Annotated in this window: 51 protein-coding genes (2 of these 51 cut by a window edge); 26 read left to right on the top strand and 25 right to left on the bottom strand. The window is 40.8% G+C overall.

The window, feature by feature from the left end; translation table 11 throughout:
- On the bottom strand, nt 1-881 hold the 5' portion of the coding sequence (locus PSH48_RS02120) for a TIGR03503 family protein (protein WP_024033683.1). It extends 490 nt beyond the left edge of the window; 881 of the gene's 1,371 nt are visible here — the first part of the coding sequence; its start codon is at nt 879-881; its stop codon lies off the left edge, out of view.
- A gap of 8 nt (nt 882-889) precedes the next feature.
- Complete coding sequence (gene dnaQ / locus PSH48_RS02115; protein WP_138579816.1) at nt 890-1,603, bottom strand: DNA polymerase III subunit epsilon; 714 nt, start codon at nt 1,601-1,603, stop codon at nt 890-892.
- Between the two features lie 68 nt (nt 1,604-1,671).
- Between dnaQ and rnhA the strand changes: the two genes are divergently transcribed.
- On the top strand, nt 1,672-2,136 hold the full coding sequence (gene rnhA, locus PSH48_RS02110) for a ribonuclease HI (protein WP_004585980.1): 465 nt from the start codon (nt 1,672-1,674) through the stop codon (nt 2,134-2,136).
- Between the two features lie 78 nt (nt 2,137-2,214).
- Here rnhA and PSH48_RS02105 read toward each other — a convergent pair whose 3' ends face one another.
- A complete protein-coding gene (locus PSH48_RS02105) occupies nt 2,215-2,991 on the bottom strand; it encodes a class I SAM-dependent methyltransferase (protein ID WP_055255234.1) in 777 nt (258 codons plus the stop codon).
- Between the two features lie 53 nt (nt 2,992-3,044).
- On the opposite strand from PSH48_RS02105, the gene gloB reads away from it, so the two are divergent.
- A complete protein-coding gene (gloB, locus tag PSH48_RS02100) occupies nt 3,045-3,818 on the top strand; it encodes a hydroxyacylglutathione hydrolase (RefSeq protein ID WP_248450995.1) in 774 nt (257 codons plus the stop codon).
- 184 nt (nt 3,819-4,002) lie between these two features.
- Nucleotides 4,003-5,580, top strand: a complete 1,578-nt coding sequence (locus PSH48_RS02095; protein WP_273610809.1) for a lytic transglycosylase — start codon at nt 4,003-4,005, stop codon at nt 5,578-5,580.
- 274 nt (nt 5,581-5,854) lie between these two features.
- Here the strand turns inward: PSH48_RS02095 and PSH48_RS02090 are convergent, their stop codons facing one another.
- From PSH48_RS02090 to PSH48_RS02080, 3 genes are read right to left on the bottom strand one after another with little or no spacing between them, the layout of a single operon-like run.
- Nucleotides 5,855-6,304 (bottom strand): flavodoxin, encoded by a 450-nt coding sequence (locus PSH48_RS02090; protein ID WP_024033689.1) that lies wholly within the window; start codon nt 6,302-6,304, stop codon nt 5,855-5,857.
- Nucleotides 6,304-7,068: a tRNA pseudouridine(65) synthase TruC gene (truC, locus tag PSH48_RS02085; RefSeq protein WP_273610808.1), complete on the bottom strand. Its 765-nt coding sequence runs from the start codon at nt 7,066-7,068 to the stop codon at nt 6,304-6,306. Before truC ends, PSH48_RS02090 begins: the two co-directional genes overlap by 1 nt.
- On the bottom strand, nt 7,061-7,381 hold the full coding sequence (locus PSH48_RS02080; protein WP_273610807.1) for a YqcC family protein: 321 nt from the start codon (nt 7,379-7,381) through the stop codon (nt 7,061-7,063). The genes truC and PSH48_RS02080 overlap by 8 nt, the downstream gene beginning before the upstream one ends.
- Before the next feature lie 105 nt (nt 7,382-7,486).
- On the opposite strand from PSH48_RS02080, the gene PSH48_RS02075 reads away from it, so the two are divergent.
- Both PSH48_RS02075 and PSH48_RS02070 read left to right on the top strand, forming a co-directional pair.
- Complete coding sequence (locus PSH48_RS02075) at nt 7,487-8,515, top strand: DUF3549 family protein (protein WP_273610806.1); 1,029 nt, start codon at nt 7,487-7,489, stop codon at nt 8,513-8,515.
- Nucleotides 8,515-8,814, top strand: coding sequence for a DUF3301 domain-containing protein (locus tag PSH48_RS02070; protein ID WP_004585972.1), 300 nt, complete (start codon nt 8,515-8,517; stop codon nt 8,812-8,814). The genes PSH48_RS02075 and PSH48_RS02070 overlap by 1 nt, the downstream gene beginning before the upstream one ends.
- Before the next feature lie 741 nt (nt 8,815-9,555).
- Here PSH48_RS02070 and PSH48_RS02065 read toward each other — a convergent pair.
- The gene (locus tag PSH48_RS02065) at nt 9,556-10,200 is read right to left on the bottom strand and encodes a GNAT family N-acetyltransferase (protein WP_138579820.1); all 645 of its coding nucleotides are present in this window, start codon (nt 10,198-10,200) and stop codon (nt 9,556-9,558) included.
- Between the two features lie 211 nt (nt 10,201-10,411).
- On the opposite strand from PSH48_RS02065, the gene PSH48_RS02060 reads away from it, so the two are divergent.
- From PSH48_RS02060 to PSH48_RS02050, 3 genes are all read left to right on the top strand, one after another.
- A complete protein-coding gene (locus PSH48_RS02060; protein ID WP_004585970.1) occupies nt 10,412-10,651 on the top strand; it encodes a DUF2789 domain-containing protein in 240 nt (79 codons plus the stop codon).
- Between the two features lie 269 nt (nt 10,652-10,920).
- Nucleotides 10,921-11,184, top strand: a complete 264-nt coding sequence (locus PSH48_RS02055; RefSeq protein WP_138579821.1) for a hypothetical protein — start codon at nt 10,921-10,923, stop codon at nt 11,182-11,184.
- 13 nt (nt 11,185-11,197) lie between these two features.
- Nucleotides 11,198-11,971 (top strand): Zn-ribbon-containing protein, encoded by a 774-nt coding sequence (locus PSH48_RS02050; protein ID WP_004585968.1) that lies wholly within the window; start codon nt 11,198-11,200, stop codon nt 11,969-11,971.
- Between the two features lie 225 nt (nt 11,972-12,196).
- On the opposite strand, the gene syd is transcribed toward PSH48_RS02050, so the two are convergent.
- Nucleotides 12,197-12,736 carry a SecY-interacting protein gene (syd, locus tag PSH48_RS02045; RefSeq protein WP_138579822.1) on the bottom strand — a complete coding sequence of 180 codons (540 nt, stop codon included), beginning with the start codon at nt 12,734-12,736 and terminating at the stop codon, nt 12,197-12,199.
- 59 nt (nt 12,737-12,795) lie between these two features.
- Here syd and queF point away from each other — a divergent pair, with 59 nt between their 5' ends.
- Complete coding sequence (queF, locus tag PSH48_RS02040; protein WP_055255227.1) at nt 12,796-13,641, top strand: NADPH-dependent 7-cyano-7-deazaguanine reductase QueF; 846 nt, start codon at nt 12,796-12,798, stop codon at nt 13,639-13,641.
- Between the two features lie 65 nt (nt 13,642-13,706).
- On the opposite strand, the gene PSH48_RS02035 is transcribed toward queF, so the two are convergent.
- Genes PSH48_RS02035 through PSH48_RS02025 form a run of 3 tightly spaced genes read right to left on the bottom strand, consistent with a single transcriptional unit; the run spans nt 13,707 to nt 19,995 of the window.
- The gene (locus tag PSH48_RS02035; RefSeq protein ID WP_138579823.1) at nt 13,707-14,588 is read right to left on the bottom strand and encodes a peptidylprolyl isomerase; all 882 of its coding nucleotides are present in this window, start codon (nt 14,586-14,588) and stop codon (nt 13,707-13,709) included.
- Nucleotides 14,589-14,608: 20 nt separating this feature from the next.
- Entirely contained in the window at nt 14,609-18,292 is a 3,684-nt protein-coding gene (gene tamB / locus PSH48_RS02030) for an autotransporter assembly complex protein TamB (protein ID WP_273610805.1), read from the bottom strand.
- Complete coding sequence (locus PSH48_RS02025) at nt 18,292-19,995, bottom strand: autotransporter assembly complex protein TamA (protein WP_443197863.1); 1,704 nt, start codon at nt 19,993-19,995, stop codon at nt 18,292-18,294. The genes tamB and PSH48_RS02025 overlap by 1 nt, the downstream gene beginning before the upstream one ends.
- Nucleotides 19,996-20,232: 237 nt before the next feature.
- Here PSH48_RS02025 and PSH48_RS02020 point away from each other — a divergent pair, with 237 nt between their 5' ends.
- Complete coding sequence (locus PSH48_RS02020; RefSeq protein WP_024033700.1) at nt 20,233-20,568, top strand: ribonuclease E inhibitor RraB; 336 nt, start codon at nt 20,233-20,235, stop codon at nt 20,566-20,568.
- A 16-nt stretch (nt 20,569-20,584) separates the two neighbouring features.
- Here PSH48_RS02020 and PSH48_RS02015 read toward each other — a convergent pair whose 3' ends face one another.
- The 8 genes from PSH48_RS02015 to PSH48_RS01980 form a co-directional block, all read right to left on the bottom strand.
- The gene (locus PSH48_RS02015; protein ID WP_273610803.1) at nt 20,585-22,336 is read right to left on the bottom strand and encodes a DEAD/DEAH box helicase; all 1,752 of its coding nucleotides are present in this window, start codon (nt 22,334-22,336) and stop codon (nt 20,585-20,587) included.
- Between the two features lie 171 nt (nt 22,337-22,507).
- A complete protein-coding gene (locus tag PSH48_RS02010) occupies nt 22,508-22,810 on the bottom strand; it encodes an H-NS histone family protein (protein ID WP_004585960.1) in 303 nt (100 codons plus the stop codon).
- Nucleotides 22,811-23,043: 233 nt separating this feature from the next.
- Nucleotides 23,044-23,274: a hypothetical protein gene (locus PSH48_RS02005; RefSeq protein ID WP_029774020.1), complete on the bottom strand. Its 231-nt coding sequence runs from the start codon at nt 23,272-23,274 to the stop codon at nt 23,044-23,046.
- A 14-nt stretch (nt 23,275-23,288) separates the two neighbouring features.
- Nucleotides 23,289-25,112, bottom strand: a complete 1,824-nt coding sequence (locus PSH48_RS02000) for a putative 2OG-Fe(II) oxygenase (RefSeq protein WP_162985984.1) — start codon at nt 25,110-25,112, stop codon at nt 23,289-23,291.
- A 60-nt stretch (nt 25,113-25,172) separates the two neighbouring features.
- Nucleotides 25,173-28,010, bottom strand: coding sequence for a TonB-dependent receptor (locus PSH48_RS01995; protein ID WP_029774022.1), 2,838 nt, complete (start codon nt 28,008-28,010; stop codon nt 25,173-25,175).
- 463 nt (nt 28,011-28,473) lie between these two features.
- Nucleotides 28,474-29,343, bottom strand: a complete 870-nt coding sequence (locus PSH48_RS01990) for a class I SAM-dependent methyltransferase (RefSeq protein WP_273610802.1) — start codon at nt 29,341-29,343, stop codon at nt 28,474-28,476.
- Nucleotides 29,344-29,410: 67 nt separating this feature from the next.
- Nucleotides 29,411-32,032, bottom strand: coding sequence for a TonB-dependent receptor domain-containing protein (locus tag PSH48_RS01985; RefSeq protein ID WP_064386740.1), 2,622 nt, complete (start codon nt 32,030-32,032; stop codon nt 29,411-29,413).
- Between the two features lie 245 nt (nt 32,033-32,277).
- Nucleotides 32,278-34,620: a DNA polymerase II gene (locus PSH48_RS01980; RefSeq protein WP_273610801.1), complete on the bottom strand. Its 2,343-nt coding sequence runs from the start codon at nt 34,618-34,620 to the stop codon at nt 32,278-32,280.
- Between the two features lie 232 nt (nt 34,621-34,852).
- On the opposite strand from PSH48_RS01980, the gene dinG reads away from it, so the two are divergent.
- Genes dinG through rsmS form a run of 6 tightly spaced genes read left to right on the top strand, consistent with a single transcriptional unit; the run spans nt 34,853 to nt 39,676 of the window.
- Nucleotides 34,853-36,928 (top strand): ATP-dependent DNA helicase DinG, encoded by a 2,076-nt coding sequence (dinG, locus tag PSH48_RS01975; RefSeq protein WP_273610800.1) that lies wholly within the window; start codon nt 34,853-34,855, stop codon nt 36,926-36,928.
- Nucleotides 36,928-37,704: a TSUP family transporter gene (locus PSH48_RS01970; RefSeq protein ID WP_096739873.1), complete on the top strand. Its 777-nt coding sequence runs from the start codon at nt 36,928-36,930 to the stop codon at nt 37,702-37,704. The genes dinG and PSH48_RS01970 overlap by 1 nt, the downstream gene beginning before the upstream one ends.
- Complete coding sequence (locus tag PSH48_RS01965; protein WP_004585953.1) at nt 37,705-38,313, top strand: primosomal replication protein; 609 nt, start codon at nt 37,705-37,707, stop codon at nt 38,311-38,313.
- A complete protein-coding gene (locus PSH48_RS01960) occupies nt 38,313-39,209 on the top strand; it encodes a histone deacetylase family protein (RefSeq protein ID WP_273610799.1) in 897 nt (298 codons plus the stop codon). Before PSH48_RS01965 ends, PSH48_RS01960 begins: the two co-directional genes overlap by 1 nt.
- Nucleotides 39,210-39,258: 49 nt before the next feature.
- Nucleotides 39,259-39,540, top strand: a complete 282-nt coding sequence (locus tag PSH48_RS01955; RefSeq protein WP_004585951.1) for a late competence development ComFB family protein — start codon at nt 39,259-39,261, stop codon at nt 39,538-39,540.
- The gene (gene rsmS / locus PSH48_RS01950; RefSeq protein WP_024033713.1) at nt 39,524-39,676 is read left to right on the top strand and encodes a pleiotropic regulatory protein RsmS; all 153 of its coding nucleotides are present in this window, start codon (nt 39,524-39,526) and stop codon (nt 39,674-39,676) included. Before PSH48_RS01955 ends, rsmS begins: the two co-directional genes overlap by 17 nt.
- Nucleotides 39,677-39,678: 2 nt before the next feature.
- Here the strand turns inward: rsmS and PSH48_RS01945 are convergent, their stop codons facing one another.
- Nucleotides 39,679-40,203: a sel1 repeat family protein gene (locus PSH48_RS01945; RefSeq protein WP_264390606.1), complete on the bottom strand. Its 525-nt coding sequence runs from the start codon at nt 40,201-40,203 to the stop codon at nt 39,679-39,681.
- A gap of 105 nt (nt 40,204-40,308) precedes the next feature.
- Here PSH48_RS01945 and PSH48_RS01940 point away from each other — a divergent pair, with 105 nt between their 5' ends.
- A complete protein-coding gene (locus tag PSH48_RS01940) occupies nt 40,309-41,193 on the top strand; it encodes a DMT family transporter (RefSeq protein WP_273610798.1) in 885 nt (294 codons plus the stop codon).
- A gap of 29 nt (nt 41,194-41,222) precedes the next feature.
- On the opposite strand, the gene PSH48_RS01935 is transcribed toward PSH48_RS01940, so the two are convergent.
- Nucleotides 41,223-42,221 (bottom strand): cupin domain-containing protein, encoded by a 999-nt coding sequence (locus PSH48_RS01935; RefSeq protein WP_096739877.1) that lies wholly within the window; start codon nt 42,219-42,221, stop codon nt 41,223-41,225.
- Between the two features lie 18 nt (nt 42,222-42,239).
- Nucleotides 42,240-42,980, bottom strand: a complete 741-nt coding sequence (locus PSH48_RS01930; RefSeq protein ID WP_024033718.1) for an SDR family NAD(P)-dependent oxidoreductase — start codon at nt 42,978-42,980, stop codon at nt 42,240-42,242.
- 129 nt (nt 42,981-43,109) lie between these two features.
- Here PSH48_RS01930 and hisD point away from each other — a divergent pair, with 129 nt between their 5' ends.
- Genes hisD through PSH48_RS01905 form a run of 5 tightly spaced genes read left to right on the top strand, consistent with a single transcriptional unit; the run spans nt 43,110 to nt 47,893 of the window.
- Entirely contained in the window at nt 43,110-44,384 is a 1,275-nt protein-coding gene (gene hisD, locus PSH48_RS01925) for a histidinol dehydrogenase (RefSeq protein WP_024033719.1), read from the top strand.
- The gene (locus tag PSH48_RS01920; protein ID WP_273610820.1) at nt 44,385-45,392 is read left to right on the top strand and encodes a LacI family DNA-binding transcriptional regulator; all 1,008 of its coding nucleotides are present in this window, start codon (nt 44,385-44,387) and stop codon (nt 45,390-45,392) included.
- 14 nt (nt 45,393-45,406) lie between these two features.
- Nucleotides 45,407-46,108 carry an alpha/beta fold hydrolase gene (locus PSH48_RS01915; RefSeq protein ID WP_273610797.1) on the top strand — a complete coding sequence of 234 codons (702 nt, stop codon included), beginning with the start codon at nt 45,407-45,409 and terminating at the stop codon, nt 46,106-46,108.
- Nucleotides 46,105-46,884 (top strand): HpcH/HpaI aldolase family protein, encoded by a 780-nt coding sequence (locus PSH48_RS01910; protein WP_029772148.1) that lies wholly within the window; start codon nt 46,105-46,107, stop codon nt 46,882-46,884. Before PSH48_RS01915 ends, PSH48_RS01910 begins: the two co-directional genes overlap by 4 nt.
- Nucleotides 46,871-47,893 (top strand): ester cyclase, encoded by a 1,023-nt coding sequence (locus PSH48_RS01905; RefSeq protein WP_273610796.1) that lies wholly within the window; start codon nt 46,871-46,873, stop codon nt 47,891-47,893. Before PSH48_RS01910 ends, PSH48_RS01905 begins: the two co-directional genes overlap by 14 nt.
- A 55-nt stretch (nt 47,894-47,948) precedes the next feature.
- Here the strand turns inward: PSH48_RS01905 and PSH48_RS01900 are convergent, their stop codons facing one another.
- On the bottom strand, nt 47,949-48,962 hold the full coding sequence (locus PSH48_RS01900; protein WP_055255210.1) for an ester cyclase: 1,014 nt from the start codon (nt 48,960-48,962) through the stop codon (nt 47,949-47,951).
- 238 nt (nt 48,963-49,200) lie between these two features.
- Between PSH48_RS01900 and PSH48_RS01895 the strand changes: the two genes are divergently transcribed.
- The 4 genes from PSH48_RS01895 to PSH48_RS01880 are packed head-to-tail and all read left to right on the top strand — an operon-like array spanning nt 49,201 to nt 53,751.
- On the top strand, nt 49,201-50,811 hold the full coding sequence (locus PSH48_RS01895; protein ID WP_273610795.1) for a sodium:solute symporter family transporter: 1,611 nt from the start codon (nt 49,201-49,203) through the stop codon (nt 50,809-50,811).
- A 10-nt stretch (nt 50,812-50,821) separates the two neighbouring features.
- Nucleotides 50,822-51,787 (top strand): nuclear transport factor 2 family protein, encoded by a 966-nt coding sequence (locus tag PSH48_RS01890; protein ID WP_273610794.1) that lies wholly within the window; start codon nt 50,822-50,824, stop codon nt 51,785-51,787.
- A 9-nt stretch (nt 51,788-51,796) separates the two neighbouring features.
- Nucleotides 51,797-52,900, top strand: coding sequence for an ester cyclase (locus PSH48_RS01885; protein ID WP_064386752.1), 1,104 nt, complete (start codon nt 51,797-51,799; stop codon nt 52,898-52,900).
- The gene (locus PSH48_RS01880; protein WP_096739884.1) at nt 52,897-53,751 is read left to right on the top strand and encodes a nuclear transport factor 2 family protein; all 855 of its coding nucleotides are present in this window, start codon (nt 52,897-52,899) and stop codon (nt 53,749-53,751) included. Before PSH48_RS01885 ends, PSH48_RS01880 begins: the two co-directional genes overlap by 4 nt.
- A 511-nt stretch (nt 53,752-54,262) precedes the next feature.
- On the opposite strand, the gene PSH48_RS01875 is transcribed toward PSH48_RS01880, so the two are convergent.
- Together PSH48_RS01875 and PSH48_RS01870 are read right to left on the bottom strand one after the other, a co-directional pair.
- A complete protein-coding gene (locus tag PSH48_RS01875) occupies nt 54,263-56,665 on the bottom strand; it encodes a TonB-dependent receptor (protein WP_096041992.1) in 2,403 nt (800 codons plus the stop codon).
- A 351-nt stretch (nt 56,666-57,016) separates the two neighbouring features.
- Nucleotides 57,017-57,671: the 3' portion of a TonB-dependent receptor gene (locus tag PSH48_RS01870; protein WP_024033730.1), read on the bottom strand. It continues 1,700 nt past the right edge of the window; 655 of the gene's 2,355 nt are visible here — the last part of the coding sequence; its start codon lies off the right edge, out of view — the gene reads right to left on this strand; the stop codon is at nt 57,017-57,019.

Raw genomic sequence — 57,671 nt, 5'->3', positions numbered from 1 at the left:
ATTTGCTCTTCATTGTTAGGGTAATAAATTTTTCCCTGCACAATAACAGTTTCGGGTTTAACTATGTTGCTATCTATATTAATAGATAGCTGGTGATCGTCAGTATCAAGCTCTGCCAGTGCGACCTCAGATTTAAATGGCGGTTCATGCACAATGATAGGGTCTTGCACAATCCGTCGCTGTAATAAGGGGGTCGCTATATAGAGTTCTGGTGTCCACTGCCCTGCTGGAAAGTCTAATTTAAATTCGCCAGTAAACACTCCATCGTTAGGGCGTTCATCAAAGCCGCGGCCATCGTCTTTAAATTCGGCAACTTCTTGAGTGCCTGCACCAAAGTTTGCATAGCTTTCATCGTTGGTACTTACAAAGTCAACGTTTAGGCTAACTACATCTGTGAATAAGTTAGCATCGATAGGCTCATCATCATTTAAAATTTCGCCCGTTATTTTTATTGTCTCGCCTCTAAATAACATAGGAGGTAATGGCTGTGCTTTTAAAGACACTTCCCCTAACACCACAATGCGGCTGTCGGGCAAAATGCGGCCAATAACTTGCCATGGGCCAGCCATCGGTTTTTTTATGGTGATTAAGTCGTAACTAAGCTCATCAAACCAATCGAGGTTGGGATCTTTAACGGCGTTAGTGGCAAAGTACTTGCTGCCATCGGGCCTGACTAAAATAACCGCGGGCGAACCTGGCTTTCTAAAAAATAGTAAGGTTATTTCGTCTAATTGGCTGTCTATACGAAAACGGTTATCTAGCAGCGGTATTTCATTTTGTTCGCCGTCGCGTTTAAGCAGCTCTACTTGCTTAACGGCAAACGCACTGGCGCTAAACAGTGAGGTGGCGCACAGTACAGTTATAAAATACATCGTTTTCATAGTTGGCCTTATTCAGCGCGCCATAAACAGTGGCCGCCTTCTTTGTCTATAAGATCGAGTCGTGCTTCGTGTGCGCTTTGCTCAGCGTCGTTTGCGCGCAATACAACTAAAGGTGCTCGGTCACTACTTAAGCGTCTTATGCCACCAGTCTGTTGCTCGCTGCCGTCATCTTTATTTTGGTTTAAGTTTAGCTTGGTTTGCCCGCCAGTCATGGCAAGGTAAACATCGGCTAAAATTTCAGAATCCAGTAATGCGCCGTGTAATGTTCGTTTTGCGTTGTCTATATCGTAACGGCGGCACAAAGCATCTAGGTTGTTCTTTTGACCAGGATGCAAGTCACGCGCCATTTTAAGGGTGTCGAGAACTTGGCAGTACTCGTGCGTATTTGGGTAGCCTTGGTTAAGCAGCGCAAACTCGTTATCCATATGGCCCACATCGAACGGGGCGTTATGTATTACAAGCTCTGCACCTTTAATGTAGTCAAAAAACTCTTGCGCTATATCGCGATAAAGTGGTTTATCACGTAAAAACTCGTTGGTAATACCGTGAACATCTATTGCTTCTTCTTCAATGCTGCGTTGTGGGTTAATGTAAACATGAAAATTATTACCGGTTAAACGTCGGTTTATTAATTCTACACACCCAATTTCTATAATCCGGTGCCCCTGTTTGGGGTCGATGCCGGTGGTTTCTGTATCTAAAACTATTTGTCTACGTGCCATATCGAATTTAGCCTGACTCTGGTATCTTTCTATAATCACTTTATTGTACATAATATCAAGGTAAAACAGTGCAAAAAACCGTAGAGATTTACACCGATGGCTCATGTTTAGGTAATCCGGGCCCTGGTGGTTATGGTATTTTTATGATTTATAACGGCCACGAAAAAAAATTAAGCCAAGGGTATAAGCTAACCACAAACAACCGTATGGAAATGCTCGCTGCCATTGTTGCCCTTGAATCACTCACCCGCCCTTGCACCGTTAACCTCACCACAGATAGCCAGTATGTTAAGCAGGGTATTGAGTCGTGGATTGCAAATTGGAAAAAACGGGGCTGGCAAACATCGGCAAAAAAGCCGGTTAAAAATGTTGATTTATGGAAGCGACTTGATAGCGCTTGTAGCGAGCACACGGTTACATGGAAATGGGTAAAGGGACATAGCGGGCATAAATATAACGAAATAGTTGACGATTTGGCCCGTGACGCTGCAGGCAGTAGCAACCTACTTGATGATGTAGGGTATCAACCTTAACCCGTTAAAGCTTTTGCACTTTTTAGTGCCATGAGTGTAAGGCTCATGGCTGGGTTAAAAAGTGCCTACTTACATTTTTTAACTATTATTATTTTTTTGCTCACACTGTTTAAAGTGCTGCTTTGATGTTTGTCTAAGCCCTGCCCCCTTTACAGGTGAAAACTGCGGCCTTGCATGCCACTTAGGTTTTATAGGCGTAAGCGGAGCCACGCGTTTTCGCGCCACCAGCATATACACACTCCCCATAGGTTTTAAATACTGTTTGGCAAAGCTGCGCCAAAATGCAAACCGCGAAAGCCTGTTACCCCGCGCAAGAGATGAGTAAATAAAGCGCTCATCGCTAATAATTTCAAACCCCAATAAATTAAGCCAATCTTTTACCCGCGCAGGCGTAAAAAAACGCCCCGTCCACGGCAGCTTTTGGCCGCTAAAGGGCAACATTTGCGCCAATCCACATAAACTAAACGGATTAAATCCGGTAATAACAATGTAACCACCGGGTATAAGTGTACGATGCGCCTCGCGTAATATGTGATGTGGGTCTGAGTGATACTCTAAGCAGTGGCTTAAAATACACGCATCAACACTGTGCTCATAAAAAGGCAGTTCGTCTATATCGGCTATTACACCTGTGTAAGGCCCCTCTTCGGCAACACATACTTGGTGTTTTATAGTGCTTATGCTGGTATTAAGCTCGCCACTTAAATTACCTAATTTAAGCATATGGTAACCAAACATACGCGGCAGCCATTGATCCATTTTTTGTTCAATGTCAGCACGTAAATAATCCCCATGAGGGAACTGCTGCCATGACAGCGGTTTGGGTCCTTCTTGAAAACTAAGGGCTGGTTTCATTTTTATAGCTCGTTATACTAGGTGTTACCCGTCACTTTATAGAGCAAATTAATATGGTGCAAGTTAAAGCAATTAAAGCATTTTCTGACAATTATATTTGGTGTTTAACTACCCATAATAGCGACCTAGCGTGGGTGGTTGACCCAGGCGACGCACAGCCCGTTATGGCGCATTTAGCAGAGCATAACTTACAACTTGGTGGCATTTTAATTACCCATCATCATAGCGATCATACCGGTGGCGTAGCCGAGCTTGTAAAACAGTTTTCTAACATTGCAGTGTACGGTCCTATTAACAGTCCGTTTGCGGGGATCACTAATACACTGGTTGATGGCGATAGCATTGCGGTATTGGGTACGCGTTTTAACATTATTACCACCCCTGGCCATACGCTTGATCACATTTGTTATATTCATGAAGAGTTGGCTTTTACCGGCGATACGCTTTTTAGTGGGGGCTGCGGGCGATTATTTGAAGGGACGCCTGAGCAAATGTGGGAGTCGTTTAATAAGCTACGTGAGCTATCTAAAACCTGTAAAGTGTATTGCACGCATGAATATACACAAGCTAATTTAGCATTTGCAAAAGCCGTTGAGCCGCGTAACCCTGAGCTACTCCAATACAGCGACAAAGTAGATGCACAGCGTGCTAAGGGCGAAATTACACTGCCAAGTACAATAGGCCAAGAGCTTAAAGTTAATCCATTTATGCGCAGCGACCTACCTACTATTACAGAGTTAATTCCAAAAGAATTTGTGTTGGTTACAAAAAACAATGAACCATGGGAAAACTTTGCAAGTCTGAGACGATTCAAAGACAACTTTTAGTAAAGATATGTTGACCTGTTGTAATTAATTTTGCAGCATCGTGGTTAGGTATATCCTAGGTAAAACCATTGGTTTAAAAATAGCGAATGGTTTTACCAACATGTTAAAGTTGGTCGTTAAGTGGCAATGTTGACTCATAACGGGTAGTATTCGCCGAGTTTTTTTACCTGATGTATTGGTATATATGAATAAATCTCCTCTATTAATTGCCTTGGCGCTTGCGCTAAGTGGTTGTCAAACATTAACAACCGTAGATTCAGACGCACAAGCTGCTACCCAAGCAAATAAGCGCTTAGAAGGCGCAAGCCCTAACGATATTAACAATGCATTGATGCTAAACGCCCAATATCAACACGTTGAGCAGAGCGAAGACGCCCCCGTTTTTGACGATGTTTGGGAGCGCATTCGCTACCAACTGTCTATTGATGTACCGCAAAACCGCCCTGTTGTTACCGAGCGTAATTACTATGCGCGTCATCAAGCTTATTTAGACCGCATTTCAAAACGCGCAGAACCTTACTTACACTTTATTGTTGAAGAAGTTGAAAAGCGCGAAATGCCTATCGAAATTGCCCTTTTACCTATTGTAGAAAGCGCGTTTGACCCATTTGGCTTCTCTAATCGCAGTGCTTCGGGTATTTGGCAATTTATGCCAGCCACTGGCGAGCGTTTTGATTTAAAACAAAACTGGTGGTACGACGGCCGACGCGACATAGTGCAATCTACGCGTGCTGCCCTTGATTACTTATCGTATTTACACAAAACCCTTGAAGGCGATTGGTTAAACGCCATTGCGGCTTATAATTCAGGCGAAGGGCGTTTAATGCGTGCAATTAAGAAAAATCGTAAAAAGCATTTACCAACAGACTTTTGGTCTCTCGACTTACCAAGCGAAACCACCGCGTATGTACCAAAGCTTTTAGCCCTTGCCGATTTATTAAAACGCGCTGATGAGTTTAATGTAAAATGGAAACCGGTTATCAACGCGCAAGTTGTAGAAGTGGTTGATGTAGGCACGCAGATTGACTTAGCACTGGCCGCAGATATGGCCGATATGACTCTTACTGAGCTATACAGGTTAAACCCAGGCTTTAACCGCTGGGCGACCGACCCTAACGGTCCGCATTTTTTACTATTACCCACCGATAAAGCGGAACAATTCAGCCAAAAGCTGGCGCAAACCGATGTTAAAGACCGCTTACGCTGGCAGCAATACACTGTGGCGAGCGGAGATAGCCTATCGGTTATTGCTAAAAAGTTTACCACTAGCACCAGTGCTATTCGCTCGCTTAATAAATTAAAGTCAAACACCATACGTATTGGCCAACAGTTATTAGTACCCTTAACCGATGGGGCAATTAATAGCGAACATTTACCTAAGCAAATGCGTTTAGCTGCTAATAAAGCCACCCGTACTAAGCTGTCGCACACGGTTAAAAGTGGCGACACCCTGTGGGACATTAGTCGCGAATACGATGTCACCATGGATGAGCTGGCCTCGTGGAATAAACTGAAGAAAAACTCAGTATTGCGCTTAAATCAAAAGCTCACTGTTTATAAATCAGCGAGTAAACCACAAGCAACTGCAAGTACTAATCGCACCATTACGTACAAAGTACGCCGTGGTGACTCGCTTGCACGTATTGCGTCTAAATTTAATTTAACCGTAAACGAAATTATTAAGTGGAATAACTTAGCCGGCCAAAAGTATTTACAGCCAGGCCAAAAGTTAAAGCTTAAGGTTGATGTAAGAAGTAGTTAACCCACTGTTTAATAATTAAAAAAGGAGCGCATGCGCTCCTTTTTTTGTACGTATAAGCAGTTAATACCAATTCGCTTAATTAAATGCTCTATTTTGAGGCCGGAAAAACGTGTTAATAGCTAGGCAATAAATTCGCTATTTAGTTGTTCTCGGCAATTGCTCCTGCATGGCTCTACCTTCTGCATCCATGCAATCGTAAATGAGCATTTTTTAACGAAGGTAGCGACACATTTAACCCCGCAAAATGAGTAAGCATTATTGCGCATTGGTGTTACTAAGCTGGTAATTTTTCAAGCCATGCTTTTAACCACGGCTCTGCTACAGGCCATGGCTCAAAGTCTTCGCAGGCATCTATTTCTAAACGGTTTCCTACCGGCTTAGCTTGCAAGTCACGTAGTAGCTCATCAAAGCTGCGCCCTGCACCGCAAAACGTATCGCCGTAGCATCTATCGCCCATGGCTATAACACCAAATGGCTTATCAGTTAGCATCGGAAATGTGCTGTTCATAGCAAAGTAGAGCCCAGCTAAATTGCTAGGTACATCGCCTTGCCCTGTGGTAGAGGTAACAACTAATATATGTGAGGCGTTTTTTATATCATCAAGTGAGGCCTCACTAATAACGCTCGCAGTGTGCCCCGCTTTTTCAATTGTATTTGCAACGTCGTAGCTTAAACGTTCTGCGCCGCCGTTAACGCTGCCTACAAAAATACTAATATGTGCCATTAATAATCCTTTTCTTGCTGTGGCCAACCTAGTTGCTTACATATACTAAGCATGTCTTCACCTAGTGGCGCTTTAATTACGATGGGTTTATGCGTGTAAGGGTGCACAAAACTAAGCTGCGTTGCAAATAGCATTAACCGCCGCAGTGCAAAATGCTCCCTAAAAAATTGATTATGCTGATTATCACCATGATTTACATCACCAATAATAGGTATTGATAAATGATTAAGGTGGCGCCTAATTTGATGCTTTCGCCCTGTTTTTGGAAAACACTCTACGAGCGAGTAACGCACCGTGGGGTATTTACCAATAGGAATTGGTAGCGTGGCTTGATGCAGACAATTAAATTGCGTTTGCGCCGCTTGTGGCGCTTTATTTTGCGTGGCAAATTTGTCAGCTATTTTATCAAGATCTTCTTTTAACGGTTTATCTAAAAACACCGATTCAGGCGCAAAACCACGTACAAGCGCTAAATAACGCTTTGTAATAGTGCCTTCAATAAATAGCTTGTTCATGTCTCGGGCAGATTCTGAACTTAAAGCAAATAGCAGCACACCTGATGTTGGTCTATCTAGCCTATGCACCGGAAATACATGTTGCCCTAATTGGTCGCGCAGCATTTGCATTGCAAACTGGGTTTCATGTTTATCTAAAAAAGAGCGATGAACCAATAAGCCTGAGGGCTTATCTATGGCAACAAAGTATTCGTCTTGGTAAAGAATATTAAGCTCGCCGTACTCTACAGGTTCTCCCTTTTCAGTCATGGGGTTTACCTAAAAAAGCATCAAGTTCACTAAGTAGCGTTATAATTTCGCCGCTGCCGGTTTTACCCACTAACGCCATTTCAGCCATAGGCGCAATGGCAAAATTTTGCGGCAATGGTTGGCTGAGCGTTATTAATTGCTGCATTTTTTCAATAAATACAAACTGTAACCATTGCTCAAATGCCATGGTATCGTGACAAAAAGGCTCTTGAGATTGTAATTTATGCGCCTCTATTGGCGTGCTTTGCCACAGCTTATGTTTTTTTAAAAGTGTGCTTAATTGGTTTAAATAAGCCTGCGTTTGCTGATACATAACCACTCTTCTTTTTACGTTATAGGGCAATTATACCCTGTTCCCTCAATGCCTGCTATGGCGTATAATTGAGGCAATTTTGCAGTAAAAACAATTGAGATAACGATGAGCGAACACATAGCGACACTTGGCCAACTTTTAGATGGCGCCGGTACACAATGGCGTGCTTTTGATATTGGCAGGCATATTACTAAGCTTGATAAAAAACAGTTTTTAGCTATTGAGCAAGCGCAAGTTCCTTATCCTTATCCGCTTGCGGGGCATGCATGGCTGGCTATTCAATTTTGGGATAGCAAAGCAAGTAAAGAACCTTATGTATGGTTTTTAAAGTTTCCACTTGATGAGCAAAGTAAATTAGTGAGCGCGAGCCGCGATCATTTCGCTAATATGGTAATTGAAGCCCTAGGCAGCGAAATTACCGGCGAGCAAGCCGATGGTAAGCTAGATAATAACCCTTATGTGTTTACCCCTAATGCAAATAAATTAGCGGCTTTTAACGCCCAACTTAAAGTATTGTTAAAGCAACCAGCCTCTAAATATTACGAGCACACGCAGCTGTACTTTAGTGGCACTTTAGGTTTTGATGATTGGCAAAGCGTTGCGCTACAAGGTATTGCCGATTTTGCACTGCGCCTAAATAACGACAACAACTTAGCAAACTTGCAAAAAGCTTGGCCGCATTTACCACTAGAGGTATTGCAGCCTTTGAGCGCCATGCTTGAACATGTAGAAATACCGCCATCACTCAGTGAGCTTTTAGTCGCCTATGGCCACACTGCCATTGAAAATAACGATACAATTGCACTAACTGCCGCACTGCGCTCGCTTTCAAAAGGCCAAGCCCAAGGGCTGTGTACACACCTAGTAGATGCTGCATTAAGCTCATCTGTTGGCACTGATTCAGATGTACTTTTAACGATTGCAGGGCGATGCTTTTCTCAACTAGAAGAGCCTGAGCGCTTACATATTTTTATGGATAATTGTGCGCACCACCAGCAAATTGCCGAGCTATTCCCGAGTATCTTTGCTGATTTAGTTGCAATACCCACTATACGCCCACATTTATTAGGCTTATTACGTAAAGAAAACCGCAGCGAAACGCTCGCTCGCGCAATTGGAAGGTTGTTCTCTTAATGGCTACTTTGTGGACGTTTATCGCCATTGGCGCTGTAATTTACTTATTTTGGCTAAACCGAAAAGTAGCAGAAGCTGCTAACAGTCATGCCGCGCGCCAAGCTGAGCAATTACAGGTTCAGTTAATGAGCGTAGCGTGCACAAAACGCCGCTTTGGCATTTTAAAAAATGGCAAACCGGGGATCAAAAGCGAATTTATGTTTGAGTTTTCAAGTGATGGCGAAAATGCCTACCAAGGTATTTTAATTATGGAAAATGAAATGCTAAAAAGTGTTGTTGTGCCGCCACACAAAATTTAACTCTAATCGTTCAAACCGGTGGGGTTAAAGTGAAACCACTAAAATAAGTTAATACATAAAACTAAGGCGTAACAAAAGTTACGCCCCACTCTTACAGCATCCTGCTTGTTATCCTTGACCCAAAATCCGTATTATCATCCCCTGAACGAGTAAACAACCCTATTTACCCTCAACATTGCGTCCTGCAAAATCCATAACCATCCTGGCTAACCCACGTAAACTAACGCTTGGCTACTCACTGTAGCATCATCCTTGGTCATCCTTTTAAGTAGCTCCTGCCACTTTAAATGCATCCTGCATTTTCCACTTGCCGCCTTGGCCATCCTGCGTAAACTAACGCTCCTGCTACTTCCTGTAGCCTCATCCGTAAATATCCTTAAGTAGTTCCAACTACTAAGCGCCTCATGCACTTCCTAGTTCGTCCTTGCGTCCTTTTTAACTTGTCCTTTATGCTTCCTGCTAGCATCTGCTATGTTGCCTATTCCGTATCCTTGGCAGTAGCTTAGTCATTAAGCTATGTCGTCTTGACAAGTTAAATACTACGCGAGTTTTGGTTTCATCCCACTAGGTAAACAAAATTAATTTTTCGTAATATATATGAAAAAATATAAAACCCAATATAAAACAAAAACCTACCCTTTTAAAGCTGCATTTATGAACGACCGTAACTGATAATGCGCACGTCAATGTAAGATATGTCTCACGGGCATATGTCCGTAATGGCGCTTATCGCTTACAGACTTACTTTGCATATGGTTTATAAAGAAGCTCTCCGGATACTTTATTAAAGGCAAGTGCTTTAAAAGTGCTAAATCCTTCTGATTTAAAAAACGTATTATGCTCTTGGCGTGTAACAAAAACGGCAAGCCCTTTAGCCCCTGTGTTTTTAGTTGCTAAATCATCTAAGCCTCGTAACAGGTAGCGCCCAAGCCCGTGGCCTTGCACGTGCGGGTCTACCGCAATAAACGCTAAATAGTAGTAATCGCCAATCTCATTAAGCGCAGTGCGTATTGTTTGCTCTTTTTCTATTAGTTGGTTGGTTTGCAAATACCCTGCGCTCAGCATTAACTTTAAGCGCCAATGCCAATAACGCTCTGGTTGTAATTGGCTGCTTGACTCAAATACACACGCCACTGCTTTTAATTTATCATCGCGGTACAAGCCTATTAATGGCAGCTTTTCTTGCCAAAAAGCACTGAGTTCTTCGCGTATCACTGAGCGTAATTTTTTCTCGTAGGCAGCCATATTATGTTGATCATAACCTAATAAATTTTGAAGGAGCGGATCATCATGATAGGCCTGATAGATTAAACTCCCTGCAGTGCTTATATCTTCAGGGGCAAGGTATTGTACGCTTAATGTGTGCTCATTAGAGGTGACTGTCATTGTGTATCCTTTTTGCTTTACTACCCTCAACGTTGCCAAACTATTTACCGTATATAAAGTAATTGGTAATTGTATGGCGAAAATGTTTATCTATACTGCAAGTTAACTATATACCTAAAGCAAAAATACCGTCAATTCAGCGAGAGTTTAACTAGCAAAGCCTATAGTCTGGCTCTAAGCTTGGTTTAATTTAATCAGATGGAGTAATAATATGGATACAACAAAACACGATATGAAAACGTTGTTTGCACAATTGGGTTTACCTAGCTCAGAACAACAGATTGACGATTTTATTGCTTCTCACTCACTAGAAGACACAACGCTTTTACAACAAGCTCCTTTTTGGGATGAATCACAGCAGCATTTTTTAGCAGAATCGCTAGCAGAAGATGGCGCGTGGAGTGAAGTAATTGATGAACTTGATGTGAGGCTTCGCCAAGAAGGTAAGTAATACTAATTTGCTCAATTATGCGACCTATTTTGAGGTTCGATAAACGTGTTTATAGCTAAGCAAAAATTCACTATTGGCTGTTCTAAATGAAAAATTTTTAACACAGGTAGCGACCCGTTTAGCCCCTCAAAATGATTAAGTATTATTGCGAATTGGTATAATCCCCCCTCTGCTTATACCAAGGCTTTATGCTCCTTGGTATTGTTGCTACTATAGCACCCGCGCAGCAAACACTTGCTGCGCTTATATATTAAAGAGTTACAAATCTAATGAATGCAGTTGTATTTGATGCAATTAAAGTCCTTCTTGATGAAGGCAAAACCCCTACTGTTGCCCTAACTAAAAGCCGTTTAGCACAACCTGTGCCTATGCCGATTATTATTGCCGCAGTAAGCCAATATAAAAATAATCCTGATTCAATTCATAATTTAATGAAAAACCCTGAGCAGAGCATCGTTGAGCCTAAAACATCTCAACTCGATCGCATTGAGAAAAAACTCGATAGGTTGCTAGCCCTGTTAGAGCAAAAATAATTTGAGACTATAAATGTTCGTTGTTGATTTAACGTTTGACTGCTACCAAGACACCACCCTAGAGCACGCCGAGCAAGCCATTAACCGATTAGTTAATGCACTGCGTTTTAACGGCCAAATTATGGGTGAAGAATTCCCAACTGTACTAAAAGATGGCTATTTTATTACCCGTGTAATGTGCCCAACCGAAGACGCCATGCACCCATTAAATAATAGCCCTTTTGTAAAACACAGTATTGAGAAGCTGCACAGTGCAGGTTTACTTGCTCCTAAAATAAAAGTTATTGGCCAAGACATTCACTCAAACGGTGCCGATACCTGTAAATCGCCTTCAAGCTATATTTTATACACAACCTATGTGCATACTTGTAGCCCACTGTATTGTGGTGATGACTTTTTACCCGTGCCATTATTTACTATTCCGGCCATTGCTAATGGGGATTATAAAACACTCATAAAATGGCAAGAAGATTGGCAAGCTTGCGATCAAATACAAATTAACGGCGCTACTCGCTGTGAATTTCCAGCGCTTGAAGAAATATCAAGCACACAAAGTGACTTATACCGCCGCGGTAAAGACATTGCTAAACGTATCCGCTTTTTAACTCAAAAACCGGTTTATTATTATTTATACCGTGTAGGCGGTGTAGATAAAGCCTCAGAACTTGAGCGTAAATGCCCTAGCTGCAATAGTGAGTGGAAATTGCCAGAGCCGTGGTTTGGGTTATTTGATTTTAGGTGTGAGCCATGTGGGTTGGTATCTAATGTTTCGTGGGATTTTCAGTAACTAAAAGCCCGTACTTTGCAAAATAAAGTTACACACCTTATAAAAAATCAGCTTAATGCATTGCACTAAGCTGACTTTTTAATGCTCAATTAAATTAAGTAAAGGCCGCGAGTAAGGCTACAATATCGCTCTTTTCGCTGTAATAACTAAGCAACCTTTAACGCATCTTGCACAGGGCTTATCCTGCACAATAATTAACGATTACTGCACATTGGTTTAATTAATCTAAACCTCAAGCGCTTTTAAAAAAGATTCTATATTGGGTGCAAGTACATGATGCGGCTTTTTACCTACGTACTCTAAACATACCTCACCGGTATTTACCTGCACGGTAACCAGTAAGTCATCTTGCTCAGTTAAACCTATAAATAGGGTTTCTGGCTGCTTTAATTTTCGTTTCATTAATACATGACCGGTAATATTTTGTTGCAGCAGGTCAAAATCATCTTTATTCCAAGCTTGTAATAACTCCACACGGTGACCATCTATACTAGCTAAAATGCTACCGCCATACATGTGCCCATAAAACTCATCAACCCCTGCTGGGAAGCTCAGCTCAAGCGCGTTAGCTAAATCTGATAACGAACCTGCGGGGGTTTGCAAAGCACTTTTCCATTGAATATTGCCTTGTGCGTCTACCTCGCCAAACTCGCAAGGGCTAGGCCATTGTTCATCGTGTGCCATAAGCGGATATTTAGCGGTGTTTTTAACGGTTTTTTCACAAAATTGCGTGTGAAGTTGGGCCATTTGCATTGCAACAGACATACTGCGAAACTCATTTAAATTAGATATAATGTCCCTATTGTAACTATTTAAGAGCAAACATGACAGATTACAGCAATTCTCCAGACCTTAAAGGTAGTGTGTTAGGACAATCTACTGAATACGTAGATGTATATTCGCCTAGCTTGCTTTTTCCTATTGCCCGCAAGTTAAATCGTGATGCTTTAAATATTGACGAAGCCGAGTTACCCTTTAAAGGCCAAGATATTTGGACAGGTTATGAGCTTTCGTGGTTAAACGCTAAAGGTAAACCGCAGGTTGCCGTGGCGCTGTTTACTTTTGCGTGCCAAAGCAGCCATATTATTGAGTCTAAGTCGTTTAAACTTTACTTGAATAGCTTTAATCAAACCCGCTTTGAAAGTATTGAGGTGGTAAAACAGCATTTAATTGAAGACTTATCAAATGCGGTAAATAGCGATGTAGCGGTAACGTTATACGCACCTGATGACTATAACTGCTTACCTTGCACGCCATTACCAGGGCAATGTATTGACGATTTAGATATTGAAATAGATAACTACGATATTGACGCCTACTCACTTAAATCAAAAAGTGACACCCTGGTTACTGAGACCCTGCACAGCCATTTGCTTAAATCTAACTGCTTAATTACCTCGCAGCCAGATTGGGCCAGTATAATTATTCGTTACACTGGTGAGCAAATATGCCATGAGGCACTCTTGCGTTATTTAATTTCATTTAGAACCCACAATGAGTTTCATGAGCAATGTGTAGAGCGTATTTATAGTGATTTAACCACGCAGCTAAACATTAAAGAGCTTGAAGTCTATGCGCGTTATACGCGCCGCGGTGGGCTGGATATAAATCCGTATCGTTCAACGCACTATAACGATACGCCTTTTGCGGTAAAAATTAATCGCCAGTAATACCAATCGACTTAAATATCACCATAAAAAAGGAGCTTAAGCTCCTTTTTTATACCCGTTATAAGCTAGTCAATGCGCTTAGTCGGAATAGGCATTGCGCACACATCAACATAATTATGGGCGTATACAAACCAAGGTTCGGTACGATTTTTTCGCGCCTCAATCAATTCTCTAAATGATTGCGAGTCTGTTTTCATAACATTAAAGGTGCTTTTATCACGCTTAATATCGGCTAACACCTCAATGTTTGTAATTGGGTTAAATGGCGTATTAGCAACAGGCTTACGCTGTAAACGATTAAAGTGCTGCATACCTTCAAGCACTCTTCCAAATACGGTAATATTTTTATCAAGGTAGCGCGGTCCTTGGCCAATGGTGACAAAAAATTCAGTGCTTGCACTGTTTATCTCATTGCCACGCGCCATGGCAAACACACCGTGGCAATGTACCTGCCAAGTTTGTGTATTAGAGGCGTTTTGTGCGACAGCAAAACCGTTTAAAAACCCCGTTACAGGCGCGTAACCATCGCCTTGTAGCTCTGTAATTTTAAGCGGCTGTGCGGTGCTATGGTAAAACTCCGCAGGCACAGTTTTATTAGCCTTTTTAATTGCTTTATTGCCTGAGCTGTCGCCTCCTTGTGCCACAAACCCTTCAACAAAACGATAAACACGGGTATTTTTATAAAAGCCTTCTCGTGCAAGTTGTTTTATGTGCGCAGTATGTTTAGCTGCAAGCTGTGGGTTAAGCTCAACATAAGCCGCCCCTGTAGGCAGCGTAATTTTTAAAACATTTTGCCTGTCTACATTTCGCCATTCGTGCGCTTTAGCATGCTTTATTACCTCGCTTGCGCTACGGGTTGGGGTTTGTTGAGTGCCCGCGTGTTGCTCTGTGTATTGGGCGCAGCCAGTTAACCCTGTTATTAGTGCTGCTAAATATAGTCCTTTCATATAATCCTTATACTGCCTATTTAGTCCCAATCAAACTTATAGAGTAAATCAACATTTTGATTTAAACCACTGGTGATCTCTACATAAAACTGCGAAAGCAGCTGATAGCGAATAGCGACCTCGCTGAGCGAGTCAAATACCCCTACGCTGTATTTAACTTGTAAGCTAGGCGCTACATAGCCCGATATTTCAAGCTTAGTGTTATCGCCAGAGCCCGTTGAACTTAAGCTTACATCAGATAAACCAATGGTTTCGCCAACTTTAGATACAACGCCTTCACTACGGCTCACCCCTTGTGAGAGCAATAACTGAGTAAGCATAGCATCGCTGGAACTGTCGCCCTCGCCTAGCGGCTGCCCATTGAGTAAATAGGCCAGCGCTTGTGCTTGATCCATTGCCGGCTCAGAAAATACTTTTAAGGTAGGTTGCTCAACGTTACCAGTAAGCGTAACACCTGCCACAACATCGTTTGCTGTGGTGTCTGGATTACGTATGGCTTTAATATTTAAAAACGGTTGCTCAATCGAGCCACTAAACCCTATTTGCCCAGTACTAATAATTAAATCTTGGCCAAAAGCTAAATACGTACCATCGATTAAATTTAGCTCGCCGGTGGCAATTATAGGGGCACCTTGGCTCATTTTGATGGCTAAATCGCCCGCTATTTTCGACTCAAGACCAAACGATTCTATTTTCACATCGTTTTTAATAATCACTTTTAAATTTACATCGTAATCAAACGGTACGTTTTCTGCCGTTTCAGTTTGTTGATCAACAATAATCTCATCGCTGCTTACTTGAACGGCGCCCTCTGGCAGCTCTTCAATCATTACCCTGCCATAAGGCACAATCACTTCGCCAGACAGCTTTAATGCATTATTTGCAAGTCCAATAGTTAAATCAGGCGATACTTTAAACGTCACGCCTTGCTGCGCGCGTATAAAAAACTGCTCGCCGTTAACGCTTACATTTACCTCAGGCTGGGCGCCTTGCCAATCTACGTCGCCGGTTAGGTTGATTTTACCGCCCTGGGTGTCGTTTAAATTACCTTTAATTGTGGCGGTGGTTTTATCAAATAAAATGTTTACGTTAGATTTTTGCAATACCACCGGCAATTGCTCACCTTCTAAATTAATATCACTGACATTTAGCTCACCATTTAATAGAGGGTCTTGTAAAGTGCCGGCAACTGCCACGTTTCCTGTTATATCGCCTTTTAATTGCTCAAGGGTTTCGAGAAATGGATGTAAGTCTGATAGCAATATTTTATCTATATTAAGGTGACCGTTTAATGTTTGCTGATTTTGAATATCATCAATATTAATTTCGGTGGCTATTTTACCTAGCACACTTGAGCGTAAATCGGCCTCTAGCTTACCCGTTTGAGAATCAGTGTAGGCACTGACTTTTAGCGTTTCGATGGGTAATCTAAACCGGTCTTCCTCAGAGGTAAGAACAGCAACAAGGTCATGCGCATTTAAATTAGCGCGAAGTGTTTTTAATGCGCCCTCGTTCCAATTTGCAGCAAAGTCGCCGCTTATATCGCCACGCGTACGCATGTTATCTGGTAAAAAGTGTTTAAGCTCTTCAAGCGCTAAATTGCTCAACGTAGCATTAAATTGCCCCAAGTTTTTAGTTTGCGCAAGGGTGTTAATACATAGCTCACTTTTGTTTGAGCGCCAGCAATGCGCACTCACATCAAAATCGCTGGTTTGGGTATTAAACATCACCGCAATTTTTTTACTATTACTAAAGCTGAGTTTCTTATCACTTAGCGTTATGTTACTGAGCGAGCCATTCCATACGTCATTATTGAGCTTACCGGTTACTTCAAGTTCAGCAGCGCCTTGCTCTGCATCTATGGCGGCCACCAGCTGATGGTCGGTTTTATCGCCAGTGGCAGTTAGCTCAATACTATTAATTACCTGATCAGCAACCATTGCTGAGCCTACGTTTAAGCTCACATCGGTTTGCCAATCTGCGGCTGTATCGAGCTGACCTTTAAGGGTGAGTTTATTAACGTTTATGTCGTTATACATAAAGTTATCGAGTAATAACGATAAATCAACGACGGGGGTTAAACGGGGTCCTTTAACTTTTAAATCGGCCTTACCGTTTGCAACGAATGGCAGATTAGTTTGCTCATTTCCGGTAAGTGTTACTTTTCCGTCAACCTGCCAGGTGTCGTCAACTTGCCCGCTCAAGGTTAATTTATTGGCACCGCTACTTAAATACAGGCTGTCTATGTTGGCTTTTAGCGTATTGTTAAGTGTAAAGTTTGAGGCAAATTCAAGCGGTGTTTGGTTCAATGTACCTGCAAGTTGTGTATTATCCATTTGCAAGTGCCAGTTTTGCCCTTCGCTGTTAAAGCGCCCTTCTAGCTGGCCAGAAATATTACTTGTAAGCGCATCTGTTAAGTACTGCGCTTTTAAGCTATTTAACGAACCGGTGAAATCGGCTTGTATGCCCTTTTGCCAATTAACATTACCTTTAAATATTGCACTACTATCGTTTGCTTTTAGGCTTAAGGTACGTAGCTGCGCTTGGCTAAGCGAGCCGTTTAATTGCGTGTTTAATACTACAGCTGGATAGGCACCTAATTGACTATGCGCTTTTAAACTTAGCGTGTAATCATCCGCATTACCCGAGGCTGATAAATCAACATTATTTACTTTTAGCTCGTTACTTTGAGCGTCAATCAACCATTGCTCAACTTTACCGGTAAGTTCAAACGGATAATTTTTTTGTTTTAAATTAGCCGTTGCCGTTAGATTTAATGGGTACTGACCTGTAGTGCGTAAATTTATATTTAAATCAGATAGGTCACCACTTAACGCTAAATTCGCTTGGTGCAAGTCGCTATTTAGCACTACTTTAGCGTTTAATGGTAAGTTACCTGCAAGCTCACTAGTTAACTCTGTATTTAGTTGCCATTGTTGGTACTGCGCGCTAAGCGTTTGTAAGTTAACTTTTTCATCTTCTACATTTAATACAAGCGCTATATTTTCGATTGTGTGAGTTTGCTCACCTTGCTCAATATCCACCTTTTTAACGTCAAACTGCTCTACCCGTAAATTAAGGGGCGATGTAAACTCTATATCTGGTAACGCAGGCAGCGCTGTTAGCGCTTGGCCTTGATTAGCCGCTGCTTGATTAGATGAGGCGGGTTGCTCTTTAAGCTTTACCTGTACATCGCTAATAGTTAGGCTTTTTAGTGCTAAGGTTGCATCTTCAGCTTTCGCCGCAAGGGTAAAGTTATTTACGGTTACATCAGCACTGGGATGATTTAATACAAATTCGTTTATTGCTACATTTTTAACGGCAATATTAAAGGGAAAAGTAATTTTAGCTAATGGCTCTGAGGTGCTCTGTTGCGTGGCTTCGGGTGCATTGCCAAGGGCAAGTTTGATTGACCGCGCACTTACATTTTCAATACATAGGCCATCGCACTGCCACCAAAATAAATCTATTTTAAGCTGCTGCGCTTTAAAATCTGTACTTTGGTTTTTAAAGCTCACATTAAACGGGTTGTTATATAAAAAGCGCCCTTTTTTAATTTCGATATGTAAGCCATCCACCATTTTATTGGCACTATAAGCAATAAATTGATTACCGGGCGCAGTAAATAACAAACAAAATATAATAACGGCAAGCGTGATTAAAACGCCGATGACGGCGGCGGATATTTTTTTAAATACTGACATTAAATTTCTGGCCCTATGGTAATGCTTAAACGTGTGCTTTTACTTTCTTTAGTAAGCCCCCATGCATGGTCTACTTTTACGGGGCCAATGGGTGTTAAATAACGAAAGCCAAAGCCTGCGCCCACTTCAAAGTCGTCCGAAAAGTCATTTGTGGCGGTACCGCCATCAACAAATAAAGCTGCTCGCCAATTTTGTGCAAATTGGTAATTGTATTCAATAGTACTGGTTAGTAAGTATTTACCACCAATTAAATCACCGTCTTCATCTTCTGGAGAAATAGACTGATAAGCAAAACCACGTACACTTTGGTCACCACCGGCATAAAAGCGCAGCGAGTAAGGTACGTTTTCAATATTATCGACCAGCATGGCGCCCACGTTTGCTTTTAAAAAAACTAAGTGTTTATCTAAATAGGTTCGCAGCCACGCATGCTGCAGCTGCACCCGCACTAAGTTTGTGGTTGAAAGTACATCATCTAAACCAAACTCAGCCGAAATTAGCCACTGCTCACCCCAATAAGGCGTTGTGCCTCCTTTTGACTTTTTACGGGCATAGCTAATACCGGGCATAAGCATTTCGGTGCTTTCTTCTGGTTCATCACCAATGCGGTATGTTTCTTGGTCTCGACGTAAAAAGGCCGTGCGTACCCATTTATCTTCAGTTAACCATTGGCGCTGCAGTTGGCCGGTCAGTATTTCACTGTATATGTCATCGGCAAGTTCATCTTCTAACTTGTAACCCACTGATAAACGCCATAAATCGTCGTTAGGGTCATCTACCGGAATGGTGTACGCCATAGAAATATCTTGCTGTTTCTCAGCTACATTTAAATTGCTTTCGAGGTAATGCCCGTCTTCTGTGATCCAGGGTTTACTCCATTTAAAACGCACTTTCGGGCCCAGCTCGGTATTAAAGCCACCGCCTACTTCGTAGCTATTAGCAGGTTTGTGTAGCACATCAATATTAATAGGCACTTGGCCATTTGCTCTTGCTGGTATATCGGCATAAATACGCACGCTTGCAAAATACGGTGTGCTTGAGAGCTCAAGGTTATAATCAGCAATTTGTGTGGCTTTATAAGCTTGCCCTTGGGTAAAAGGTGCCAGTGAACGAATGTATTTTTCTGCGGGGGTTTCGGTGGCAATGATTATATTGCCATACGTGTATCGCACGCCGGTATCTATATTAAATGTAATAACGGCACTGTTTTTTTGCACTGATACAGCAAGTTTTCGGGCTGGCCATTTAGCATCAAAATAGCCTAGCTCTAATAGCATTGACTCTATTTTTTTATGAGCTGAGTCGTACCTGCCATGATTAAGAACATCGCCCTGGGTTAAATTTAAATTTTTAATAACGTTTTGTAATTGCGAGTCGTTTTTACCCTCACCATTAAGCGTTATATTGATAGCTTCTATGCGCGTTGCAGGGCCGCGCTCTACTTTAACGATAAGCTCTTTATCGTCTTTATCAAACTCAATGTCTACCGTTGGGTTGTAATACCCCAGCGCTTTAATACTGCTTTGCACTTGCTTTTTGGCATAGCGGCGCAAGGTTCTGGTGGGTTTTTCGCCAACCAGTTGTTTTAAATATAGCTCAACGTTACTTTCTAACTCGCCACTAATCCCTTTAATTTCGTAATCTTCAATTACCCTTTGCTCAGCGCTGGCTTGAGTGCTTATAAAAAAAGCTAAAAAAAACACATAACGTAATAACTGTTTGAACAAGTAAATATCCTTACTTTTTATTCTTTAAAATTTAACCACCAATGAGTTGCATACTACCATAGCCATAATGAGCAACACATTAACTTAATGGTAATCTTGCACCAAATTTCACTCCCTTTTAAAGCCTATAAAGTTAAAATTAATACGCTTTAAAGCAATATTTTGGTTACAATAGTGGCTACGAATACAAAATTAATTTTAAATGAGTTTTTAATGCAATTCCCTGATGATGATAACGGCCAACTTTTAGCCGAAATAGCCGCTGCTGGCGTTGATTTAAGCAAAATGCACCAAATCGATTTTTTCATTTTATTTGAACAACAAGCTGATGCTGAAAAATTTGCCAAAGAAATAATCTCTGATGCATTAGTACAAAGCGCAAACGTTGAAAAATGTAAAGACACAGGCGTGTGGGAAGTGATTACTCATGTACAAATGGTGCCAGAGCACACATTGCTTGGCCAAGCAGAGCAATACCTTGAAAGTATTGCTAATAGTTACAATGGCTATGGCGATGGCTGGGGTTTAATGGACGAAGACGCCGCTTAACAAAAATCAGTTAAGCTTAGCCGCTTAACTGATTAGCTTTTCTAAAGCTGCCAGTGTAATCAAATAATTTATCAGATACCTTCCAGCCATACTTTTTACTTTTACGCGCGATAACAAAATCGGGGTGCACTAAATCATACTGTGCCTTAATTACCTGCTCAGCACTTTTAAATTCGACAGGCGCTTGCCCCTGCCCTAGGCGTTTACCAAACTGTTTATTAAAAATATACTGCCCGCCTTTACTGGCAAGGTTATAGACCTCATCGCAACTTGCACCATCTTCATCAAAGTAGGTTATTTTAATTAAATCATCTTTAAGTTTTACCACTGATAACCCACTACAGCGCAGTACTAACGCATCTTTTAAATTAAGGGCGTTACGTAGCTTGTCGTCGGGGTCGGCCATTACTGCGCCGCAATCATGGCATTTACGAGCTGCTATATCGTTTTGAGCGCCGCATTGTTCGCACTCTTTAAACCTAAACCGATAATCGCATTGCTCTTTATGGCCTTCGTCATCTTCTAATAAACCTTGGCAGCGCCTGCCAAAATGCTCAACTACTTTGCCATCAGCATCGGTTTTTCCCCAAAAAATATTTGCAAACCCACACCCAGGGCAAAGCACTTGAACGGGCTCATTATCGCTATCACCTTTTTTATCGCCCACCTCAGGGTGAAATAAATCAAAGCCGTTGCCTGCGTAATCTATAACTAAGCAGTCTGTTTTTCCTTCATTTAGCCTAAGCCCACGGCCAACAATTTGCTGGTATAAGCTAACCGATTCGGTGGGGCGTAAAATAGCGATAAAATCGACATGCGGCGCATCAAATCCGGTAGTTAAAACAGAAATATTAACGAGGTATTTTATGTTTTTTTGTTTAAATTGATTTATTAATTTATCGCGTTCTGCATTTGGGGTATCGCCAGTTATAAGGGCACTTTGCTCTGCGGGTAAATAAGTTAAAATTTCTTGCGCGTGCATCACCGTTGCCGCAAATATCATCACGCCTTGGCGGGTTTCACTGTATTGTATTACCTGCTTCAGTATAGCTTGCGTTGCGCGCTCACTATTTTTTAAAAGCGCATTCATGTCATCAGTCGTATATTGACCAAACGCATTAGTAGCCAAGGACGAAAAATCATAATGACTAATTGCCGCGTCCACTTCATTTGGCGGCGTTAAGTAATTATGTTTGATCATATACCTGAGCGGTAATTCAAATATACAGTTTTTAAATGGACTTTCTTTATTACCTTTTACAAAACCATGGTAATGATGATGGTATATCCACCCCATTCCTAATCTATAAGGTGTGGCTGTTAAACCCAATACTTTTAACTGAGGATTATATTCTTTGAGCGCATTTATAACCTTTCCATATTGGCTTTTTTTATCACCATTTACTCTGTGGCACTCATCAATAATAAGCAAAGAATAATGCTCATTTAATTTATTTAAATTACGCGATAAAGACTGAACACTGGCAAAGGTAACTTGGTGGCTGAGTGATTTTTCTTTTAACCCTGCTGAAAATATACTCGCTTCTAAACCAAAACTTTTATATTTTTGTGCGTTTTGTTCTACCAACTCTTTAACATGTGCAAGCACCAAAATTTTTTGCTTAGCAATTCGCGCAAGCTCTGCAATAACAAGGCTTTTACCCGCACCGGTAGGCAGTACAATCACGGCAGGATCATTTGTTTTTCGAAAATGTAAAACAGTGCGCTCTACGGCCTCTTGCTGATACGGCCTTAATTTATAGCTCATGAAAATAGTAAATAGAATAACCAGAAATGCAGTTTAACAAATACTAAGCGACTGCGGGGAGTTTAAGGTAAGTTTTGGCCAATTAAATCTCGCGTACAAAGCGTAAGCCTAAGTTTAGTTATTAAATTATACGCCATTAAAAAGAGAAGCCGTAGCTTCTCTGTTACTTTATTAAGCTAGGTGCTTTTGTAAATCAACACCTTCAAACGCTTTAGGGCGACGACCACGACCGGTCCATTCAATCACTTCGCCATCTACTTCAATACGATACTTAGCTTTTACTTTAGTACGTTTATCTGCTGTACCGTCTTGTAAATCTTCTAACGTAAGTCCTTTTTCTTTTAAAAGATCCAACACTTCCTGTTTAGCTTGTAGCTGCTCAGTATATTTTGCAATCGCATCAGTGATTAATTGTTGTGCTTTTTCTAGCTCAGTTAATGATGCTGTTTTAATAAAAGATCGAACTTCTTTCATTTATATCTCTCTTGCTTGTTGGAGTTAACTTTTTAGTTTCAAAGCAAGTATAAACCCAACAATATATTTTTACCATGAGCAATTTTACTCCATAGCAAAAGGTATAAAAGCAAATACTTTAGCATGAGAAATCAGCATAGAATAAGTATAGTAATGGACTTTAATATCAAATAAAAAATATTTAACCTCTATTAATTTTTTAATAGAGGTTAATAAACTTATAAAGTTAAAGTCTATTTATCAATTTTTACACTACCACGGGTCATCTCTCTCATTGCCTCTTGGCTTAATTTTTCTTGGTAAGCAATTTGTTCAGGTGTTCTACACACTCTTGTTGCAATGTTGCTACCTGTGGTTTTTTCGAGTTTACATATTTTGCCATCGCTTTCACTGGCTTTAAGTGCTGCTGCACTAGTGCAACCTGAAGCTAAAATTACTAATAATACGGTACAAAGATGTTTCATTGTTTATCCTTAATTTAAGTGTGTTGAGGGAGTATGTCATAAGCAATTGTTACTCGTTCCATTTCACTATTTAGGGTATTAGTCCCATGCCAAAAATAGGATGGAAATTGAATAAGTTTGCCTTCCTCTGGTTTTAATGTTGTCTCAGGTAAAAGCTTAGTGTGCATATTAAATCCTGGCTCACCTAGCTTTAACCACCCTTCTTGGTTGGTTGATTCAGATATCAGCGTGGGTATAGATACATAAAATGGTGAACTCATCCAACCTTGGCTGTGATAATGATTTTTATGAAAACCTTTATCTTTCAGAATTACCGACCATGAATCAGTTACTTTAAAATCACCAACATTTCTTTTTAAAAAAGGGTGTTGATTATCTTTTGGAAGCCTTGATAAAAAGCATGACGTTAACTCGTATAGCTCCTGCTTTAGTATTTTTAGTATCGGCAGTTGATAATCAAATAACTTTTCTGCGGTTTGAGAACCATTCACTAAAGATTGCTCTAAAGGATGGTTTTGATAATAATGATACTGTTTTAACGTACCTTTAAGCTCAGTTAAAAAATCATCTATAGAAGCAAAGCCAGAAGGTGTTGCTATTTTCTCCTGCATAACAAATAAATCATAATTGCAGTAATATGAGTACAGCTCGCTTTTTAGTAATCTCAATGCTGTATTTTTAATACACAAGTACTCTTGGTTATATTCGTCTTGATTTAATAACTTATTTATAATGTTCAATGCGTGTTCTGGTTTATCTATCGCAATATAGCTTTTGGCTAATTCTATGTACGCGTGATTATTCTTAAACCTATTACTGGCAGCTAAATGGGTCTTTAAAGATTCATCAAATAAGCTGTTTTCACGTTCGTAATCACCCACTATAGAAAACGCTTTTTGTGGGCAATTGCTTTGAGAGAGTATTTGCTTTGCTATTTTGTAAGCCTCAGTTTGCTTACCCGATGTATAAAGCTTTTGTGCAAGCTCAGCTTCCAGTGCAGTATTTTTTCCAGTTATTTTTAAAGCATGGTTATATGAGGATAAAAAACCAGAGTCTGCAGTTTCCCATAGCATTTGGTTTAGCCAATGATGACTGTCTAAATCTAGCGGGTTGATAGTTGTTAGTTCTGTATATATTGCTTTGGCTTTTTTAAACTTACCGGCTAAGTGATAGCAGCTGGCCATATTTTTTTTAGCTTCAACTAAACCAGGGCTTAATTTTAAGCTTTGCTCAAAAGTTATAATTGCTTTATCCCAAAAGCATAAAGCTTTTAAAGCCAACCCTTTACTATTGAGAATACTAGCATCAGCACCAAAATTGCGAATATAATCATCTGTGAGCCTATCGACCTCAGTAAACTTCTCAAGCTTTAAGTCTGTTTTTATTTTTGCACTGAGAATAACTGCATTTTGAGGGGATAGTGTAAATGCTTTATCAATGTATTCTTTTGCTTTAGTAAATTCATTCTTTTTAAAGTACAAAACAGAGATATTATAAAGTGTTTCTATATCGTCACTATATATAGCCAATACATTTAAATATTGTTTTATTGACTTATCAGGTTCACCCAACAAGTTATATAATTTTGCTTTATTTACATTTAAATGAAAATGACGTGGACTTAGTTTAATACCTTTTTCAATCTCGGCTAAACATAATATATAATCTTTTTTCTTTTGGTATGCTATAGATTTTAAGTGATGAAGGTGCGCTACAATACTCGATTCATTACTTTTAATCGAATTAGCAATTTTTAATGCCTTAAGGAAATTATTATTATTAATTTCCTTAAGGATTAAGTTGCTTACATCTTGAAATGACATGCCTTGGCTTTGCATATGTTCTCTTAAATAATAAAAAGGCCGATAATATACCGGCCTTAGCATTAAAGCTTATGCTTAGAATGAAATAGTTGTACCTACAAAGAAGTTACGACCGATGTACTTATACAACGTAGTATCTGTATTGGCATCATCATAATCGCTGTAATATGGAGGCTCTTCATCTGTTAGGTTATCTATACCACCACGTAACGAAACATGCTCGTTAAGTTGGTAAGTACCACTTAGTGTATGTGATACAAACGAGTCAGCTTCTGGTGAATAGTAATCCGCAGGGTCTCCATCAAATAATGCAACTGATTCTGTAACAAGCGAATCTACATACATCACTTTGTATGAAACAGTCCAATCATCACCGGCTGCACGTAAGCTTACATTATGTTTCCACTCAGGAATTGAGCCAGAACCACTTGATGCAACACCTACGTAATCTTGAATAGGCTCACCAGCAAACTCTTGTACTTCCCATTTAGAGATGTAAGAAGCTTCCCAATCAGCTCTCCACGCTAAGCCAGCAGCGTCAAAGCTATATTGAGCGTTGAAATCTACGCCCGATAGATTCCAAGTAGAAAGGTTTTGATCAAGTGATGGAGTACCATCAAAGTTACCCGTTGCATCACGTACAACACCTTCACAAAGTGCAAAAGAACCACCTTGTCCACCTTCTTCACCCGCGCTATAACACTTATCTAGCTTAGTCGTAATACCAACAGAGCTTATTACGTTATCTACTTCAATATCGTAGTAATCAACAGTAAAGCTTAGCCCTTCAATAGGCTCAACAACAAGACCAACTGTAAATGTATCAGCAGTTTCAGGACCTAGGTCTGGGTTACCGCCAACAACCGCACGAAGTTGACCACTGTTTTGTGCAAACGTACCATCTGAAGGAATTAGGCCGGCTGCTGCATCAGAAGCACAGGCTGTTTGGTATCTAGAATCAAAGCCAGCACCACCAAAGCCAGTACAAGGGTCTGTATAATTGGTGAAGCTATCTGACTGACCACCGTAAAGCTCACTTACACTTGGTGCGCGAAATGCTGTTGATAATACAGAGCGAAGCATAACTTCATCTGTCATACGCCAAGTTAGACCTAACTTATAAGTAGTATCTGATCCAAACGTATCGTAGTCAAAGTAGCGAAGCGCAGCTTCTAAATCTAAAGACTGAACCAGTGGTAAATCATTCAATAGTGGAACAACAAGCTCTACATATGCTTCGTCAACTTTATAGCCACCAGAAGTTGGCTGTACGGCATTACCTGAACCGATACCTGATGAAGAGAATGCATCTGGTTGATTAAATGCTGATTCTTCACGGTGCTCTAGACCAAATGCAAAGCCAACAACACCAGAAGGCATTTCAAATAAATCACCCGAAATTGAAGCGCCTAAGTGGTGCATTTCTGTACCTGAAGTACCCTGATCGGTGTAACGCAAGTAATCGGCATCTGACTGTGAAAGCGCGCCTTCACCGAAGTAGTTAATACATGGAGCAGATGCATCGTTGCCTGTAACCGTGTAGTCACTAGGCGAACCTGTAACCGAGACACCTTCACAGTTTTCATTTACTGACGCTATCATTTTGTCTACGTTGATGTAGTTTTTAGAACGGTCAATAGCGCTATTTCGACCATATGTATAGAACACATTCCAAGCGTATTGATCAGCGATAAAGCCCTCTAAACCAGTTGTAAATTGTGCTGTATTTACTTCTTGCTCAAATACACGGCCACCCATTTCTGACATACGACGCAGTGGTAACATGTCTACATTGTCGCCAGGAGTTGCAAAATCATACAAGCCTGAGAATGGGTAAACTTCTGGATTTTGACTTAATACCCAACTACGACCATCTACACTGTATGTGTAGTTGATAGGTGCTGGTGCCATTTGTTGCGTTGAGGTACGGTTTGTATAGTACGCTTCTGCAAAAAAGTTTAAGTTATCTGCTAATTCATAATTACCTAACACGCTCACATTATAACGAGTTGCAGGCGTAGATAAGTATGAAGCAGAAGAGTAGTTATAGGTATCGTTGCCTTCGCCACTACCCACATATGTGTGATAGCCAGTATCAGTTGATGAACCGTTACCGCCAGGCTCAAACTGAACTCTTCTACCATCATCTAAGATTGCATTCATACCTAAAGAGTTACCAGAACCGGCACAAAAACGCTCACCGCCACTTTCAGCGTATGGACATGCTGAATAATCTCGGTCGCTAGCACGTACAGTACCACGGTCGTAAAAACCAACGTTTACAACAACATTACCTTTATCACTGCTCACACCAAAGGTGCTACTTAAGCTAGCTTCTTCACCGTCACCTTCACCTGTCTCTGCATAGCTGGCATCTAGCTCAAAGCCTTCAAAGTCATCGCGCATGATAATATTAACCACACCAGCAAGAGCATCAGAGCCGTAAACAGCTGATGCTCCGTCTTTTAAAACTTCTATGCGTTTTACAGCGCTAAAAGGAATGGCATTAAGATCCACGGTAGAAGATGCACCAGTACCTGAGGCAATCATACGGCGTCCATTAACAAGTACCAATGTACGTGATGAACCCATACCTCTTAAGTTAACAGTTGCATTACCATTACCGCCATTATTTACAGCAGCAGTTAATCCGCCCGACTGAGCGGTAAGGTTTTGTAACGCATCGGAAATATTTGAAATACCCTGAACTTTCATATCTTCAGTAGTAATAATGCTCACTGGTGAAGCGCTTTCAAGATCTGCACGTTTAATTCGTGAACCGGTAACCTCTATACGCTCTACCTTTTCAACTCCCTCTTCAGCAGCAATTGAATTTGCTGAAAATACAGCTGTAGATGCCGTACCAAAAGCAATCGCTAAGCGCACCGCTTTTGAAACTTGGTTATTTAACATTGGATTCTCCCTGAAATAATTTTATTTATATATTTATATATTTATTATTTTAGCCATTAAATAAATAGCTTAAGAAGTGAAAGTACCGCTTCTTTTGTGAATGTTAGTATCAATATATAAACATAGTCAACATATTAAAAACCAATAATTCACATCAATTTAAATATAATTAATATTAGTTTATTTCGATAAAGGGGACAAAAGATAAAGTATGAATATACCAATAACCGGAACAATGCATTTTTGAAAATAAAACGTAAAATACTTCTACTTATTTACATTTATAAAGGTGTTAACAAGGTAATTTAAAATTTATAAATGACAAGGTGACCAAGAACAATGTTTAACAAGTCGCCAAAAAGTAAAGGAATCGGGAGCTGCAGCTCGTATGGCCTTTGGAATACCATCAAAGCTGCTAGATTATTAATGTGCAGAACAGAACAAATTTTAGTAATGGGGCTAGCTATTTGCGTCCTTTGTAAAGCGTTCCGATATATTCATTATTAGAGTCAACTAAAGCCTCTTTAAATGTTTTATCGCCTAACAATAACAACTGGCTAATATCCTGAGAGTTTAACGCCGCTTGCTTTAAGTCACTTAACCTAAAGATCAGCCCTTCGAGCTCTTGAGTAAATAATTGATAAGCGCGTTCTAAATCAATTTTTCTATTATTCAAAATAAACTGAAAAAAGTCGGGATACCGTGTTCCATTAACTGCGTGAGGGTGTACTTGTCTTTCAAGCTGGATAAGGTTATTTATTGTTTTTATCAAGCTATTAACCTGAGCATTATCATCTTTTTTCAGCTCATCAATTAGCTGCTTTAAAGGAGTTAACAAGTCACTACGTACACGTACAGCAGACTCCAATATAAGCACATTTGGTTTAACTATATCTGAATCTATTTCGTGGCAAACAATTTGATATAACCCACCCGGTTTTAATACCCTAAATAATTCAGAAATGCTCTTCGAAAGCTCACTGTATTCAATTGCAAATTGAGCCACTATCGCATCAAATTCATTATTTTCAAAAGGTAAGGACTCTGCACTTACATCTGATAAAATACTAGAGTCGGGCACGCCTGTAACGCTCTTTGCCACTGTTGCTTTATCAATACCAATAAAGCTCAGCTGATCTTTACTACTATCGTGTATAAGCTGTATCAGTGCACCATTGCCTGTGCCTATGTCTAGTATTTTACACTGTGGACTAAGCTCAGTAGCAAAACTTGTCCAGCTCTGCTTGAGCTTGCCTGTATAGTTTTTCTTAATATCCTGCCCAAATGAAGTTAAATACCCTTGAGACCAATACTCACTCCAATAATTTTCCATAAAAAATCCCCATAAAAAAAGGGCTGAATAAATTCAGCCCTATATATCAACCTGTTTCTAATTAATATTAGAAGCTAATTGAGTAGTTTACACGGTAATCACGACCAAAGTTGTTGTAAAGGTCTTGGTTATCCCATGTACCAGCTGAAGAAAGAACTGGGTCTTCGTCAGTTAAGTTACTTACAGTAAATGTTACAGCGCCGTAAGGACCTGCATTGTAGCTGTAAGTTAAGTTATGGATTAACCAGCTGTCTAAATCACCTGATTGCTCGTAGAAACCATCGCCATCTTCATCAACTTCAGTTTCAGACGTGCTTGCTGTGTAAGTAGAGTTCCAAGATACTGTATGATCATCAAGTGACCAAGAAATTGTTGCTACTGACTTAAGATCAGGTTGGCCAGACCAACCAGCAGTGTCTTGTACAACACCACCCACTTCAGAATCGTATGAAAGTGTTACACTGTTAACATTGTTAAAGCGGAAGTCACCAAAATCAGTCTCTACGTTTGCATTAATAGTGAAATCAAAACCTTCGATTTCAAAACCAGCACCGTTAAAGTAAGAAGTACCTGCTTCGATTAGCGTACCTGAAGCAGAGCGCTTAAGGTAGAAAGTTTCATCAGACGTATCTGTATCAACACCTACTGCAGTGATTAGGCCAGCAGCCTCATCAGATAATAAGCCCTGTAGAGATTTAGACTGAATAACGTTATCAATAGAAAGTTGGAAGTAATCTAACTTAAAGCTTAAGTTATCGTTTACATCCCATGCCACACCTAAGTTGATGTAATCTGAAGTCTCAGCTTCAAGTTCTGAGTTCTGAGTATAGTATGTGTTGTACTGACGTGATGTAGTAGAACCGTTATTATAATCGATTGCAGATTCAGCAGAGAATGTACGTGCTGCATTAAGTAAATCTAGACCTGGCGCGCGGAACGACTCAGAGTATGAACCACGAATCACTACGTTATCAGCAACCTGCCAGCGAGCAGATACTGCTGGAGCAACGTTGTCACCAAAGTCAGAGTAATCATCGTAACGAGCTTTTAAGTTCACTTCTACTGTATCAGAAACTGGTAGTACTGATTCGAAGAAAACAGCTGTCACATCACGGTCACCCATTGAAGAGTTACCAGCAGAGCCACCGATTAAGCCAGCTTCAGATTGACCATCGTAAATATCTTCGTAAGTTTGTTCAAAATATTCAACACCTACATAGTGAGCAACAGCACCACCTGGTAGTTCAAATAAGTCAAAACCTAAACCAGCAAAGTATTGGTCAAAAGTAGAGCCTGAGTTTTGTAACGTAGTCGACTTCATGTTGGCAATGCCTTCATCAGAGCCTAAATCGATATCGTTAGCTTCGTTGTATGCTAAACCACTGTAAGAAAGGTAGTACTCACCTACAGATTTGTTATCTGCTTTATTGTGGTGGTAGTAAACTTCCCAAGAAGCGTTGTTCCAATCTAAGTCACCACGTAAACCAGCTGTTAAATCTTGGTTGTAATCATCTACGTTACCATCACGTGTACCAATACCTACCCAACGGAATAAACCATATGCACCGTCTTCACCGTATGGGTTATGCGGGTTATCAGCTGCCATGTTTTCCCATGCTGCAGCCGGTGGAGCGTAACGACCAAATGAAGAGTTTTGTACAAACATTGTTTGAGCAAAGAACTCTATGTCGTCTGTTAGCTCGTAGTTAGCACTAACATATAATGTGTTACGGTCAATTGATGCTGTGTTGTAAGATACATTAGCGAATGCATACATACAGTACTCAGAACCTGGACCCCAATCTTCGTTTGCATCAACGCGGCGGAAAGTATCTTCACCGTATTCAGAGATTAAATCATCACATAAAAGTGAAGCTGACGCTGTAGAAAAATCAGGTGAAAGTACAGTAGCGCCAAAGTATGACCAACCTACAGTATCTGCAGTGTAAGCTTCAATGTCGCCATCACCGTCTAAATCACCAAGCTGAGCTTTAGTGTAGTCACGGTCAGCATCTGAAATACCTTTACGAGATTGGTGATCGAAAGAGAATGTAATGTTACCTTTATCGTTTGAAACACCACCAACTACAGAAAACTCTGTAGAAGTAGTACCTTCATCTTGATCACGGTGACCCGCGCCAATGTTGAAAGTTAAACCTTCAAAGTTCTCTTTCATAATTACGTTAACAACACCTGCCATTGCATCAGAACCATAAATAGAAGATGCACCTTCAGTCATGATATCGATACGTTCAACAGCAGCCATTGGAATAGCATTAAGGTTAGCAGAAGCACCACCTAATGTTGGTGAACCTGGGAAACGGCGGCCATTTAAAAGTACTAAAGTACGACGTGAGCCAGCACCACGTAAATTGATAGTTGCTTGAGATTGTGCTGAGCTACCAGAACGCTCTGAGAACGAACCGAATGAGTTTAATGAACTAGAACGTAGTGCATCTGCAACTGTGTAGTCACCTTCTAGCTTGATATCAGCAGAAGTAATAGATACTACCGGAGAAGCACCCTCTAAATCTGTACGTTTGATACGTGAACCAGTTACTTGGATGCGTTCTACTTTCTCTGCAGACTCTTCTTCTGCAGCAAATGAACTTGACGAAAATGCAGCTGTTGATACTGCACCAAATGCAATCGCTAAGCGAACTGCCTTTGAAACTTTATTATTTAACATTTGATTCTCCCTGGGTCACCACTTGTTAGAAGCGACTATTATTTAATTATTTTTTGTTGTCACAGTTTGTTAACAGCGACTAAACCAAATACTAAACAAAAAATATCTAAAAGCCAACTACTGTTAACCAAATATTAATTAAAAAAGGGTTTTTTATTGTTTTTTAGCTTAGATGAGGAATAACTGTACAAAAATAAAGCTAAAGCGTAGATTATGTAATCAAAAATTGCATTAATAGGTACAAGTTAGAATAATTCGAACTGTTTTAGCTCGAAACTGTTTACGTTAACGTTAACAAATTGCGTAACCATTTCTAATAAAGGTACAATTTGTTTGTCTATATACAATGGGTAGTCGTAGCTATGCAGCCCTTGATACAGCTCAACACCGTGGGTTGTGTAAACAAATGTAACAAATTCACCTCTTTTTAGCGTAAATTCACTATTTTGTTTCTGAAACTTTTTTACTGCTTGCACATGTGGAGGGATATTTTTTTGATAGTCGGTTAAGTTTTGACCTAAACGTTTTTTAAAAACCAGCAAATGATCAAATTCGCCGCGTAAAAGTTTACTAATGTAATCGTTTACAAGGTCATTTATTTGCTCTGGTTGCTCAAAAAGGAGGGTAAATAAATCAAATTGGAACTGTTGGGCCAGTTTAGTCCAGTCACTTCTTACGGTTTCTAAGCCTTTAAAAACCAATTTTGATTCATCCGGCTTTATTAACTGACCCACATAGCGTTTTTTAGACCCCACACTTTTACCTCTTATAGTGGGTAAAAAGAAGGGGCTGTAAAGCGATTCAAACTCTATTTCTAAATGGCTAGTTAAATTATGTTTAGCGTGTATGTTTTTCTGCCACAACGTGTTTATGTGTTTAGCTAACTGTTTACCTATTTTATTACACGCCTCAACACTTAAATCATCCGTGAGTTTTACAAAGGTCGAATCGGTATCTCCGTAGATAACACTATAACCTTGCTCTTCAATCCACTTTTTAGTTTGCAGCATTATCTCATGTCCACGCAAAGTAATAGAGCTTGAGAGTCGAGGGTCATAAAAACGACAGCCTTGTGAGCCTAATACACCATATAAACTGTTCATTATTATTTTAATCGCTTGAGATAGCATTAAATCGTGATTATCTTTTGCCCGTTGGCGCTGTAGCGCTAGGCTTTTTATAAGCGCTGGTAAATGGTGCTGCTCTCTTGAAAACAATGCGTTATTAAAACCTTCAATACTATTTTCAGGGTTTTCAATCCCTTCTATTAGTCCAAGCGGGTCTATATAAAAGGTTTGCATAATACTGGGATACAGGCTTTTAAAATCAAGCACGATGACATTTTTATACAGCCCCGGTACCGACTCCATAACATAACCACCTGGGCTTTCAAACGTCAGCCCATGGTCGCCCATATTAGGTGCTACATAACCGCTGCGATGTAATAAAGGCAAATACATGTTTACAAAAGCCGCCACTGAGCCGCCGCGCTTTTCCAGCTCAAGGCCTGTTAATTGTGTGCGAATAACAGCAAAATCGAGAAGTTTTAGCTTATCGAATATTTTATTAACGAGTATGCAGTCTTGGCGATTGTAGTTAGCGAGCGCGAGTTTATCCTCATTAAATTGACGAATAATTTCTTGTAAGCTGTTACTAGATTCAATTAATTTAGACTCGCCTAAAATTTCTTTAGCTACATTAGCAAGTGAAAAAGTTTCAAAACTATAAGTGGCATTTTTTAGAGTATCAATGCCATCAATTACACAGCGCCCGGGAATAGAAACCCGTGTAAAATGGCCTTTTCGAACATATAAAGGAAGGTTTCCTCTTCCTAGTAATAGTTTTACCCCAAGTGCCACAGAGCGCTCATAAATAACTGCAAAATCAAACTCAATAACATTCCACCCAATAATAATATCTGGGTCGCACTGCTTAATAAGTGTTACAAGTTGCTGTAATAGTGCAACCTCGTCTGCGCACCATATAATAGTATAACCAATCACTGGTTCGTGATACTCAGGCTCTCCAATCATGATTACGCAATCTAAACCACAGCCTACCAAGCCAATAGAAAACAACACCCCACTTTCATTGCACTCTATATCAAGTGACAACTTAGAAAGCACAGGCGTATAGTCAGCGTTGGTTTTTAATTTAGCATCTAAAATTTCAGTGTAATGTGCATGATCCACTCGTTTACCCGTGATCCACGCCCCGCCTTTAATAAAGCGCTCCATTAAATAACGCTCAATGGGCCTTATATCATCTTCATAGAGTGTAATACCGCGACTTTTTAACGCTTTGCTCGCGCTATAAAAGTGTTTGAGTGAGTAAAAGTAACAGCCACACATATCTTGCTGCTGAAAATTTTTAAGTGAAAGAGGTTTAATTAAAAAGTTTAGTGATTCGACAGATAAAATGGCTTGAGCTGCTTTTGTATCTGAGTTTTTTATAAAAAATAGTGCGGTTTCATTCTCAGAAATTGTCTTTATTGGTCCATTATCGGTAGCAAACCAAATTTCATATTGTAAACCCTGAGCGCTATCGTGCGCTTGTGCAGAAAGTACAAAACCAGATGTTAAATACACTATCAATAAACCTTACTTATATTTTGTTTTTCTACTTTAAGGCCATGAACGTTAAGGATTGAAAATTGTTCAACCTCAAAATATAAACAGGCCATAATAGGGAGTAATTTATAAACTTAAAAAATCGCCGCATTAATTTACTAAATTAATTTCATCCTTGCTTGTAGTTACACGGTTATAACTCTAAAATCCATACACTGTAATTATATACATATTTTAGGTTTATCTCCCCATGCTTTCTGACCAACTAAAAAAAACAATTAGGCAAGTACACCAGCATGTGGCTAGTAACCTTACTGATTACCGCCCACGCAGTAGCCAAAACTACCTTGTTGCCGAAATAGCAAAAACACTGGCTGGCGAATACCATAAAAAACAGCGAATATGTGTTATTGAGGCTGGCACAGGGACTGGTAAATCACTTGCTTATTGTTTGGGCGCGTTACCGCTTGCCCTTGCTCAAAAAAAGAAGCTGGTTATATCTACTGCTACCGTGGCCCTACAAGAACAATTAATAGCAAAAGAGCTGCCTTTTTTTAAAAAACACTCAGGGCTCGACTTTAAGTTTGACCTAGTAAAAGGTAGGCAACGCTATATATGTGCCCATAAATTACATAACGCTGTTAATGGCGATAGCCAAACGCAAATGGAGTTTATGCCCATACTTACCTCGCCGCTAAGTGATATGGAAACTAAATGCTTAAAAGGCCTTTACGATGCCTATGTAAATAAAAAATGGCAAGGCGACAGGGATAGCTGGGCCGACACCATACCCGATAGAGTGTGGAACTTAATCGCATGCGATAAACACGCTTGCCAACGCCAAATGAAAGCCCATCAAACCTGCCCGTTTCAGCTTGCTCGTAATCAGCTTATGCAAATGGATGTGCTTGTTATTAACCATTCACTGCTACTGGCAGATTTGGATTTAGGGGGCGGTAAAATTTTACCCGAACCTGATAACACCATTTATGTAATAGATGAAGCGCACCACCTTGCACATATTACCCGCGACTTTTCATCGGCAGCGGCCACTATTAAAGGCACCATTGATTGGCTAGATAAGCTCACCAAATTTAGTGGCAAAATGTCTAAGGTATTAGTGGGTCAAAAGGCCATTGGTCAAAATTTCAAATTGTGCGATAGCATTAACGATGCTAATAAAGACTTAAAAGTGGTGCGTGATATTCTCGATAACGCCGACTTTGAATACTCAAAAGACGACACATACCGTTTTGAGCATGGTGAAATACCAAAATCATTGCACAACAAAGCTAAAGATATAAGTGACGCCACACTAGATGCACTGCGTTGTTTAAATAAAATGCACGATACCCTCACTCAAGATGTAAGCGATGGCGATATAAAACCCTATGTTGCCGACCCTGTTTTGGCCGAAAGCGGACACTATATAAACCGCTTAGAGCAATTAAATAAGCTGTGGTATAGCTATGCAAATAAAGGCGAAGGCACACCTCACGCAAGGTGGATCAAACGTTTAGAATATAAAAACCATCACGATCACCTATTAAGTGATTGCCCTATCGAAGTTGGCTACTACTTAAAAGACAAGCTATGGAATGAATGCGCAGGGGCGGTACTATGCTCGGCGACTTTAAGTGCTCTCGGTTCGTTTGACCACTTTGCCTATGAAAGCGGATTAGCAAAAGAAGAAGGCGTTAAGTTTATTAGAGTGCCCTCACCTTTTGATTACCCTAAACAAGCAACCTTGCGTATCCCGGTAAGTAAAATTGAGCCAACCGACAAAGCATTTAGTGACCATATAGCGCAAACTTTGCCTGAGTACTTAAATACAAAAAAAGCTAATTTGGTATTGTTTGCCTCGTACTGGCAAATGGGCCATGTGGCTAAGTTTCTTAGAACAAAAGGTTTTAACTTATTAGTACAAGGCGAAATGTCGCGCGAGGCATTATTAAAAAAACACACCCAAAATATTGATAGCGGTAAAGGTAGTATTTTATTTGGTACGCAAAGCCTCTCAGAAGGGCTTGATTTACCAGGTAAATATTTAGAAAACTTAATAATTACAAAAATACCGTTTGCAGTACCTACATCACCAATAGAAGAAGCCCAAGCCGAATTTGTACAAAGTAAAGGCGGTAATCCGTTTTTGTCTATTACGGTGCCCGATGCAGCAAAGAAATTGGTACAAAGCTGTGGTAGACTGCTGCGAAAAGAGAGCGATGAAGGCCGTATAACCATTCTCGATAGACGCTTAATTACCAAGCGCTACGGCAAAGCCATGCTCGACACCTTACCACCTTTTAAAAGACAAATAGATTATTAATGTTTGAACTTGCTTTAGATCCCACAACATTGGCAGTTTTATGTGCCGCGGCCCTTGCTGCTGGCTTTATTGATGCAATTGCCGGCGGCGGAGGCTTATTAACAGTCCCTGCACTACTCACCGCTGGCTTGCCACCGCATGTAACGCTTGGCACCAACAAGCTTGCGGCAAGCTTTGGCTCATTAACGGCCAGCTACACGTATTATAAAAAAAATCTATTTAGTCCTAAATTTTGGGCAAACTCCATTTTTGCTACAGCCATAGGCGCTGTGATTGGTACGTTAATAGTCGATCACTTAAGTATTGAATTTTTAAATAAGCTTTTGCCTATCATTATTATTATGGTGGCCTGTTATAGCTTGTTTGGTAGTTTAAGCACGACACAGGGCGATGATTTACCAAAAGTAACACCAGTACTTAAACTAAAGCAGTGGTTGCAGGGCTTAGCATTAGGTTTTTTTGATGGCGTAGCAGGCCCAGGCGCCGGTACTTTTTGGACCGCATCTAATAGTTTATTTTATAAAATGAGCTTACTGCTTAACTGTGGTTTAGCCCGCTCAATGAACTTTGTATCTAATTTTATATCGCTTATTACCTTTGTGGCACTTGGTCATGTAAACTTTTTATTAGGCCTTATCATGGGCTTTTTTATTATGTTAGGTGCTTGGATTGGTGCTCACTCAGCCATTCGCTTTGGCGGTAAGTTTATTCGCCCTGTTTTTAACACTATGGTTATACTGCTAGCATTAAAACTGATTTACGAGGCTTATTTGTAAATGCAAACCCACGCGTTAGATAAATTACGCCAACAAGTTGCTACGCTTAAACAACAAGCTGAGCAATTTGATAAAGCTAAATTGTTTTCTAAAAACCGCTATATGCAGGCGCAGCCTAGTTTATTTGACCGCGGCGTATTTAGTACTAAAAGCATGAACTTAACTGACTACGTAACAGAAATTGAAGACGAAATTACCAGCTTACCACCCAGTGATCATCGCCATGCTTATGCTTATGCACTCGAGCGCATAGGTAATCAAGTACAAGCTGTATTTAGTGTTATTAAATCGACCCCCATCTGGGCAAAAGAAAACAAAAGCCAGTACAAACCTAGACCCAAAAATACGGTTTATAAGCAAGCCGTAAAAAAAATAATGCAATCGTCGCACGAGCTATACGACGAGCTTAAACAAAACCATGAGTTTGAACGACGCTTAGTGTTAATGATTGAAGAGCGTAAACTACAGATGGAAAAAGCCAGCCCAGCGCAAGCACAAAAACTTAATATGGAAATTTTAACCACGCATGCGCGTTTAGGCCGCTGCCGTAAAGCTATTTCGGCCACCGAAGATAAAATTCAACAAGTCGAAAAACAACAATTACGCTAATGCAGCTTTTTTACCACCCGCTTTACAGTGCTTTAACGCTTCCTGAGCGCCACCGTTTTCCTATTCAAAAATACCAAATGCTAAAAGCAGAAATAGAACGCTTAGGCTTTGGGACTACACAGTTTAATACACCAACCAAAGCAACGCCCGAGCAGCTTGCACTGTGCCATAGCCAAGATTACATAAATGATTTTTTAAACGCCACGCTCAGTAATAAAGCAATTAAAAAAATGGGTTTCCCGTATTCACGCGAATTAGTAGAGCGTACGCTACTTTCAGTTGGGGCCAGTATTCAAGGCAGCGAATACGCACTAAAATATGGTTTTTGCGCTAATTTAAGTGGTGGCTATCATCATGCATATAGCGATTACGGCAGTGGCTTTTGTATTTTTAACGATTTGGCTGTGGCTGGGGCGCATTTAATCAATACAGACCAAGCCGATACCGTATTAATATTTGATTGTGATGTACACCAAGGCGATGGCACGGCACAAATTACGCAACATAATAACGCTATAATTACTTGCTCTATCCATTGCGAGCAAAATTTTCCGCGCTTAAAGCAACACTCCGATTACGACTTCGCCCTACCTGCCAACACATCAGATACCGAATACTTAACAACGCTAAAACAAGCCCTCGAATTTTGCGTGCGTATTCATAACCCCGACATTATTTTATATAACGCAGGGGCTGATATTTACGAAAAAGACGAGCTAGGGTTATTTAACGTATCGCTTGAAGGGGTTTATGCGCGCGATTATTTTATTGTTAACTACTGCAAAGCCCATAACATCCCTCTTATGTGCGCTTTAGGTGGCGGTTACCAGCGTAATTTAAATGCGTTAATTAATGTTCATAAACAACTATTTAAAGCTGCTATCGATTTATTTTAGTGCTTAGTATACACTCAAATAAACGGACTCTATAAAAGGCGCTAGCACGATGCGACTGCACGACGACATACATAACTTTTACGAAAAAATTGTGGTTGAAGAAATCATTAAACGTAAACTAGATAAAGTTTACAGTGAAGATGTAATGGCCGATTTTTGTTGCACGGTACTTAATCAATTGCCGCCACGTTATATTAGATACGATGTAGATATGGCCTTTTATTTACCACAAAGTGAACGTATTCACATGGAAGAGCGCGTACAAACCGCTATTGATGTTGCTATTAGCCAAATTTCAAAAAAGAAAGATTTAGATGACCAGCCCACTTGATAACGCCCCTACACATGTAAAACTGGCAGTGGATTTAATTATGCTTTTGGAGCAGCACGAGGTTGCTCCAGAGGATGTATTAAAAGCGCTCGAAATTGTAAAAAGTGACTTTGAACAAAAACAAGCCACCGCTTAGCATTACTCTTTTGTTTGCACTTCGTATTTAGTCACAGTGCCATCGTGTTTGTTACAATCAATTTTAATCTCGCCAAACGTGCGTCTTGGGGTTGTTGAGCGGCGGCACGTCATTTTTTGTGCTTTACTACCATATTGACTTATGTACAACGCAACGGTTTCGTCTATTTTAAGCTGTTGCGCCGAACTGGCTGCGTTATAAAAGGTATTGTATTGCGCCTGCCAACTTTCAACTCCAGCCTCTTTTGCAACGCCTAGCCACCCCATACCCATGTTAGTGGATTGTGTTAAATACTGCCCTTTTAAAAACATAAACGACAATGTGTATTGCGCGCTTTTATACCCAAGTGCTGCAGGGTCTTTTAGGTACATAAAAGCTTGTTTATAATCACCTTTTTTATACGCTTTTATGCCATTGTACTCATGTTTTTTCATGGTTATGTCATCATATAAATTAATAGGCGTAGACCCACAGCCACTTAATAAACCCACTCCCATTATTGCTGTGATCAGTAAATATCGGCTCATGACTATTCCTTTTTTATTATTTTTATATGCGAGTACCGAATCTGGCTTACAGTTAATGCAAAGCCTGTTACTCTGTAAATTAATTTGTATAATTAAAATACTATCATGAGCTTAGCAAGTTTACTTCGGTTATTTTTTCTGGCTGCAATTTGGGGCGCGTCATTTTTATTTATGCGAATGGCAGCAAACAGCTTAGGCCCAGCGGTGTTAATAGAGTTTAGAGTTGGCTTTGCCGCACTCACCCTCTTTATTGTGGCGCTGTACTTAAAACGCCGCTTGGCGTTTACTAAGCACACAAAGCACTTTTTTATAATTGGTTCACTTAACTCCGCCCTACCCTTTTTACTGTTTGCTTATGCCGCGCAAACGATTAGCGCCTCTACTTTATCTATTTTAAATTCTACAACGCCCATATGGGGCGCGGTGGTGGGTATAATTTGGAGCAAAACCAAACCGACTAAAAGTATGGTGTTAGGTTTGCTGTTGGGTTTAATAGGCGTGGCCATTTTAGTTGGGCAAAATCATTTTGTATTAAATAGTCAGTCACTTATTGCTATTGCAGCAGCGCTAAGCGCCTCCCTGTGTTATGCCATTGCATCCCATTATACAAAAAATGCCCCTAAGCTTGCCCCATTCGATAACGCACACGGCTCTATGTGGGCAGCCAGTTTTATAGTACTGCCCCTTATACTTTTTATGCCAATGCGCGAAGTACCTAGTACCAACGTTATGCTTGGCGTATTAGCACTTGGCGTGGTGTGTACCGCACTTGCTTATATTTTATTTTTTAAACTTATTGACGATATAGGCCCAACCTCAGCTTTAACGGTCACGTTTTTAATTCCGCTATTTGGCATTTTTTGGGGGCATTTAATTTTAGATGAGCAAATAGGGCCAAATACGTTACTCGGCGCATTATTTGTAATTGTGGGCACTATGCTGGTTACTGGTTTTTTACCACGAAAAAAGCACTTAGCTAAAGCAAGCTAAGTGCCTAAAATTTTATATAGCATTAAAGTTTAAACAAATTGTGGGTCTTTTGGCGCGTCGTGGCGGCGCGTTATATAAAGCACACAGTCAGTTTGGCTATTATTGCTATAGGCTCTTACGTGCTCAATAGGCACTGAAAAAGTATCACCTTGGTTAAGCGTTAATACTTCATCACCTAAGTCTATTGTTACGCTTCCTTGATGAACAAATATAACCTCTTCTTCAAAGCGAATATGAGGCGCAACCTGTGCATCAGGTTGTAACTTTAACGCAGAAATATTAAAGCCATGAGGCCAATTTAGCTGTGTTTGAATACATGTTTTGGCGTTTAAATTACCGACTAATGGCGCTTCATATACGCCATCAAACTGGCTAAGGTACGAGCGTTTATTCCAATTAAAGTTGCTGGCTTTAACCACTGTTTGTGCCAGCTCTTCATCGGTTATTACTCTGTGCTGCGCTATTTGCTCTTGGCTGGTCACGGCCATTGGCTTTACACCATCGGGAATGGTTTCATTTAACGTGGTATCTACTAAGCTGCCATTTTCTAGCAAAATTAATCCGTATTCTTTTGCCATGTCAAATACTTGCGGAGCCCAAAGTACTCTACCGGGGTTATCACTTCCAAGTACCGCATATAAATAGCCTACGCCGTCGCCAACATTTTCAAACCCTCTAAATATATCCATCGGGATCGAAATAATATCGCCTTCATTTAAAATTACCTTGGCATCTTTACCGTCAACACCAGTGTAAAAAGCCCACGTACCACTGTGTACTACAAAAATTTCTTCAGTTAAATGGCTATGCTGCGAATTTAAACACCCTGCAGGTTGGCGCGCACCACCAATATTAAACCCATGAGGAATAGAAATATGCACATGTTGATTTGGGTTTTCGGCAACGCCTGGGCCAATAATTGTAAAGTTTTCTTTTTGATCGCTCCCCGGCGAGCGTGTATCAATAAAGGCATTTTTACACGCAATTAAATCATCGTATCGTACTAACCTATCTGCAAATACACTCATTACTCTCTCCTAAATTGGTTACTGTGCGGTCCAACCGCCATCAATTTTAATACTTGTTCCGGTGATCATTGCCGAAAGGCCGCTTAGTAAAAACACACAAGCATTGGCAATATCATCGGTTTGGGCAATTTTTTTCAGTGGGATCATGTCGTAAACAAACTGCTTAAACGTCGCATCTTCTAGCATGGGTTTGGTCATTGGGGTTTCTACAAAGGTGGGGGCTACGGTGTTCACACGCACATTTTTATCGGCAAGTTCAACCGCCATTGCTTTGCTCAACCCCTCTACCGCATGTTTGCTCATGCAATACAAAGTACGTTTAGGTGAACCTACAAACCCCATTTGCGACGACATATTAACCACCGCCCCAGCGCCAGAATTTATTAGCGCTGGCAGTGCCGCTTGGCTAATTTTGTAAACGCTGCGTATATTCATCGCAATTACGTCATCAATATTTTCATCTGTTTGCTCAAGCATTGGCGCAACCCGATTTATACCAGCGTTATTTAACAGCCCATCAAGTGTTTTTAGCGCCTTTAAACGCTCAAAAAAAGCATCGCTATTTATATCTAGCGGCCAAATTTCTATTTGCTCAGGCGCGTATTTCTGTAATGTTTGTAAATCACTGAGGGTACGTGCTACTGCAATAACTTGAGCCCCTGCATCTACGCATTTTTCTACGCATGCTTTACCAATACCTTTGCCTGCACCTGTCACTAAAATGGTTTTACCCACTAAAAGCGTTTTATCAAATCCCATTTGTTCACCTAAATTCTATATTGCATTCGAAGTCATTATTAATTAGAGTGCATTTAGATGCAAGACATTATTTAACCAATACGTCTCATCAAATGTGTATATAACAACGACTCACTAAGGACACTAGCAATGATAAAGCATTTAAAAAAGGGTCAACCAATTGACTCAAAACAAAAACAAAATCAATCAGTAAGAGATATTGTAGAGAATATTTTAGCGCATGTTGAAACCGAAGGTGACGCAGCCATTCGTGAGTACTCTGAAAAGTTCGACAACTGGACTCCGGAGTCTTTCAAACTTTCAGAAGACGAAATTAAAGCCTGCTATACACAACTTGATGAGCAATTAATTAACGATATTAAGTGGGCGCAAAGCCAAGTACGTAATTTTGCACAAATACAACGTGACTCAATGAAAGACGTAGAGGTAGAAACTCTTCCGGGCGTAACCCTTGGTCATAAACATATCGCTATGGATAGCGTAGGTTGTTATGTGCCTGGTGGTAAATACCCGCTATTAGCCTCTGCGCACATGAGCGTATTAACCGCTAAAGTAGCGGGTGTTAAACGCGTAATAGCCATGGCTCCACCGTTTAATGGCAAGCCATCACCTGAAATTGTAGTCGCGATGGATATGGCCGGTGCTGATGAAATTTATTGTTTAGGCGGCGTGCAAGCAGTAGCTGCAATGGCAATTGGTACACAAACTATTGCGCCGGTAGATATGATAGTTGGACCAGGTAACGCGTTTGTAGCCGAAGCAAAACGTCAGCTATTTGGCCGTGTTGGTATTGATTTATTTGCAGGGCCTACCGAAACCCTAGTTATTGCCGATGACAGTGTAGATGGCGAGCTATGTGCGGCAGATTTACTCGGCCAAGCAGAGCACGGCCCGACTTCACCGGCTATTTTACTTACCAACTCAGAGCAACTAGCTAAAGATACAATAGCTGAGGTGCAAAGGCAGCTTACTATTTTACCCACTGCCGATATTGCAGGCGTAGCATGGGAAGATCACGGTGAAGTAATTGTATGTGACACCTACGAAGAAATGCTTCAAGTTGCTAACGACTTAGCGTTTGAACACGTGCAAGTGATGACCAGCAATACCGATTACTTTAAAGAGAACATGCAAAACTTTGGCGCTTTATTTTTAGGTCCGCAAACTAATGTTTCGTATGGTGATAAATGTATTGGTACAAATCATACACTACCCACAGGTAAAGCTGCGCGCTATACTGGCGGACTATGGGTAGGTAAATTCATAAAAACATGTACTTTTCAGCAAGTAACAGAGCAAGCCTCGGTGGTTGTTGGTGAGTATTGTTCACGATTATGTGCTGCAGAAGGGTTCGCAGGCCACAAAGAACAAGCAGACATTCGTGTAAGACGATATAGGAAGTAAATCTTGAAGCAAAAAAGAGTCACCTCATACGATGTTGCCCGTGTAGCGGGCGTATCGCAATCGGCGGTATCACGTGTTTTTAGACCTGGTTTTAGTGTGTCTAAAAAAACCCGTGAAAAAGTAATCGCAACGGCCAATGAAATGGGCTATCGCCCGAATGCTATTGCCCGTATGTTGATCACCAAACAATCGGGTATGGTTGCGGTTATATTGTCATCGCAAGCAAACCTGAATTACCCAGAGGTGCTTTCTGAGCTAAACAGAGAGCTGGCACTGCACAATAAACGTGTGCTGCTCTTTACACTTGATAACGCAGAAGAGCTAGATGAATTACTCGAAAACATATGGACCTTTCAGGTTGATGGTGTAATTGCCCTAGCTGCTCACTTTGATAGTAAAAGCTTAAACTTATTTGCTAAACACAGTACGCCTATTGTGCTTTATAACCGCCATGTGCCTGAGTCGAATGCAAACACCGTTTGCTGTAATCACGACAAAGGCATTAAACAGTTAATTGATTTATTACACGAAGCTAACCATAAATCGTATTTAATTATCTCCGGCCCTACTGACTCAGATGTTGCAAACGAGCGCAGGGAAATAGCCGAAAATTATTTACAAACCCTAGGCGTTAAAGGCACGCCGGTTATTTATGGTGATTATGGGTATAAATCGGCACGCGACGCACTTAAAAAATGGTTAAAAAAACACCCCAAGCCCGATGCCATAATATGCAGTAATGACGCTATGGCAATTGGCGTAATTGATGAACTAAAAGAAAACTTTTGCATTAAAGTGCCCGATGACATGTCGGTTGTAGGATTTGATGGTATTAATGCCTCTTCGTGGTACAACTATCAAATAACCACAATACAACAACCAATGAAACAGCTTACTAAAGCCGCTGTTGATATTTTAATGGAGCGCATTGAAAACCCTCAAGCGGCTGCAGAAGTTCGGGTATTTACTGGTTCATTAATTGAAGGGAACTCTATTAAAAAACGTTAAATTAAGGAATTTTTGTGGCCAAAAATCCTGTTTATATTTTACCTGGTACGCTATGTAATGACCGCATGTTTGCAGCGCAAATTAACGCACTGCAAAATGCAAGTTATACACCGTGTGTAATACCCTTAACCGAGCAATCTAGCATTTTGCAAATGGTAGAACTTTGCAAAAAAGTTGCACAAGAGCCGGGCCCATTTATAGGTTTTTCCATGGGCGGAATTGTTGCGCTTGCCCTGTTAAAATCAAACCCTGAGCTAGTTACCTCCTTGTGTTTAATGTCGAGCAATTATTTAGCCGATAAACCTGAGCGCCCTGCAATTAGGCTCAAACAAATTGAACACGCCAAAAGCACCAGTTTAGAAGCCCTGCTTAAACGTGACTTTTTGCCGCACTACTTTTACCAACCAAATAAAGCCCATGAAGAGACCGTACTTAGCATGGCAAACGATCTTGGTATTAACGCCTTTAGCGCCCAGCTGAGTGCACTTGCCACCCGCGAAGATACGTTAAGCGTAATAAAGCAAAGTACAAAAAAGCTACTCATTATTGGGGGCGAGCATGACCCATTATGCCCGGCAAGTGTTCAGCAAAGTATGCATGAAGCAGCGCCTAATAGTGACCTTGTACTGCTTGGCCATTGCGCTCACTTTGCCCCGCTTGAGCGAAGTAATACGGTAAACACAATTTTATTAGACTGGTTGGAGTCTTTATCATGAATTTAAAGCAAAAGTTAAATGCAAAACAGCTACTGCTAGGTACCTTTATTAAAAGCACGCATTATCATAATACAGAAGTATTGGCTCACACTAACCTTGATGTTCTGTGCCTTGATGCAGAGCATGCGCCCTTTGATAGAGGCGATTTAGATAGCTGCATAATGGCAGCACGTACTAAAAATATGCCCACGCTTATACGTGTTAGTAATACAGACCACGCCACTTTATTAAGTAGCTTAGATATAGGCGCAGATGGCCTAGTGCTGCCGCATATAAAAACCCCCGAACAAGCAAAAGCAATTATTAAAAACTGTTTTTATGGCAATAACGGCCGAGGCTATGCCGGTTCAAGCCGCTTTGCTGGTTACACAACCCATGCCCTAACCGATAACCTAGCAAGCAATAAGTCATCAACCTGCATTATTGCACAAATAGAAGATGCCGATGCACTGGATAATATCGAGCAACTGTGCCAAATAGATGAAATAGACTGCATTTTTATAGGCCGTATGGATTTAACCATTTCCCTTGGCGAAACCAACCCAAGCGCCCCTATTGTACTTGAGGCAGTCACTAAAATAGCCAAGGCAGCGGCTAAATATAATAAATGCTGTGGCATGTTTGTAGGTAATTTGAGCGAGCTGAGCCATTGGCAATCATTAGGCGTGAGCTTTTATTTATTAGGCTCAGATCACAGCTTTTTATTAAGTGGCGCTAAGCAATTGCGAGAGCAATTTGAAACAGCAACAGGAGCCCAAAACAATGAACATTCATAATAAAAACAAAGCGTTAATACACGACTTTAGACAGGCCCTGTATAACTTTGATATAAACGCCTTGCATACACAAATTAATACCGTGTTTAGCGAGGACGCGCTCATTCAGCTGTGTTACCCGTTTGAAACTCTTACCAACCCTAATGCACTTATTGAGCAAGTTTATTTACCGCTTAGCGAGGCATTTGTAGGCTTAGAGCGCCGCGATACAATAGTTATGGCAGGTAGCTCAATTAACGACTCAGACTGGGTAGGTTGTTGCGGTTATTATACCGGTTCGTTTGAAAAGCCATGGCTTGATATCCCCCCTACTGGGCACCAAGTTAGCATGCGTTTTCATGAATTTTACCGTATTAAAAATAACAAAGTGGTAGAAGTACAAGCTATTTGGGATATTCCCGAAGTAATGATGCAAGCTAAAGTATGGCCGCTTTCGGTGAGCTTAGGGAAAGAGTGGCATGTACCAGGCCCTGCAACGCAAGATGGATTAATCACAAACGCATACAATGAAGAGCACGCAGCACAAAGCTTAAAACTGGTGGGCGACATGTGTGAGCACCTTGGTTTTTATGCCAAAGGCGGTATAGAGGCCATGAAGCTTGAGCAATTTTGGCACTCGCACTGTAGCTGGTATGGGCCAAGTACCATAGGCACTGCACGAGGTATAAAAGGGTTTAGAAACTGGCATCAAATTCCGTTTTTAAATGCACTGCCAAACCGAGTAGGTGATGCAAGTAAAGGCTATTTATTTGCCGATGAAAACTATGTTGGCTTTACCGCGTGGCCGGGTATGAGCATGACTATTAGTAATGATGGTTGGTTAGGTATTGCGCCTGCAAATCAGCAAATAACCATGCGTAGTCTCGACTTTTGGCGCGCCGAGAATAACTTAATTCGCGAAAACTGGGTGCTGATAGATATTCTTGATGTGTATCATCAAATTGGGGTAGATGTGTTCGCACGCATGAAAGAGCTTACCAAAGCCCGCTATTTAAATTTTGCGCCCTAGGACGTATAAACAAAAAAAGCTCTGTAAAACAGAGCTTTTTTATTACTTAAATAGACTATGCACCAGGGTTCGCAATACTTTGCGTGCGCTTTAAAATATCTAGGCCTTGTTGTTTTAACCAATAAGGAATATCAATAATGACCCAGTTTTCTACTAATTTATCGCCCTCGCGGTGATACACATCCACCACGCGCATATCTGCTGGGGTATTAGCACCCGGTAGGCCTAAAAAGCCCCCAATGGCCGTGTTAGTTAGGTTAGGCCAGCCAAAAAAGCAGGCAAACTCATCTTCAGCAAACCGGCAAATATGGCCGTTAAATACTTTACCCGTTAACCCTTCTCTAAATGGATACATGTGCTGCTGCTGATAACGCTTAATTGTGTAAGTAGCGCCAATGCCTGCTGGGCCATACCACACCATGTTTTCATCCCAGGTTTTACCAAGCACTTCGGGCGGGCACGTATCAACGCCACTTTTATTAAGCGCGGTTAGGTTATCAATCATTTGATTTACCAGCGCCATTGTTTTTTCGCTTTGCTCATCGCTACTTTTACCCAAACGAATACCATCGTGCGTGCGCGGCCCAGGATACGTAAAATATTGCCCAGTAGAGAGCGGCAGCGGGTTTAAACCTACTTGCATCATAAGGCCAATAATATCGACGAAAAAACCGGTCTGAATTATTTTTCCGTCTTTAACACAGTTAAATTCGGCATAGCGCAAAGTGGCAAGCTTATGGGTTGGCGCAATACCTAGCCAATCTTTATCAAATAAGCCCATAAAATGGCCCATGCTCATCACCCACTGGCCACCGTCGGCTTCGCTTTGCCCTGCAATAAAAATATCCTCACGGCGCTGCAGCGCACTAAACGAGCTAAATAATGGCTGCCAAACTTGGGCAATTACATCATTCGCACACTCAAGCTCATTAAACGGATGCACCCCTTTAAAGCTGTATTCACTGGCCATAAACTCATTAAATACGGCTTGTAAATCATTACCTTGTGCTTTTTCTAGTGCAGTATGAAATTGACGAACTAGTTGTTTATCTTTAAGTATATCTGCCATGATTATTCCTCATTGTTTGCGCAGTCAAATTAATGTCTTCAAACCGCCGTTAAACACACTTTAACAAAATGTATTGTATTTAAAGGGTAATTAAAAGCCTGTGAATAGTAAGTTATAAATTGCTTTAAAATAATACTAATGAGAATTGACTTCGAAGTCAAAGTGATTCATGATGATTCAAAATAAAAAATACAAATAGGCTCTCAAGCCCGTAAAACCTAATCTAACAGGATTAATTATGAATGATTTTGGATTGTTGAATTGGAGCATTCTCATCGGGTACATAATTGCCAACCTAATACTTGGGTTTGTAATTAGTAAAAAGATCAGTAGTGCTAACGACTTTTACATAGGTCGAAAAACAACACCTTGGTGGGCTATTGGTATATCGGTTGTTGCTACTTATGTAAGTGCGCTCACCTTTTTAGGTGCGCCAGCGTGGTCTTACAAAGAGGGACTCTCGGTTATTGCCATACACCTTAACTACCCACTGGTTATTGTGGCGGTGGTGTGTTTGTTTTTTCCGTTTTTTTACAATGCGGGTGTGGCCTCTATTTACGAATACCAAGAGCGCCGCTTTGGTAAAAAGGCCCGCTTACTTATCTCTACTATTTGGTTAATATCACAAACTATGGGTTCAGCCGCAGTGCTGTATGCAACCTCCTTAGTGTTGGCCTTTATTATTGATATAAATGTTATAACTGCGATATTTTTAGTTACCATAATCGCCCTTATTTATACCATGCTAGGTGGCATAACCGCCGTTATATGGACCGATGTAATTCAGTCAGCCATCTTATTTATAGGGGCTGGTATTATTATGTATGCCCTTATCACCTCTATGGATGGTTCATTTAGCTCAACACTGACCGAGCTAAAAAGCCAAGGTAAATTAGACCCACTTAATTTCTCGCTCGACTTTACCCAAGTAACTACCGTGTGGTCTGGCGTGCTGGCTATGTCGCTGTATCACATTACGGTGTATGGCACTAACCAAATGATGGTGCAACGCACCCTTGCCGCTAAAAATATTGGCGATGCTAAAAAATCCTACTTACTAATGGGCTTTATCGCGTTCTTTATTTACTTGTTTTTTATATTTATGGGCGTGCTGTTTTATAGCTACTACGGCGGGCGCACTTTTGAAAACGACAACTTAATTATTTTACAGTTTGCAGCTGATTATGGCTTACCAGGGTTAATGGGCATTATTGCCGCGGCGGTAATGGCAGCATCTATGTCGAGCCTCGACTCAGCACTTAACTCACTTTCAACCATAAGTACTATCGATTTTTATAAAAAGTACTTTGCGCCTGAAAAAAACGACGCTCACTATTTAAATGTTACTCGCTTATTTACGCTAGGTTGGGCGGTGATCATTATTATTCCGGCCATTATGTATCACCTATACAGCGAAGGCTCAATTTTAGAAATACTCACTAAAGTAGGCTCGTACTTTGTAGGTGCTCAGCTTGGCATGTTTGCCCTTGGGTTTTTCTCTAAGCACACCACCGAAAAAGGCTTATTAATAGGCACCTTAGTGTCGTTTATTACCGTTGCTGTGTGCGCACTGTTTACCGACATTGCATGGCCATGGTACTGCGCCATAGGGGCAATAACCTGCCTTGTATTTAGCATTGCGTTAAGTATTGCATTTGATGGCTATCAAGAGGATTACAACGAATACACCATTAAAGGTCAGTTAAAAGCATTTAAAGATGAAAAACGTCCAGAAAAAGAAAACGGCTGGTACTTAATTCCGGGTAAGTTTGACTCAATCAATTACTGGTTACTTGGCTTTTTTGTACTGAGCTTTGCCTCTCTCATGTTATTTGAATATTTTGTGTAAGGTGAAATAAATGAATATTTTAGAACAGCTTTTCGAAAACTTCAGCGCTGCAGAATTGCCAAATCAAGCATTGCTTGCAGACTCCGTTCAATGGCAGGTAAGCCACCCTTTTGAGCCTATTAGCACAAAGCAAAATGTGATTAATGACTACTTTGGCGTACTTAAACATTCGTTACCTGACATAGAGCGCAAACCGTTTATCTCTATCCAGGGCGACTACAAAGGTGAGCAATGGGTGTGTGCAACAGGGTATTTTACCGGCACATTTACACAGCCTTTATTGGGTATTCCTGCAAGCGGCAAAAGTGTGTTTATTCGCTACAGCGAAATGGCGCAAATAGAAAACAACCAAGTGGTTAATGTTTACACATTTTTAGATTTAATTGATGTAATGAACCAAGTAGGCGTAAACCCATTACGCCCAAGCTTAGGTTACCCTGGTTTAGTTATGCCCCCCACCACACTTGATGGCGTACCAACAGGTTATAAAAACGAAACGCTTAGCAAAACCAACGAGCAACTTGTAGTTGATATGCTCACAGAGCTTGGCCGCTATGACGGTAAAGACTTATACAGCATTAATTTAGAAAAATACTGGCACCCAGACTTTATTTGGTATGGCCCAGCAGGCATTGGTACAACCCGCGGAATTAGCGGCTTTAGAGAGCACCATCAAGGGCCGTTTTTAAAAGGCTTTCCTGATCGCGGTATTAATAAAACACTGTGTTTAGTAAGTCACGATAACTTTGTTGCTACCGGCGGCTGGCCTCACATGTATGGCACCCATACCGGTGAAGACTGGTTAGGTTTACCGCCTTCTGGCAATAAGCTGTTCCCGCGTGTAATGGACTTTTGGCGCTGCGAAAACGGCATATTAAAAGAAAACTGGGTCGCTATTGATATCCCTCATTTATTAGATGGAATGGGCATTGATATTTTTGAGCAAATGCAACGCAAAATAGCCGCAGCTAATTAAGAGGTGAGCATGAACAAACACAATAATATGACCCAACCTTACTGGCTACCGTTATCGAGCGTGTTAAACCCGCAAGGTAACAAACAGCAGCCTTTAATCGGTTTTGATGACGAATTTGTTGATATCGTTGATTACATTTTGCGCATAACGCACCGTATTTGGGAGCAAAAAAACATTGGCTTATGCTATCGCTATTACGCCGATGTATGCCCTGTTTTTACCCTTGGCGCCTATGGCGAAAACATAGAAGATGTTATTCAAGGCACCCTTAAAACTATTGCCGCCTTCCCCGACAGAAGCCTAATTGGCGAAAACGTGGTGTTTTCAGAAGAAGCCAACGAACACTATTACTCATCACATTTAATTAGCAGTGTAATGACCAACACTGGTAACTCTGAGTTTGGCCCAGCAACACATAAAACCGGGCGTGTTACAACCATTGCCGACTGCGTATGCTTTGAAAACAAAATAGTTAAAGAGTGGCTAGTGCGTGACAACGGCTTTTTAGTTAAGCAGCTTGGCTTAAACATTATTAATGTAGCCAAACACATGGCAAACATTCCGAGTAAAGAAAAACACACGCAGTGGCTAAACGATGAATTTAACCGTGTAATTGCCATAGATCACCGCGTAGCAAGTACGCCCATTGTAGAGGGTGAGCTTGCGGCATTTGCCCACACTTGGTTAGACACGCTATTTAATCAAAAACAGTTTGCTAAAGTACACGAATTTTACAGTTTAACGGCAACACAACAATGGCCTAGCGGCAGAATGGCCACCGGACTTGCACAAATTAATGGCGTATTTATACAATTTTTTGCAACCTGCCCCGACGCCAAATTAACGATTGATCATATAGCTATTACCCCATTTGACGAAACCACGACAGATGTAGCGATACGTTGGTCGCTAGCAGGCCACTTTAATCCGCAAAATAGCGAGCTAAGTGAGCTTAAACAGCAGCCTTACTTTATTTTAGGCGCATCGCATTTGCGTATTAAAAACAAAAAAATCATCGAAGAGATCACCGTTTTTGATGAAGTAGCACTTTATGCAAACTTATTTAAAGCACATGCATTAGTCAACAAATCACAGTGGGAGGAAAATGCATGATTAACGCTATTATCGATTTATACACTAAAGCCGACATTGAAGGTCTAAGCAGCAAGTTGCTTCGCAGTAGCCGTTGGCAGCAGCACCACTTTACCGCCATGGGTGCTTTGCAGGCGCAGCCTTTGTGGCTTAGCTTTTTAGCTCAATATGGTGTGTCTGAGTGTGTATCGCACACTCATAGTGTAGGCGCAGAACGTGAAACCCTACAGCTGGTTTTACAGCCTAAAAAGCTTAAAAATCCAGTGCGTTTAACGTTTGTAATAAAACACAACGGGACTTTTATTAAGTCAGTAAAATGTGTGGTTGATACGTTGTCGCTAGCCAATAACGAGTATGTAAATACAACGGTAAATAACAGCTCGGTTATTCCTAAACTACCAAAAAGTGACCCGATTATTGTTAGCGATTTAGATAACCAGCTGCACCCTACTACTTTTCATGCAACCCCCAGCGCTATTTGCGAGCTGCCCTCTCACACTGCTCGTACTTTAGATAACTGGTGGCAAATTTGGCAAACTAACAACCTGGCTCAGTTTGAAACCCTTTATACTCCCAGCGCTACGGCTGTACTTGCAGGTAACACACAGCCACAACCTATTAGCGCGCTGCTTGATTGCCACTTAGATTTTACGCAATCGCTAAGCAGACGCTATGCCCAGCTAGAAACCGTTGAGTATGACAGTACGCAAAACCAAGCCACGCTATGCTGGACTCTCGATGGCAGCTTTAATGCTAAAAACGTACGTGTACGTCAGCAAATAATTAGCGTTATTAGCATCAGCGATAATCAAATAACCCACGAAGTAATGCAATTCGACACGCTGGCACTTAACCAGCAGTTTGCATTATAAGGTCACCTTTTCCACTTCCCTTCAAGCGCTCACTGAGCGCTTTTTTTATAGATGGCCTTTTAGCAACCTGTAATCATACTTAAGCAGTTTTTACCCTATTTATGACTCGCTTTTATAACTCAAAATAGCTCACTTAATTAAGCGAGTGGGTATTACTTATTAAAAAAATAACGCTTTAAAATAGTTAAAGGCAATAAATAAAGTATCAGCCTCGCCTTACTAAAGCCCGAGTATGCAACTCACAGCCAAGCCCCCCATTGTAAGTTACGCACTTATGGCTTAAATACACGTATGCATTTAGCAAACTTAAATGAAGGTCAGGTAAGAAAGGTTAAGCTTACAATCTAAAGCCAATAAAAGCGCACTCAATAAATGCCAGTAAAGGTTGGGTAAATACAATAGTAAGGTTAAATAGCAGCTAACTGGAGCTAACTAACAAGCTTAAAATAAAAAAAGCCAGCTAATAAATAGCTGGCTGAAAGTAATGACCGTAGCGGCCATTTAGGAAATTCTAAAACTGATATTTTAAGCTTGCGCCCCACGTACGCGGATTGTTCCAGTTAGCTTGTACTGAGTTTGCAGGTAAGCCATCAACAATTTGTGAGTGCACTACACCACGAGTTAAAATCGCTTTATCACCAATGTTTTTAACGTACGCTTCTACTTGCACACTGTCGTTAATGTACCAAGTTAAACGTGCATCAGCCATTAAGTGCGCATCTACTTGCACCTCTGGGATGTTCGTATCAAACGCGTAGTAATCGTCTAAGTAATTTAGTTGAATGTACGGTACTAAGTACGAATCCCCCCCTAAGCTAAACTCATAACGAGCTGAAAAACCAACACTGTACTCAGGCGCCATAGCGGGGCTCCAGCCTTCAAAACTAAACTGACTAGAGCTGTCGTTTATATCTTGGCGGCCTTCTAAGTTACCTAATGCTAATAATGGGCGAAGCTGCTCATTACCTACTGCATAGCCATCAGCAAATTCGCTATCAAGCAGAGATAAAGTACCGGTTAGTGTTAGGTTATCAATTGGCACCCATTGAATATCGGCTTCTAGGCCCACAGTTTCTACATCGCCGCCGTTTTCGTAGTATTCAAAGGTGGTAGCAGTACCTGCGGCAACACACTCTAAAACAGTATCGCCAGTGGTTGTATCGTTACATGAGGTTGCAAATAACTGTGCTTTTACATCTTCGTATTCGTTCATAAATACCGAAAGATTTAAACGCATTGCGCCATCAAGCAAATAGCTTTTCATACCCATTTCGTAAGAGATAACATCTTCGTTATCGTAAAGTGGGTCAGCACCGCGAGCTACAACGCGCGAATCGTTTGCGCCACCGGTTCTGTAGCCTGTCGCTACACTTGCATACACCATAATATCGTTATTAATGTCGTACTCGGCAGCCGCTTTATAAAGCAGTGCTGAGTCATCCCAATCAGGAATTGTATCGCCGGTAAATGTTTTGTCGTCTTGGTTTACACGCAACCCACCTACCACACGCAAATCTTCTGTTACTTGGTAGCGTAATTGCCCATACGCCGCAATAGATTTTGCCGTATGCGGGTCGTAATCCGGGTTCCCCCATGAAGGCACTACAACAGAATCTGACACACCATCGCCTGTGGTATCTGCATGCGATAACCAGCTCCAATCTGCTTCTTGGTCAAAGTAGTAAAGGCCACCAATCCACGAAAAATCACCCTCATCGTTAGATGAAAACTGCAGCTCAGATGAGAGTGTTTTTTGGTCATCCTCACGGCCAAAACCACCTACAAAATCAATGCCACCGTCGCTGTAGTCGTTATCGTAATATTGCTTACCACTAAGCGTTGAGTAGTTGGTGGTCCATTTAATATCAGCAAAGTCGGTATACCATTCAAGTGCTAATGTGGTCGAAAAGCTTTCTTGCTTATCAAGTGAAAAACCATTGCGGTAAACATCATACGGGCCAAGGTCTTCGTGCTGTGCATCACTTGGCTGATAAATATGCCCCTCGGTTATTGTAGGCGTAGTGTTAAATACACCCGACCCCGGCGAGGTTTCTTCAATTTGGTAGCCCGCTATTTGTTGGTAACCCCAAATAGCTTCTGAGTTAGAGTCTTTACGCGAGTAATCAAAGCGTACTGTGGCATTAAACTTTTCGTTTGGCTCCCACTTAGTAACGTTACGCATATAAAACTGGTTTTTCTCGCGCAAGTCATCTGAAGGGCCTGGAACAACTAAATTATTGATATAACCATCGTGACGATCAGAGGCCACTACAAAACGGGTTGCCACGGTGTCGCTTACTGGAATATTTATAATTCCTTCGTAAGCGCTGCGGTTATAACTGCCTGTTTCAACTTTTATACTCCCCAGTAAATCGTCAAAAACAGGTTGATTAGTAATAATATTAATACTGCCCGCAAACGTGTTTCGGCCATATAACGTACCTTGCGGCCCGCGTAATACCTCAATGCGTTGAACATCCACCAGCGCGCCTAAGCCCGATGAGGTAGTCGGCACATAAATACCATCTTGAAATATACCTACAATTTGCTCAGCAATACCGGTGCCTGCTACACCTACTTCGTTGGTGCGAGCGCCACGCATAGCGGGTCTAACTTCACCACCCGACGACCCCATACGTAAGCCTGGTACCACTTGTTCAAGACCCGTAACATCAATAATACCAGCACGGGCAATGTCCCCTTCCCCTAATGCTGTTATTGATGATGATACTTCCTGTAGGTCTTGTGAGCGACGGTTTGCCGTTACCGCTATACGCTCTATCGCGGGCTCCGCGGTTTGTTCTTGCGCTTGTGCTTGTTCTGGCTCTTGCGCAGCGTGTGCGTTCATTGTGGTTGCTGCAATAGCGGTGGTTACAGCAAAGTGAACGAGAGTCCGTGTAAATTTAGCTTTCATTATAGTTATTCTCCCCAGTATAAAACGTATTTAGTTCTCCCCAAACCTACATTTTCAATTAATACAGTAAACAAGTTGTATCAATTGAAAATGCATGGATCTAAAATAGACTTCGAAGTCAAAAAGATCAACAACTTTTTGATCGAATAATAACCTTTCGAAAATTAACCCAAATAAAACAATATATTAAAAAGAAAATAAAGTGATTTCGAAACACAAAAAAAGCCAGTAATAATTTATTACTGGCTCTATGTAAGCGATTGTTTAATTTAAAATTTCAATGCTATATTTTAGCAAAATGCACAAACTTACACTTTTACTTAAACCTTAAAATACATTATTGAAAAATGCCTAAAAGTTATAGCCTACCCTTACACCATAAGTGCGAGGATTAGCATAATCGGCCGCAGCCACATTACCACCAAAGCGGACTGTCCTAAGTAGTATAAGCTCATCTCCTGCGTTTTGAACATACGCACGTACAGACCACTCATTATCTGCCGAATACCATGCAAGGCTAGCATCGTACTTTTGGTAACTTTCTTGAGTACCAAATGAAAAAGGCAAATCGTTGGTTGTATACGAATCCGATAATTGAATACTGGTAGCAGGCACAACGCGGCCTTTATCACCTAAATCAAACTCATAACTGGCCAATAGTGTAATATTGTATTTAGGGCTTAGCTGCACGTCATTACCATCTAGTTGCAGTAAGTTATCTACGCCATTAATGGTCTCTCCACCTTCTTCAAATACATTTGGCGTAACAAAGTCGCCATACGTTGAGTCTGTAAACGCGGCGCGTGCCCCTAGGCGCAATGCATCACTTGCCTGCCAATCAATTTCTAACTCAAGGCCTGCAGCATCAATTTCGCCGGCGTTACCAAAAAACGACACCGCCGTACCACCCACGTTTTGAAAACGAGTAGAAAGTAGGTCCTCGTACTGGTTGTAATATAAAGAAGCGTTAAACCTTAATGAATTATCAAGCAGCATACTTTTAAAG

Source organism: Pseudoalteromonas sp. Angola-4 (assembly GCF_028599265.1).
In the GTDB taxonomy this organism is placed as follows: Bacteria; Pseudomonadota; Gammaproteobacteria; order Enterobacterales; family Alteromonadaceae; genus Pseudoalteromonas; species Pseudoalteromonas atlantica.
The sequence above is the reverse complement of the archived record's forward strand: the minus strand, read 5'-3'. Positions and strand labels throughout refer to the sequence as shown.

What these genes read in the sequence shown, in the direction of transcription:
- PSH48_RS02095 (WP_273610809.1), top strand. Translation starts at nt 4,003, where the DNA reads ATGAATAAATCTCCTCTATTAATTGCCTTGGCGCTTGCGCTAAGTGGT.
- PSH48_RS02035 (WP_138579823.1), bottom strand. Translation starts at nt 14,588, where the DNA reads ATGAAAGGACTATATTTAGCAGCACTAATAACAGGGTTAACTGGCTGC.
- PSH48_RS02000 (WP_162985984.1), bottom strand. Translation starts at nt 25,112, where the DNA reads ATGCAAAGCCAAGGCATGTCATTTCAAGATGTAAGCAACTTAATCCTT.
- PSH48_RS02065 (WP_138579820.1), bottom strand. Translation starts at nt 10,200, where the DNA reads ATGACAGTCACCTCTAATGAGCACACATTAAGCGTACAATACCTTGCC.
- gloB (WP_248450995.1), top strand. Translation starts at nt 3,045, where the DNA reads ATGGTGCAAGTTAAAGCAATTAAAGCATTTTCTGACAATTATATTTGG.
- PSH48_RS01995 (WP_029774022.1), bottom strand. Translation starts at nt 28,010, where the DNA reads ATGTTAAATAACCAAGTTTCAAAAGCGGTGCGCTTAGCGATTGCTTTT.
- PSH48_RS01945 (WP_264390606.1), bottom strand. Translation starts at nt 40,203, where the DNA reads ATGAGCCGATATTTACTGATCACAGCAATAATGGGAGTGGGTTTATTA.
- PSH48_RS02070 (WP_004585972.1), top strand. Translation starts at nt 8,515, where the DNA reads ATGGCTACTTTGTGGACGTTTATCGCCATTGGCGCTGTAATTTACTTA.
- tamB (WP_273610805.1), bottom strand. Translation starts at nt 18,292, where the DNA reads ATGTCAGTATTTAAAAAAATATCCGCCGCCGTCATCGGCGTTTTAATC.
- PSH48_RS02005 (WP_029774020.1), bottom strand. Translation starts at nt 23,274, where the DNA reads ATGAAACATCTTTGTACCGTATTATTAGTAATTTTAGCTTCAGGTTGC.
- PSH48_RS01940 (WP_273610798.1), top strand. Translation starts at nt 40,309, where the DNA reads ATGAGCTTAGCAAGTTTACTTCGGTTATTTTTTCTGGCTGCAATTTGG.
- PSH48_RS01880 (WP_096739884.1), top strand. Translation starts at nt 52,897, where the DNA reads ATGATTAACGCTATTATCGATTTATACACTAAAGCCGACATTGAAGGT.
- dnaQ (WP_138579816.1), bottom strand. Translation starts at nt 1,603, where the DNA reads ATGGCACGTAGACAAATAGTTTTAGATACAGAAACCACCGGCATCGAC.
- PSH48_RS01990 (WP_273610802.1), bottom strand. Translation starts at nt 29,343, where the DNA reads ATGGAAAATTATTGGAGTGAGTATTGGTCTCAAGGGTATTTAACTTCA.
- PSH48_RS01970 (WP_096739873.1), top strand. Translation starts at nt 36,928, where the DNA reads ATGTTTGAACTTGCTTTAGATCCCACAACATTGGCAGTTTTATGTGCC.
- PSH48_RS01935 (WP_096739877.1), bottom strand. Translation starts at nt 42,221, where the DNA reads ATGAGTGTATTTGCAGATAGGTTAGTACGATACGATGATTTAATTGCG.
- PSH48_RS01965 (WP_004585953.1), top strand. Translation starts at nt 37,705, where the DNA reads ATGCAAACCCACGCGTTAGATAAATTACGCCAACAAGTTGCTACGCTT.
- dinG (WP_273610800.1), top strand. Translation starts at nt 34,853, where the DNA reads ATGCTTTCTGACCAACTAAAAAAAACAATTAGGCAAGTACACCAGCAT.
- PSH48_RS02050 (WP_004585968.1), top strand. Translation starts at nt 11,198, where the DNA reads ATGTTCGTTGTTGATTTAACGTTTGACTGCTACCAAGACACCACCCTA.
- PSH48_RS02015 (WP_273610803.1), bottom strand. Translation starts at nt 22,336, where the DNA reads ATGAGCTATAAATTAAGGCCGTATCAGCAAGAGGCCGTAGAGCGCACT.
- truC (WP_273610808.1), bottom strand. Translation starts at nt 7,068, where the DNA reads ATGACTGAAAAGGGAGAACCTGTAGAGTACGGCGAGCTTAATATTCTT.
- hisD (WP_024033719.1), top strand. Translation starts at nt 43,110, where the DNA reads ATGATAAAGCATTTAAAAAAGGGTCAACCAATTGACTCAAAACAAAAA.
- PSH48_RS01910 (WP_029772148.1), top strand. Translation starts at nt 46,105, where the DNA reads ATGAATTTAAAGCAAAAGTTAAATGCAAAACAGCTACTGCTAGGTACC.
- PSH48_RS02055 (WP_138579821.1), top strand. Translation starts at nt 10,921, where the DNA reads ATGAATGCAGTTGTATTTGATGCAATTAAAGTCCTTCTTGATGAAGGC.
- PSH48_RS01885 (WP_064386752.1), top strand. Translation starts at nt 51,797, where the DNA reads ATGAACAAACACAATAATATGACCCAACCTTACTGGCTACCGTTATCG.
- PSH48_RS01930 (WP_024033718.1), bottom strand. Translation starts at nt 42,980, where the DNA reads ATGGGATTTGATAAAACGCTTTTAGTGGGTAAAACCATTTTAGTGACA.
- PSH48_RS02075 (WP_273610806.1), top strand. Translation starts at nt 7,487, where the DNA reads ATGAGCGAACACATAGCGACACTTGGCCAACTTTTAGATGGCGCCGGT.
- PSH48_RS02080 (WP_273610807.1), bottom strand. Translation starts at nt 7,381, where the DNA reads ATGTATCAGCAAACGCAGGCTTATTTAAACCAATTAAGCACACTTTTA.
- PSH48_RS02060 (WP_004585970.1), top strand. Translation starts at nt 10,412, where the DNA reads ATGGATACAACAAAACACGATATGAAAACGTTGTTTGCACAATTGGGT.
- PSH48_RS02105 (WP_055255234.1), bottom strand. Translation starts at nt 2,991, where the DNA reads ATGAAACCAGCCCTTAGTTTTCAAGAAGGACCCAAACCGCTGTCATGG.
- PSH48_RS01900 (WP_055255210.1), bottom strand. Translation starts at nt 48,962, where the DNA reads ATGGCAGATATACTTAAAGATAAACAACTAGTTCGTCAATTTCATACT.
- queF (WP_055255227.1), top strand. Translation starts at nt 12,796, where the DNA reads ATGACAGATTACAGCAATTCTCCAGACCTTAAAGGTAGTGTGTTAGGA.
- rsmS (WP_024033713.1), top strand. Translation starts at nt 39,524, where the DNA reads ATGACCAGCCCACTTGATAACGCCCCTACACATGTAAAACTGGCAGTG.
- PSH48_RS01955 (WP_004585951.1), top strand. Translation starts at nt 39,259, where the DNA reads ATGCGACTGCACGACGACATACATAACTTTTACGAAAAAATTGTGGTT.
- PSH48_RS01960 (WP_273610799.1), top strand. Translation starts at nt 38,313, where the DNA reads ATGCAGCTTTTTTACCACCCGCTTTACAGTGCTTTAACGCTTCCTGAG.
- PSH48_RS02020 (WP_024033700.1), top strand. Translation starts at nt 20,233, where the DNA reads ATGCAATTCCCTGATGATGATAACGGCCAACTTTTAGCCGAAATAGCC.
- syd (WP_138579822.1), bottom strand. Translation starts at nt 12,736, where the DNA reads ATGTCTGTTGCAATGCAAATGGCCCAACTTCACACGCAATTTTGTGAA.
- PSH48_RS02010 (WP_004585960.1), bottom strand. Translation starts at nt 22,810, where the DNA reads ATGAAAGAAGTTCGATCTTTTATTAAAACAGCATCATTAACTGAGCTA.
- PSH48_RS01875 (WP_096041992.1), bottom strand. Translation starts at nt 56,665, where the DNA reads ATGAAAGCTAAATTTACACGGACTCTCGTTCACTTTGCTGTAACCACC.
- PSH48_RS01905 (WP_273610796.1), top strand. Translation starts at nt 46,871, where the DNA reads ATGAACATTCATAATAAAAACAAAGCGTTAATACACGACTTTAGACAG.
- PSH48_RS01890 (WP_273610794.1), top strand. Translation starts at nt 50,822, where the DNA reads ATGAATATTTTAGAACAGCTTTTCGAAAACTTCAGCGCTGCAGAATTG.
- PSH48_RS01895 (WP_273610795.1), top strand. Translation starts at nt 49,201, where the DNA reads ATGAATGATTTTGGATTGTTGAATTGGAGCATTCTCATCGGGTACATA.
- PSH48_RS01985 (WP_064386740.1), bottom strand. Translation starts at nt 32,032, where the DNA reads ATGTTAAATAATAAAGTTTCAAAGGCAGTTCGCTTAGCGATTGCATTT.
- PSH48_RS02090 (WP_024033689.1), bottom strand. Translation starts at nt 6,304, where the DNA reads ATGGCACATATTAGTATTTTTGTAGGCAGCGTTAACGGCGGCGCAGAA.